Origin of the sequence: Ottowia sp. VDI28 (genome assembly GCF_049532675.1) — a bacterium.
In the GTDB taxonomy this organism is placed as follows: domain Bacteria; phylum Pseudomonadota; class Gammaproteobacteria; order Burkholderiales; family Burkholderiaceae_C; genus Ottowia.
Window position 1 is genome coordinate 5,693,358 of the sequence record NZ_CP149820.1, and the last position, 57,671, is coordinate 5,751,028.

Sequence of the window (57,671 nt, forward strand, 5' to 3'; positions counted from 1 at the left end):
GCATTGGCAGCTCGGCAACTTCGGCGTTGACGGGAATCCACTGACCAAACATTTTCACCTCGCGTGCGCCTTGGAGCAGCTTGCGTCCCCGGGTGCCCGCAGCCTGGAAGCCAGAGAAGAGCAAGGTGTTGCGGTGATCCGGCGCGAAGGCGGCAATGTGGTGCAGCACGCGGCCACCGGTCGCCATGCCGCTGGCCGAGAGAATGACCTTGGGGTACCGATTGGACGACAATGCCTTGGACTCTTCGACGTCACGCACATAGGTGACAGCTGCGCAGGCCTGCTCGAAGTCGCTCTCCGCGAGCTTGTGCTCGCCCTTGTACCGGTACAGCAATTCGGTCGCGTTGGTAGCCATCGGACTGTCCAGGTACACAGGGACATTGCGCAGGCCACCTTGCTGGCGCAGCAGCCACAGATCATGGATCAAGGACTGGGCACGGCCGACGGCGAACGCGGGCACCACAATCGTACCGCCGCGTTGCACCGTGCGGGCGATCACGTTACCCAGCGCCTTGACCGCGTCCGACCGGTCATGGCGGCGATCGCCGTAGGTGGATTCAATCACGACATAGTCGGCTGATGGCACCGCTTCGGGATCGTGCATGACGCGGTCGCCGTAACGGCCCAAGTCTCCCGAGAAGACAATTCGCCGGCCGCCGACGTCGATCTGCGCGGTAGTGGCGCCCAGGATGTGACCCGCGCGGCGCAACACGAGCCTGGCCCCGCCGGGCAGTTCGACCTCGCTGTGGGTCGCGACCGGCTGGAAGTGCTTGAGCGCACGTTCGACGTCGGGCACGGTGTACAGCGGCAAGGCCGGCTTGTGTTTGGAAAAGCCTTTGCGGTTAGCGAAGTCAGCGTCTTTCTCTTGGAGCCAGGCACTATCGAGAAGGATCAACTCAGCCACGTCCCTTGTGGCCCGCGTGCAGAAGATCTTTCCCCGAAACCCGTCCAGAATCAGCCGAGGCAGGTAGCCACAATGGTCGAGGTGGGCATGGGTCAAGACCACCGCATCAATGTCACCCGGTGACACCGGCAGACGTTGCCAGTTGAGTTCTCGCAGATTCTTCAGCCCCTGGAACAGGCCACAGTCGATGAGGATGCGTGTGTCGCCACAGGTGAGCAGGTGCTTGGAGCCGGTGACGGTGCCGGCTCCGCCCAGGCTGGTCAATGAAAACATGGATTTCTTTCTCTGTTGGATAACCCAGGAGGTCTGGAATATCTGGGGTCGTTGCGTGACATCAGAAAGAGGGAATGCCACTAATGCCCAGTTGGGGCCAGCATGATCTCGGTGGGCATGTCGGCGTCCACTCGAAAATGGGGCCGCAGAACTCTCCCGATGATCTTGGGCCTGCACCGGGGGAGGTGATTTGCTTTAAATCAATTTTCTCCGAGATACCCGCCAGTGGGTCGGTATCGTAGGTAGCATGAGCTGCAAGCCATGCCGAGACAGTGCAAATCCGGCCCTGACCTATGACAGACAAACTCCCAGCCGCCATTCAGGATCGACCCGGTTTGAGCGGCACCGAGGCCGCTGAACGTCTGGCGCGCGACGGCCCGAACCAATTGCCGGGCAGCACACCCAAATCCACGGCCGCCATTGTGCGCGAGGTGCTCACGGAGCCCATGTTTCTGATGCTGTTGGCTGCGGGCGGCATTTACCTGGCGCTGGGTGACAAGGGCGAGGCCCTGTTTCTGCTCAGCTTCGTCTTCGTGGTGATCGGCATCACGCTGGTGCAGGAGCGCCGCACGCAGCGCGCACTGGAGTCGCTGCGGGATCTGTCGGCGCCGCGCGCGCTGGTCGTGCGCGACGGGACAGAACAGCGCATCGCCGGGCGTGACGTGGTGTGCGGCGACCTGCTCGTGCTGCACGAGGGCGACCGTATCGCCGCCGATGCTCAATTGCTGGACGGCCAACTGGAGGTGGACGAGTCTCTGCTAACTGGTGAGTCCGTGCCCGTGGCCAAGCTGCCTGTGCAGCCGCCCGGCGACGGTAGCGGCGGACTCCTGTACGCCAGTACGGTGGTCACGCGTGGCGTGGGCCTGGCCCGGGTGCACGCCACGGCGGGCCATACGGCCGTGGGCCGCATTGGCGCCGATCTGGCCACGACTACGCCGCCGCCGTCGCCACTGCAGCAGCGTTCGCGCCGTCTGGTCCGTGCGCTGGGCACGCTGGCGCTCGTTCTGGCCGCTGCCCAGGTCCTGCTGGGCTGGTGGTGGAACGGCCGCCCGCTGCTCGACAGCCTGCTGTCGGGCATCGCCCTGGCCATGGCACTGCTGCCCGAGGAGATTCCGGTCATCCTCACCGTGTTCCTGGCGCTGGGCGCCTGGCGCATCGCGCGTCTGCAGGTGCTTACGCGGCGCATCACCGCCGTCGAAACCTTGGGCGCCATTACCGTGCTGGCAGTGGACAAGACCGGCACGCTGACCCAGAACCGCATGGCTGTGGCCGGGCTGGCAACGCCTGCGCGGCACTGGCGCGCCGAAGGGGCCGGCGAGCTGCCCGAGGATTTCCACCCGCTGGTGGAATGGGCCATGCTGGCCACCCCGGGTGACCCGTTCGATCCCATGGAAAAGGCCATCCAGCAGTTCGGCCACGGCTGGCTGCAGGGTACGGAGCATGTGCACGACGGGCGCGAGCCGGTGTTCGAGTACGCCCTTTCGGGCGAGATCCTGGCCATGACGCGCGTGTACGCCAGCACCGCGCCCGAGCGGCACCTGCTGGCCACCAAGGGCGCGCCCGAGGCCGTGGCCGACCTGTGCCACCTGGACGAGGGGCGCCGCGCCGCCATCCGGGCCCAGGTCGAGGCCCTGGCCGAAGACGGCCTGCGCGTGCTGGGCGTGGCGCGAGGGCATTGGGCGGGGGCGCCCGGCCAGGCACAGGGCTGGCCCGCCAGCCAGCACGATTTCGACTTTGAATTTCTGGGCCTGCTGGCGCTGGCCGACCCGCCACGCCCCGAAGTGCCTGAAGCCCTGGCCGAATGCCGCGCCGCTGGTGTGCGCGTGGTGATGATGACGGGCGACCACCCGGCCACGGCGCGCGCCATCGCGCGGCAGGTGGGCCTGTCCGAACGCCCCGAGGTGCTGACCGGCGACGAACTGCAAACCCTGGACGATGCCACGCTGCGCGAGCGCCTGCGCCGCGTGGACCTGTGCGCGCGCCTCAAGCCCGCGCACAAGCTGCGCCTGGTGCAACTGCTGCGCGCCGACGGGCAGGTGGTGGCCATGACGGGCGACGGTGTGAACGACGCCTCCGCGCTCAAGGCCGCCGACGTGGGCATCGCCATGGGCGAGCGCGGCACTGACGTGGCACGCGAGGCGGCGGCGCTGGTGCTGCTCAAGGACAGCTTCGCGCACATCGTCGCCGCCATCCGCCAGGGCCGGCGCATCGACGACAACGTGCGCAAGGCCACGCGCTTCGTGTTCGCTGTGCACATGCCGATCGTCGCGCTGGCGCTGGTGCCCACCTTGCTTCACTGGCCCGCCCTGCTGTTGCCGGTGCATATCGTGCTGCTGGAACTGCTGATCGACCCCGCCTGCTCCATTGTGTTCGAGGCCGAACCCGAGGCAGCCGACATCATGGAGCGCCCGCCACGGCCGCTGACGGATTCACCGTTTGCACTGCATGCGCTGTGGCTGCCGCTGCTGCAGGGCTTAGGAATCGCCGCCTTGCTGCTGGACGCCCAGGCTTGGCTGCAAGTCCTGGGCTGGGACTTGAGCCAGAGCCGCAGCGTCGTGTTTGGCGCACTCGTGCTGTGCGCGCTGATGCTGATCCTGGCACACCGCGACCCCATGCATCCGTTGTGGCGCCGCCGCAGCTCGACCAACCCATGGCTGCAGCCCATGGCTGCAGCCGTGGTCTTGCTGCTGGTCGCCGTGCTGGCCGTACCCGGTCTGCGCCACCTCATGGGACTGGATGGGGCGCGTCCGCCGACACTGGCGGCGGGTGCCGTCCTGCTGGCGCTGTGCCTGGCCTGGCTGGAATTGTTGAGGTTGGCCATGGCACGACTCGCGGCGCGCACGGCGTCAACACTGTGAGCCCGGCATGTCTTGCTTTTTCATCCTGGGAGCGACCCGGCGATGAAAATGTCTGTGTCAAGTTTTTCCGCAGTGGTGTCGCAGGCAAAAGCTCAGGCAGCTCAATGGCTTCGGCTGGGCTTCAGTGCCTGTACGCCTTGGGCTCTCGATGCGCCAATCCGAGGGCGGCACCGCACACCATGCAGGGCTGGGATTGGCCCTGGCGTGCGCCCTGGCGCGGGCCGTTGATCCGCCGCTGGGCGGCTCTGGTGTAAATCTACGGCGCCGCACCGAACATCGCGCCGACCCCTGCCGTGATCGCCATCGCCAGAGTGCCCCACAGAGCCACCCGGGAGGCGCTCTTGACCACGGGAGCGCCGCCTATCCTGGCGGCCAGGACACCCAGTAGCGCCAGGAAGAAGATGGCCGTGGCTACTGTCCAAGCGAGCAGCGAGGGCCCGGGCGCCAGCATCACCACGGCCAGCGGCAACACGGCCCCTACGGCAAAGCTGGCGGCGGAGGCCAGCGCCGCCTGCAAGGGCTTGGCGCTGAGCGCCTCCGAGATACCCAGTTCATCGCGGGCATGTGCGCCCAGCGCATCGTGGGCCATCAGTTGCGTGGCAACCTCGCTGGCCAGTGCAGGCGCTATCCCTCGCTGGGTGTAGATGGCCGTCAGTTCCCGATGCTCGGCTTCGGGGTTTTCCGCCAGCTCGCGGTGTTCCCGCGCCAGGTCCGCCTTCTCCGTGTCCGCTTGAGAAAAAACCGACACGTATTCTCCAGCCGCCATGGACATGGCACCGGCGACCAGCCCAGCCACCGCGGTCGTCATGATGCTGGCGTGGCTGGCTTGCGCCGCTGCGACACCGACCACCAGGCTGGCTGTGGAGATGATCCCATCGTTGGCGCCCAGGACGGCGGCGCGCAGCCAGCCGATGTGTTCCGTGCGATGGCGTTCGCGGTGCATGAACTTCATTGGACTTCTCCGTATCTTGGATTGCTTACCGGGAGCCGCGCCCCGGCAGCATGCGCACGAGCGTGTTGTCGTGGATGACGTAGTGGTGCAGCAGTGCCGCCGCCGCATGCAATCCAATCAACGCATAGCCGGCCGTGGCCAGTGCTTCGTGCAGGTCCTTCAAGGGATGCGCAAGCGCTTCGTTCGCGCCCGTCAGCATGGGTAGCGCAAAGCCGAACAGGGTCACTGGCTTGGCCGCCGTGCTCAGCGCCAGCCAACCCAACAGCGGCGCGGCAATCATCAGTGCATACAGCGCGGCATGCATGAGCCGCGCCATCAGGGCCGGCCACCGGGCCATGGGCGGCTCGATGGCCGGTGCGGCGCCCGCCACCCAGCGCACGCACAGACGGACCGCCACCAATGCCAGGACGGACAGGCCCAGCAGGAAATGCAGGGATTTCAGATTCGCGCGCAATGCGCTGCCCTTGGGCGCGAAGCCGCGCAGTTCCATGCTGGCATACACGGCAGCGATAAGCACCAGCATCAGCCAATGCAAGGCAATGACAGAAAAGCCATAGCGGTTTTGAGAGTTCTTGAATAGCAATTCACTTTCTCCGACACATAGATTCGAGTGACGCACGCGAAACAATGCTGAGGACGCCGCACCTTGTGTGCGTATTGCATGCGTTCTCGCGTCACTCTGGCAGCTCAAGCTTTGGGCAAGCTTTGAGCGAATAAATAAATTGAATCAAAGCTTGCCCAAAGCTTGGGCTGCCAGCATGCGGGGGTTGCCATCACAGCACCTCAAATCGCATGCTTGGTATCTCCCCCATTGCAGCACCGCCTGAAGGCGCGCCGCAGAAGAAACATCAACGCTCTGCCATCCCGCGCGTTGCAGCCGTCGTCGTGACCCTGGCGGTGGTAGCAGGCGCAAGCTGGTGGATGTTTTCACGCCCGGCGAAGGAGCCGATGACGGAGGCGCCCACCATGGCCCCCACTGCTGACGGGCGCATCACATTGGACGTAGCGCAATTGCGCGCGCTCGGGGTAGCCACGGCGGCGGCGGGCACCGCCACGCAGTTGCCGGTGCCTGGCTTGCCCGCGCAAGCCGCCGCGCCGCTGGCTGCCAGCGCGCAGGTCAGCGCACCCTACGCGGGCGTGGTCACGCGCATTCTGGTCGATGAAGGGGCTTCTGTCCGGCAAGGACAGCCCCTGGCGCGCATCCAGAGCCGCGACGTGCTGGCCGCCCAGGGCGAATGGGCCCGCGCGCGCAGCGAGGCCACGGCGGCGGCGCTGCAAGCCCGGCGTGATGCGGCCCTGCTGGCCGAGGGCATCATCCCCGCCGCGCGCAACGAGCAGTCGCAGGCGCGCACCCAGGCCGCGCAGAGCACGTTGCGCCAGGCCACGGGCGCGCTGGCGCAACTGCGCCCGGTGGCGGGCGGGCAGGCGGGCGAGTACGAACTGCTGGCGCCGATGGCGGGCCAGGTGGTGCGGCGGCACCTGATGCCGGGGCAATCGGTGGCGGCGCTGGAAACCGCCTTCGTGGTGGCCGAGGCGGGTCGCATGGACGTGAACTTCACCGCGCCGCTGCGCCTGCGCAGCGCCATCAAGCCCGGCCTGCCCGTAGGCCTGCCCGATGGCAGCGTGGCAAAAGTGGTGGCGGTGGGCGCGGATGCCGATCCTGCCAGCCAGAGCCTGCGCGTGCGCGCCAGCATCGAGGGGCGGACGGCGCTCGCCGTGGGCCAGCAGTTCAGCGTGAGCCTGCTGCTGCCCGTGCCTGCGGGCGCACTGGCCGTGCCGCCGTCGGCCTTGCTGCCTGCCGGACAAGGGCATGTTCTGTATGTGGCGAGCGATGCGGTGGGCGGAGAGAAGGGGGCGATGCGCTTGCGTGCCGTGGCCGTTCAGTTGCTGGGCGGGGACGAGTCCGTCAGCGTGGTGGCGCCTGATTCCAGGGATGGCTCCGACACACTCGCGGCCGGTGAGCAGGTCGTCACACGCGGCACGGCGCTGCTCAAGTCCGTGCTGCCGCTGCGGTGAAAGGCCGGGCATGCTCTCTCGCCTCATCGAGTTTTCCTTGCGCCAGCGCCTGCTGGTACTGCTGGCCGTGCTCGTCCTCGCGGGCGCGGGCGTGGCCTCGTTTCTGCAATTGCCGATCGACGCCTACCCGGACATCTCCCCCACGCAGGTCAAGCTCATCCTCAAGGCGCCGGGCATGACGCCCGAAGAGGTCGAATCGCGCGTCATCGCGCCGCTGGAGATGGAGTTGCTGGGTGTGCCGCGAGGCGTGATGCTGCGCTCCACGGCCAAATACGCCATCGCCGACATCACGCTGGACTTTGCCGAGGGCAGCGACATCTACTGGGCGCGCCAGCAGGTAGCCGAGCGCTACGCCGCCGTCGCGGGCAGTCTGCCCGAAGGCGTTGGCGGCGGGCTGGCACCCATCTCCACGCCGCTGTCGGACGTGTTCATGTTCACCATCGAGGGCGGCTCACTGTCATTGGGCGAGCGGCGCACCCTGCTGGACTGGACGCTGCGCCCCGCCTTGCGCACACTGCCCGGCGTGGCCGACATCAACGTGTTGGGTGGCCAGGCTGCCAGTTTTGCCGTGGTGCCCGACCGCGCGCGCCTGTCCGCCGCCGGAATGAGCTTTGCCGACGTGGTGACGGCCGTCAGCCGCAACAACCGCAATGACGGCGCGGGCCGCCTGGACGCGGGGGAAAACGCGCTGATCGTGCGGTCGGACGGCGCGATCCGCAGCGCGGAGGATTTGTCGCGTGTCGTGTTGCGCGCCGCCACGGCAAGCGCACCTGCCGTGCACGTGGGCGATGTAGCCGCCGTGCGCATGGAGGGGCTGACCCGCTATGGGGCCGTCAGCCGCGACGGCCAGGGCGAGGCGGTGGAAGGCATCGTCGTGGCGCTGCGTGGCGCCGATGCGTCAACGCTGGTGAAGGCGATCCGCGCGCGCCTGGATGAACTCGCCACCAGCCTGCCGCCCGGCGTGAAGGTGGTGCCCTTCTATGACCGCAGCACGCTCATCCAGCGCGCGGTGGGTACGGTGGAAAGCGCGCTGATCGAAGCGACGGTGCTGGTCGTCGTGCTGCTCCTGCTCTTTCTAGGCGAGTTGCGCGCGGCGCTGGTGGTGGCGCTCATGGTGCCGCTGGCCGCGCTGGGCACCTTCCTGCTGATGCGCATCGCGGGCATGAGCGCCAACCTGATGAGCCTGGGCGGGCTGGCCATCGCCATCGGCATGCTGGTCGATGCGGCCGTGGTGGTGGTGGAAAACGCCGTCAGCCGCCTCGACCCGCACGCCGATGGGGCGCAACTGCCACGTTTGCACCGCGTGTTCGCCGCCGCGCGCGAGGTGGCTCTGCCCGTGGCCTCGGGCATCCTCATCATCTGCTTGACCTTCGTGCCGCTGCTGACCTTGCAGGGGCTGGAGGGCAAGTTGTTCGCCCCCGTGGCGCTGACCATTGTGTTCGCACTGGGCGTTTCGCTGCTGTTGTCGCTGACGCTGGTGCCCGTGCTGTCGTCGCTGCTGCTCAAGGAGCGCGCGCACCACGAACCCTGGGTGATGCGCGGCGCATTGCGCTTGTATCGCCCGGTGCTGGATGCGGCACTGGCCTACCCGCTGCGGGCTACGGCCGTGGCGCTGGCGGCCCTGATGCTCGGTGTGGTGGCCTACCTGGGAACCGGCAAGGCCTTCATGCCGACGATGGACGAGGGGGACATCCTGCTGCAGTTGCAAAAGCCGCCCTCCATCGGGTTGAACCGCTCGCGCGACATCGACCTGACGGTGCAGAAAGCCATCCTGGCCAAAGTGCCCGAAGTGCAGCACAGCATCGCCCGCGTCGGCTCGGACGAGCTGGGGCTCGACCCCATGGGCCTGAATGAAACCGACATGTTCATGCAGCTTGGCGACCGCAAGACGTGGCGCATGGACAAGGAATCGCTGGGCGAGGAAATCCGCAAGGTGATGGCGGCCTTCCCCGGCCTGGATTTCGGCTTCACCCAGCCTATCGAGATGCGCGTTTCCGAAATGCTCACCGGCAGCCGTGGCGACGTGGCCATCAAGCTCTTCGGCCCGGACCTGAGCACCCTGGGCGAGTTGGCCGTGCGCATCGCCGCCAGCGTCGAGAAAGTGCCCGGCGCGCGCGACGTGCTGACGCAGGCCAGCGACCGCGTCGAGTACCTGCAGGTGAAGGTGGACGCCCAGGCCAGCGGCCGTGCAGGGCTGGCGGTGACGGCCGTGCAGGACGAGTTGCGTGCGCAGCTCGAAGGCGTTCCCGCCGGCGTGGTGATCGAGGCCAACCGGCGCACGCCCATCGTGGTGCGGGGCGACGCGCTGCTGCGCGGTTCGGCCGAGCGCTTCAAGGACTTGCGGCTGGCCCGCAGCGGCGCAGGCGGCTCCGGGGATATCCCCCTTACGTCGCTGGCCGCCATCACCACCACCCAGGGCCCCGTGCTGGTGCGGCGCGAGGGCGGATCGCGCTTCGCGCTGATCCAGTCCATGGTGAGCGGGCGCGACCTGGTGGGCTTTGTGGATGAGGCCCGCGCTGCCGTGGCGCGTGACGTTCCCCTGCCTGCGGGCTACCGGCTGGAATGGGGTGGCCAGTTCGAGAACCAGCAGCGCGCCGCCGCCCGTCTGGGGCTGGTGGTGCCGGTGTCGCTGGCGCTGATCTTCTTCGTGCTGTTCATGACCTTCGGTTCGGTGCGTCAGGCCGTGCTGATTCTGGGCAATGTGCCCTTCGCCCTGGTCGGCGGCATGGCCGCGCTGTGGATGTCGGGGCAATACCTGTCGGTGCCCGCATCGGTGGGTTTCATCGCCCTGCTGGGCATCGCCGTGCTCAACGGGCTGGTGCTGGTCACGCACTTCAACCACCTGCACGCGCTGGGCCTGCCCTTGGATCAGGTGGTGCGCGAAGGCTCGCTGCGCCGCTTGCGTCCGGTGCTGATGACCGCCTCCATCACCGCCTTTGGCCTGGTGCCCCTGTTGCTGTCCACCGGGCCGGGCTCGGAGATCCAGCGCCCGCTGGCCATCGTGGTGATCGGCGGGCTGGTCAGCTCCACCGCGCTCACGCTGGTGCTGCTGCCGGTGCTGTACCGGCGCTTCGGGCAATCGATGAAAGGAGGTGCCGCATGAACGCGCCACATCAAACCGAATGGGTGCGCCTGAACCTGGTGTGCCCTCCCGCGCTGGAAGAGGCCGTGACGGGCGTCCTGATGGCCGACCCCACGCTGCCGGGCTTCACCTTGCTGCACGCCGAGGGGCACAGCAGCGACTTCGCGCATGCCTCGATCCGCGAGCAGGTGCGTGGCCGCGTCGACCGGCGTGTGCTGTGGGTCGTGATCGAGCGCGAGCGCGTGGATGGCCTTCTGGCCGCACTGCGCCAGCGCATCGCATCCAGCGACGTGCGCTGGTGGATGGAGCCTGTTATGGCGATGGGGCGGCTGGCATGAAGTTGCTCTCTCCTTGTGCGGCGGCGGCGCTGGCCTGCATTCCCTGGTTTGCGCTGGCGCAGGAACCCGCGCCGGACTGGCTTCCCCCATCGGCCCAGGTCCGGGCCACCCTGAGGGCACAGCCCGTCGTGCGCGCGGCGGCCGAGCGTGTGCGAGCTGCCGAGGCGACCCAGCGTGCCCTGGATGTGGGTAGCCATGAATTCCAGGCCAACACGGGCCTCCAGCGCCGCCATGTCACCACGGAGCAGCGCCGTTACAACGAATGGGAAATGGGCATCAGCCGCACCATCCGTTTGCCTGACAAGGCCCGGCTGGACCGGGAGATCGGCAGCAGCACCCGCAGCGTGGCCGACCTGCGGCTGGAAGATGCCGAGCACCAGGTGGCTCGCCGCCTCCTCGATGCCTGGATGGGCTGGCTGCGCAGCAGCGCCGTGGCCGAAGAGACGGCGGCGCAGGATCAACTGCTCTCCCGCGAGCGCGACGCCCTGGCCCGCCGCATAGTCCTGGGCGATGCGGCACGGCGCGAGATGGACGTGCTGGACGCCGAGCGCGCCACCCAGGCAGCGCAGACCCTGATGGCGCGCGATGCGGCGCTGGCGGCCCGGCAGGCCTTGGCCCTGGGGTTCCCGGAAATCACCGTGCCCCACGCCGCCGCTGTGCTGCCCGAGCCGCAAGAGCTGCCCGATAGCCCGCAAGCCTGGCGAGAGCGCATCGTCCAGGAAAGCGCCGAGATCGCGATGGCCAACGGCGAAACCACGCGCCTGTCGAAGGTGGCCGAACGCGCACGCGCCGAACGCACGCCCGACCCCACGGTGGGCGTGCGCGTCCTGTCCGACCGCGGCGGCGCGGAGCGCGTTGTGGGGGTGGTGCTCTCCATACCCTTCGGCACGGACTACCGCAGCGCCCGGGCCGCCACAGAGAGTGCCAACGCCGCAGCCGCTGAAGCCGAGGCGGCCGATGTGCGGCGCGCCATCGAGCAAGGCGCATGGCTAGCCGTCCAAGCCGCGCAAAGCAAGCGTGCGCAGTGGCAGTCGCACCAGCAGGCGCTGACCGCACAGACCGCCGCCAATACCCGCACGCGCCGGGCATGGGAGCTGGGCGAGGCCCCGCTCGGCGAATACCTGTTGTCCCTGCGCAGCCTGCGGCAGGCCCGCTTGGCGGAAACACAGGCGCGGGTGGATGCGCTGCAGGCCGCCATGCTGGTGCGCATCGACGCGCATGCGGTGTGGCATTCGGAAGGCGCAGGCCATGGCGAGAGTGTTGCTCGTGGGAGATCCCAGTGAGGGGTGGCGTCTTGTCTCAAACGCCAAGAGCAGATCCGCCGGCGCTCTAGACGCAGCAGAAATCGCGTTGGTGATGGGGGTGCCTTCGGCCGCACGCTCCTCTCCCCACCCTCACTGGAAAAGCGAGCCGAGGAGGATAAGGAATGGAGCTAAGACATCTGCGGTGCTTCCTGGCCGTTGCTGAAGAACTGCACTTCGCCCGCGCCGCCGAGCGCCTGCACATTGACCAGTCGCCCCTGTCCCGCGCCATCAAGGAACTGGAAGAAGACCTGGGCGTGCGGCTGTTCATCCGCAACTCGCGCAGCACCCGCTTGTCACGCGCCGGGCAGGTCTTCAAGGAGCATGTGCCGCGCATCTTCGCGGCCTTGCAGCAGGCCCGCGACGGGGCCAAGGCGGTTGCTGCGGGCTACGACGGCCAATTGCGCATCGCGCTGTCCGACGGCATCACGCCGCCGCACCTCGGGGCCTTCCTGGCGAAGTGCCGGGAGGATGATCCCGAGGTCGGCATTCAACTGAACGAAGTCCCGCTGTCGCAGCAGCTCAAAGGCCTGCAAGACGATCTATACGACGCCGGATTCGCCCAGTCCGATGAGGTGGGCGAAGGTCTGCTGGCCGTCCCCGTTTGGCATGATCCGCTGGTGGTGGCAATGCCCGCCACGCATCCCCTGATGGCCTACAAGCGCATCCCACTGCAAGAGGTCTTGCGCTATCCCTTGTTGATGGGCGACCCGCACCTGTGCGAGGGCTATTGCCGCCAAATCGCCAAGGTACTGCGCACGGTTGATCTGGAGCCGCTGGTGGCCGAGGAAGTGTCTTCGCTCGATCTGGCATTGACCTTGGTTTCTGCTGGTTATGCCTTGGCGTTTGTCGGGGCTTCGCAGATTGCCGCGAGCCGCTCTCCCGACGTGAGCAGCCGCCCGCTGGCAGGCATATCGCCCACCTTGACCACCTACCTCCTGCGGGCCAATATGGCCTCGTCCGAGTCGTTGGCCCGATTCATCGAACGCGCCACTGCGGCCCCTCCTGACTCGCATCCCTGAGTCGATTTCCCAGCATTCTTCCCGTCGTTGACGACCTGCTGCCCTGGCGCAGCAGGGCGTTTTTCTGCGTAGGTGGCACGCGGGCAAGCCGCATGGCTGCTGGATTGACACAGTTCAACGGCACGGTGCCGCATTCGGCGTGTGCCGCCCCAACCCCACGTGCAGACTGGCTTGGCGCGCACCGTGGTGCCGTGCCCTTTCATCTTGCCTTCCGCCGCTTTGAGCCCCACGGCACGCAAATTCGATGCGGCGGCGGCGCGGCATGGCCCGCTGTCTGCACATTGAGCGGCGGTGCCGTGTGCAGTTCGGCGCGCAGCCCGAATGCACGCGCAATGACAGGCCGGAGACACGTTGCAATGCACAGGGAAGGCTTCGTGGTGGGCAGTGGCAATACCAGCGGCAACGCTCGCGGCTGAAATGCTGCCGCCCCTGTTTTGCGCACGTTGGCGTGCGTAAAACAGGGGCGGAATCTTGGCAGTCCGAATGCAGGTCGGGGCAGTTATCTCATGCGGCGGTGGTGCTTTCCTGTACGGCTGGCTGCTTGCCCATGACGACGGTCTTACGACGGTTGGCCACCAGCTCCGCCGCCTTGCGCACCGGGTCATCCTCGGTGTGGACGTAGCGCATGAACATCGCCACGGTCTTGTGCGCGGTCAGTGCCATGCCCACCTTCACCGGAATGCCCGAATTAGCAATGTCGGTCGTCGAGCGATGGCGGATGCCGTGCGTGCCGACGTGCGTTGCCCCTGCGGCCTTGAGGGCGCGGCTCCAGCCGCCGTAATACTCGCCTTCGGTGAGTGCCTTGGTTGGGTCATTGGGCGAGGGCAGGACGTAGGGGCAGCCGTCCCGGCGCGGTGCCGTTGAAAGCAGCCGATACGCTTCTTCGCTCATGGGTTTGGACATGCCGCCGGTCTTGCTGTCGGGCCAGACGACCCGGCGGTTTTGCAGATCGACCCACTGCCATTGGAGCGAGATGATTTCGGAGCGGCGGCCTGCGAACTCGAATTGCAGGCGGATCGCCAGCGGGATGGTGTAGTGCTCCAGCCCCTCAGCCTCCATGTGCTCCAGGTGGCGGAACAGCTTGCCCATGTCTTCGTCGCTGATGAGGTGGGTGGCCTTGCCATCGGGATATACCGGGACGTGGCGGCAAGGGTTGGTGCCGTCGGGTCGGTAGCCCCAGACTTCGGCGAGGTTGAACATGCGGCGCAAGACGCTGAAGGTGCGGTTCGCATCGGCGGGCTTGTAGGCCATCTTCTTCATCGCTGCGGCCACGTCGGAACGTTTCACGTCCTGCACCTTGATCCGGCCCAGGATGGGGATGATGTTGCGGTCGATGACGCTCTGGTAGCCCTCCTGCGTGCTGGGCTTGTTGCGCTGCTTGGAGTAGTCCTCCATGAACTTGCCGCACAGCTCCTTGACCGTGGGAGCGGAACGGGCGGCGGCCTTGGCCGCGCTGGGATCGCCGCCCCGGCGTACTTCGGCCATCCATTCCTGCGCCAGGGCGCGGGCCTGTTCGACGGTGAGTTCGCCATACAGGCCCAAGGCAGGCTTGCGGCGCTCGCCCGCGTTGGTGCGGTACTGGAGCATGAACACCTTCCGGCCCGCCGGTGTAATCTTGCACATGAAACCCGGCACGACGGTATCCCGCAACTCGACGGCCTGCGCCTGGGGTTGCGCCGCATCGACGGCGGACTTGGTGAGCTTGAGCTTTGCCATGATGACTCCTCGGAAAGACCCGTTTCCCAGGAGCCTCATAGGGGCCATCAGAGAGGAAGGCGGGTCAGGTTTCGGAATGCACCGGCATATGCTGAACTCGCCTAAGTGATTGATAAACCTGCTGTATCTGGCTTCGGCGCAGTCCAGCGCAAGGCCGGGCTGGAGTCATCGTGAAATGAAAAATGGCCCCCACGCTTCCCCGCTTCGCGCGGTCCGCTGCCCCCCGAGGGGGTGCTTTTTCACCTTGGGAGCGGCCCGGCGATAAAAAGGCTGCTACGCAGGCAAGCGTACGCTGGAGCTATAGGCCTCCAGGCACTCATCCAGCGTACCGGTAAGGGCCACTCGTCCCTCGGACAGAAGCACGCCCTTGTCGCAGAACTTGCGCAGAATCCCTTCATTGTGCGAAGCCAGGACCATGATGTCCACGCTGTTCATCAGGTTCTCCAGCCGCTCGCCCGCCTTGGCGAGAAAAGCCTGATCGCCCACGCCGATCATTTCATCCATCAACAGGATGTCGGCCTGGATGGCGGTAGCCACGGCAAAGGCCAGCCGCAGCAGCATGCCAGACGAATAGGTTCGCACAGGGAGGTGCAGGTATTCACTCAGTGCGGTGAAGCTCTCGACATCGGGAACAATGCGGCGCGCCTGCGCGGCGGTCAGCCCCATCACGATCCCCCTCGTCTGGATGAATTCATAGCCGCTGGCCTCAGGATCCATCCCCAGCATCAGGTCGGTCAACGCCGAAATGCGCCCGCTGCTGGCCATCTGCCCGGCGGTGGGGTCATATACGCCAGACAGCACCCGAAGCAAGGTCGATTTGCCAGCACCGTTCCCCCCAATGAGCGCTACCCGGTCGCCATGCCGCAGCGTCAGTGAGACGTCGCGAAGCGCATGCACCATGGTGTGGCGCCCTCGGCCCTGCGATTCAACACGCCCCTGATGCATGCCCTTGAACCTCATGAGCGTATTGATCAGGCCCTTGGACTGCGCTGTGTAGATGGGAAAATCCACCGATACCCGGGACAGGATGAGATGGGTCATTCAAATTCGAATCAAAGCCAATAGACGATGCGGCGGCGCACGCGGACGTAGGCCACGGCATAGAGTACAGCCAGCAGCAAGATGATCGACACGGCCATGGTGAGCGCCTCTGAACTGGGCGGCCGTCCCAGCAGTGGTGCCCGCAGCAGCTCAAGAAAGGCCGCCAGAGGGTTCCAGTGGACGATCAGCCGGGCGCGTCCGGTCAGTTGATCAGCCTGCCACATGACTGGAGTGACAAAAAGCGCGATCTGCATGAAGCTCAGGACGATCATCGACACATCACGGAAGCGCGCTGCCAACGCACCCAGCAAAGCAACGGCCAGAATCGCCGCAGCCACCGTAAGGACGAAACCCAGCACCCACCACCCCAACTGGATCTTCCAGAGCAGCCCGGTCCACCACAGAACCCCCAGCACGATGGGAACGCTGTGCGCCAGCATCAGCAAGTTGCGCCACACCACGCGAAACACGAAGACCATCTTCGGGTAGGGGGTCTGCTTGAGAAAAGCCTCGGATGCAATGTAGGTCTGGCAGCCATCATTGATGGTCGCGGCCAGGAAGCCGAAATAGACGTGCCCCAGGCAAAAATAACTGAGATACGTGCCCAGGGTCTGGTTGAACAGTTGCGCGCCGATGAAGCTGAAAACCACAATGAAGATCATGGAATTGAGCGTCAGCCATACGGGCCCAAGGAAGGACCGGCGGTATTGCTTGAGGATGTCTCCCCAGCCCAGATGGGTCCACAGCCGCCAAAGGCGAAGGGATTGCCGAATATCACGCCCCAGCAGCGCCCATTGGGAAGCTGCCGGGGGCATGGCCTCCGCGGTGGCGGACATGAAGCCAGGCCCTTGAGTCAAGCTTGAAAAACCAACGGCATGCGCGCATGCTCGCTGGCGCTGGCCGACAGGCGCGCGAAAAACTCTTCGCCCGTCTTGGTATCGCGCCAGGCGCCGCCGCTGTGCTTGAAGTGGTAGCCCCCAGAGCGCGCCGCCAGCCATACTTCCTGAAGCGGCTTTTGCAGGTTGACCACCATCTGGCTGCCGTCGGCAAACGCCAGCGTCACCATGCCGCCCACGCGCTGGTTGTCGATATCTGCTTCCGTGGTCTCATTGAGTTGGTCGCACCGCTTTTCGATGCTGGCCAGCAGCGACTCGGCCAGGTTCATGTATTCAAGGTCGGTCATGGGGTGTCTACAATCATTTGTTATGCCAGTTATGCCACTGATGCCGCAGCTTTCCAGAATTTTAGCCATCGCCCTTGCCCTGCCCGTCTTCGCGGGCATGTTGGCCGGTTGCGGACAGAAGGGCCCGCTCTTCATTCCCAACACCCCTCCCGCCGCGGAGCGCGCCACGCTGCCGCAAACGGTTTTCGGGCAACCCGCCCGCCCGGCCAGCGCGCCCGCCGCTCCAGCATCGGCCCCCCGGACCACCACGCCCCCCTCGGCGCTGCCCAATCTGCCTGAAACACAATGAGCCTCCCGACCTCCTCCAGCACTGCCCTGCCCGGCAGCCCCTTCGTGGCCTACCAGAACGGCCAGTTGATGATCGAGCAAGTGGCCCTGCGCGATCTTGCTGGCCAGCACGGCACTCCTTTGTTCGTCTACTCCCAGGCAGCCATACTGGCCGCGCTGGCGGCCTACCAGCGCGGGCTGGCGGGCCGAAAATCCTTGATCTGCTATGCGATGAAGGCCAACTCCTCCCTGGCGATCCTGAAACTGCTGGCCGATGCCGGCTGCGGTTTCGACATCGTCTCCGGCGGGGAGCTTGAGCGCGCGCTGGCTGTGGGCGCCGATCCGGCCAGGATCATCTTCTCTGGCGTGGGGAAGACCCGGCAGGAAATGCGGCAGGCCCTGCAGACGGGCGTCGGCTGCTTCAACGTCGAGAGCCTGCCTGAGCTGGACGTGCTGGACGCTGTCGCTCGCGAATGCGGCAAAGTGGCCCCCATCAGTATCCGCGTCAATCCGAACGTGGATGCCAAAACACACCCCTACATCTCCACGGGGCTGAAGGGCAACAAATTCGGTATTGCGCACGAAGATGCCCTGGCGGCCTACCAGCGCGCCGCCGCCCTGCCCGGCTTGAAGGTCGTGGGCATCGATTGCCACATCGGCTCCCAGATCACCGAAGAGGCTCCCTACCTGGAAGCCATGGAACGCATTCTCGATCTGGTGACCAGCATCGAGAAGACGGGTATCCCAATCCACCATATCGACTTCGGCGGCGGCCTGGGCATCAACTACAACGGCGACACCCCGCCTGCAGCCGATGCCCTGTGGGCCCGTCTGCTGGCACGCCTGGATGCGCGTGGCTTCGGCGACCGCACCGTGATGATCGAACCTGGCCGTTCGTTGGTCGGCAACGCCGGTATCTGTATTACGGAAGTGCAGTACCTCAAGCCCGGCGAGCAGAAGAATTTCTGCATCGTCGATGCCGCCATGAATGATCTGCCGCGCCCGGCACTGTATGAGGCGTTTCACCAGATCGTCCCCCTGCAGCCGCGCGATGCCGCCGCCACCACCTACGACGTGGTCGGCCCCGTATGCGAAAGCGGTGACTGGCTGGGCCGCGACCGGCCTTTGGGCGTTCAGCCCGGCGATCTGCTGGCCGTGCTCTCCGCTGGCGCCTACAGCATGAGCATGAGCAGCAACTACAACACGCGCCCGCGTGCGGCTGAAGTCATGGTAAACGGCGCCGAGGCTCGTGTGATCCGCGCCAGGGAGCGTGTTCAGGATCTGTGGCAGCTGGAATCAGCCTGAGAACCTGCGGTTACCCTCACCCTCTCCCTGCAAGAGAGGGTCTCCATGAGGCCCGCCAGATGCGCTCCAGCAGCAAGACCGCGATGATGGCCCCATAAACCATCACCTCGGTGTAGTCATTCTTGCCACCACGCATCCAGAAAAAATGCAACAACGCCAGACCTGCGATCAAATAGATCAGCCGGTGCAAGGCTTGCCAGCGGCGTGCGCCCAAGGCACGAATAGCGCGGTTGAATGAGGTGGCGGCCAGCGGCAACAGCAGCATCCAGCACGCAAAACCCACCAAAATGAAGGGGCGCTTGGCGATGTCGCGGGCGATATCGGCCAGCTCAAGCCCCATGTCGAGCCAGCCATAGGCCAGCAGGTGCAAGCTGGCGTAGAAGAAAACAAACAACCCGAGCATGCGCCGGAAACGCGCCAGTTGCGGTAAGCGCAGGCGCACCCGCAATGGCGTGATCGCCAGCGTCAGGCACATCAAACGCAGCGTCCAGTCGCCAAGACCGCGGATTAGGGCCTCGGCTGGATTCGCGCCCAACTGATCGAACGCGGCGCCATAGATGAACCACCCCAGGGGCCAAAGGCATAGGACAAAGAGCACCGGCTTCGCGGCGGGATGCAGAAACACGGCCTTCACGTTCGCTCACATCCTCGTCATTCCCGCGCAGGCGGGAATCCAGTGACTGCGTTTAAACGAAGCCCTGGCGCGGGAATGACCAAAATTCATGGGATGGCGAGGCAAAGCGCCATCCTCAGTAATTCTGCTTCAGATCCATGCCGGCATAGAGTTGCCCGACCTGCGCCTCGTAGCCATTGAACAACAGCGTCTTGCGCTTCTTGGCAAACAAGCCGTCTTCGCCGATGCGGCGCTCGGTGGCCTGGCTCCAGCGAGGGTGATCGACATCGGGGTTCACGTTCGAATAGAACCCGTATTCGTTGGCCGCCGCCTTGTTCCAGGCCGTGTGCGGCTCCTTCTCTACAAAGCGGATCTTCACGATCGATTTGACTGATTTGAAGCCATATTTCCACGGCACCACCAGACGCACCGGCGCTCCGTTCTGCCGGGGCAACACCTCGCCATACATCCCGAAGCCCAGCAGCGTGAGCGGGTGCATCGCCTCATCGAGCCGCAGCCCTTCGACATAAGGCCAGTCGAGTACGCCCGAACGCAGGCCCGGCATGGTGGCTTTATCGGCCAGCGTGACGAACTCGACATACTTGGCGCTGCCTTGCGGCTCCACCCGCTTGATCAACTCGGAGAGCGAGTATCCCTCCCAGGGGATCACCATCGACCAGCCTTCCACGCAGCGCAGGCGATAGATGCGCTCTTCCATGGGAGAAAGCTTGAGCAATTGCTCAAGATCGAATTTGCCGGGCTTCTTGACCAAGCCTTCCACTTCCACCACCCAAGGGGATGTTTTCAGCGTATGGGCATTGCGCGCAGGATCGCTTTTGTCGGTGCCGAATTCATAGAAATTGTTGTAGCTCGCGGCGTCCTTGTAGGCCGTGACCTTTTCCATGGTCATCGCGCCAGCGACGGCCGATTTGCCTGCAGGCAACGCCGCCTCCTTGCCCGGCCGGGCCGTGCCCTGCGCCCATGTGTTCCCCAGCGCCCCGCCTGCCAGCACACCGCCGGCCATCAGCTTGAGCAGGTCCCGCCTGCCTTCATAGAGGGCGCGCGGGGTGATCTCGCTCGCGTGCGGATGAGTAAAACCAGTGTCTCGGCCTCGGATCAGCATGGTCAACCTTTCGTATCCAATACCCCTCCAGGACTTCGCGCCGGGCTCAGAGTTCTTATTTTTTACAGCGTGCCGTAACTGTGCAAGCCGCTCAGGAACATATTCACGCCGATGAAAGCGAAGGTGGTCACCGCAAGGCCAGCCAGTGCCCACCATGCCGCCACCGAGCCGCGCAGCCCTTTGATGAGACGCATGTGCAGCCATGCCGCGTAGTTGAGCCACACGATCAAAGCCCAGGTTTCCTTGGGATCCCAACTCCAATAGCCGCCCCAGGCATCTGCCGCCCAGAGCGCCCCCAGCACCGTGGCGATAGTAAAGAAGGCAAAACCGAGCGCGATGGATTTGTACATCACGTCATCCAGCACTTCGAAGCTGGGCAGGCGCTCGGCAATGCGTTTGCGGCCCAGAAGGATGCCGCCGATGATCAGCGCCGCGACAATCGCATAACCGAACCAGTAGGCCCCGCCGGCTTCACCCACGCCGCGCTGGCGGAAAGCAATGGGCACAAAGCACAAGGCCACGCCGAACAGCCAGATGGGCGTCAGCTTGTACCAGCGCGTTTCAGCCACTTGCTGCTTGATGAGGTAGGCAAACGCCACCATGGCGGCCAACGCGAAAGTACCGTAGCCGATGAAGTTCGCCGGCACGTGCAGCTTCATCCACCAACTCTTCAGGGCTGGCACCAGAGGCTGGATCTCGTGCGCGTCGCGCACCAGCGTGTACCACAGCAGGAAACCCACCGCCGCGCTCACGACCAGCATCACGAAGGCACCCATGGCGCGGGTTTTGTACTGCGCTTCGTAATAAAGGTAGAAGAGCGCGGTCATCCAGCAGAACAGCACGAAGACTTCGTACAGGTTGCTGACCGGAATATGGCCGATATCCGGACCAATCTGGTGGCCTTCGTACCAGCGCACCATCGTCCCGACGAGCGCCAGCGTGACAGCCGCCCAGGCCACCTTGGAGCCCAGGCCCTCGAACGCGGCGGCCTGCCCACGGGAGAACATGCCCACCCAGTAGAACACGGTGCTCATGAAAAACAGCACGCTCATCCAAAGGATGGCGGACTGGCTGGAGAGGAAATACTTGAGCCAGAACACCGAATCCGCGCGCCGGAGATCACCCCGTCATAGGACGCAATGGCCAGCAGTGACAGCGCCGCCACGACCAGCATGAGCTGGCGCAACGGCCGCCAGAACCACCCCAGCCAGATCACCACCGGCACGGTGCCCGCCAGGATGGCTTTTTCGTAGACATCCATCGCTGCGTGGTACTTGGAGAACGCGAACAACGCGCCGACCACGGCCAGCAGGGCAAATAGCCAATCCCCCCAGTTGCGGCGGCTGAAATAACCTTCGTTCAGCGTCAACGCGCTGGCGGGGGAAGCAACGGTGCTCGTGGTGTTCATGGCCAGTACCTCGGGAAATCTGTGTCTGATTTCATGGAGACGCAAGCAGCTTCTGCCGAAGCTGGGCGAGTTCGCGGTCAGCGTCCAGGGTTTTACGATTGAAAGAGAGCGCCATGATGGCTTGTGTGCCCGCAAGGCCAGCACCTTGCGGCGCCAGCCATACCCACAGCCGCCGCTCGCGCACGTAGAGCATGGCAAAAACCCCCAAAATGAGCAATAGGCAGCCCAGATAGACCACGGTCTTTCCGGGGGCACGGGCCACCTGGAACACGCTGGCCTGCACTTGCGTGAAATCCGTGAGCTCCATCGCCACCGGCGCGGGGTAGAAATTGATGTCCGAAAGTGCCAGGATGGCTTGGTTCAGCCAGCGGCCGTTGGCCTCGTTTTCGGCCAGCGGCGGCTTGCCCTGCTTCTGGCGCGAAAGCGTATTCAGCTCCAGGAGAGTGCCATTGAGAATGCGCAGCAGCACGCCGGCCGCCTTTTCACGCTCGCCCTCAGGCACGGCTTCTTCCATGAAATCGGAAATAGCCTGCAGGCCGCCCTTCTGCTCACCCTTGATGGCTTCAGCGCCCGCGAACAGGTTCAGTGCGCGCGCCGCGGAGATCGCCAGTTGCTCCGTCAGTTCCGGACGGCCGGGCTCCACGGCCTTGGACGCATAGTTATGCACGGCACGCTCACGCTGCGCCGGGTCGAGCAAGGCTTCGCGCATCCCCATGAACCCCTGCATGGAGCCATCTTCGTCAGCAGGTACCCTCAGGTAGCGGAACTGCTCGGCCGGGGTGTCGCGCACGCCGAGCAAAAACACGGGCGTGCCGTCGCCCGTGTCCACCGGGAGCATGTAATTGTTGAATTCGCGCGCCTGGCCGGACGCATCGCGCAGCTTGTAACTGATGCTGGGGCCAACGTTGCGCAACTCCTGCTTGTTGACGCTCTTGTCTGCCGCGCCCAGGCGATCGTTCAGCGACTGGCGCAGGTCCACCTTGCGCACGTCGACCCCCGAGCCTTCCCGGGTCATGTTCTCCACGTTGATGACGCGCAGCCCGGTGTACTCGAGCGTCAGCTTCTCATTGCCGTTGGTGATCTCGGAGGAGCCGCCAATCTGCCCTTCGATCTCGAACGGCTTGCTGGCTGCCGCCATCGGCACCGCCCGCAGCTTCACGCGCGAGCCGCCATCGTCGAAACTGCTCTGATAGATCTGAATGCCCTTGAAGCTCGCAGGATGGTTGACCTCCACGCGCGCCTCTTCCTTCTCGCCGGTGGCTTTGTCGTGAATGACGATATCGCTGGCGAACAGCTTGGGCATGCCGGTGGAGTAGTACTCCACGATGAACTTCTTGAGCTCGATCGCAAACGGCAGCTCCTGCAACAACACGCCATCCGATTGGCTCAGAATGGCGGTGCTCGACTGCGAGCCCTCCGCCACCACCAGGTTACCCCGGAAAGTGGGGTTGTTCTCGGGCAGGCGGTGCTCAGGTTTGACTTCAGAGACCAGCCCACCGCCGGTATAGACCGATTTGCCGCCAAGCCAGGTCTGCGCGCGCACGATCAGATCGCCATCGAGCAAGCCCCCCAGACACACCAGCACGATGGCGCTGTGGGCCGCGATATAGCCAATGCGGTTGGCACCGCCCGCCTTGGCCGCCACCATCCAGCCTTTGTGATCGGCCCCTGCATCGCGCTCCTGCAGGCGCACCTTCCAACCGCCGCCAGCCAGCATCTGGCCGATGCGCTGCGCCTCGGCTTCTGGCGTGCCCGCCAGATGCCCCTGAGCTTTGTGATGAAAAGCCTGGAGGCTTTTTTCGCGGATGTTTTCCTTGTAATTCTTGAGATCGGCAATTATCTTCGGCGTATTGCGCGCAATGCACAGTGAAGTGCTCACCACCAGAAAAGCCAGGATGAGCAGGAACCACCAGGCGCTGTAGACGGCATTGAGCTTGAGCGTGAGAAACACCTCTGCCCAGAACGGCCCGAACTGGTTGGTGTAGTTGACGGCTGGCTCGTGCTGCTGGAGCACGGTGCCGATCACCGAAGCAATGCAGATGATGGTCAGCAGCGCGATCGCGAAACGCATGGACGACAGCAATTCCATTGCCGTGCGCCACGCGGGGAGCCGCCTTGCGGCTCGAAGCCTTCCGTAGTGATCGTTGCCATGCCAGTTGAAATCCGCCTGCCTGCTACTTCTTCCTGCTTCTGCGCTGCGCATGCGCAGCCGTGTTCACGGCATTGGAGTGCCGCACGTGCGTTTTGGTTTCACCCAAGCGGCCAATTTCTTGTTTTGCGCCACTTTTCAATAAAAAACCGCGCTGCGGCTAAGGAATTTTCCTTAACCTCGGGCGCGGTTCAGCCTGGAACTCGACGAAACCAGGCACGCCAGTTGCGCGATTCAGCGCAGACCGGCAATGTAGTCCGCCACTGCCTTGATCTCGCGGTCGTTCATCTTGGCAGCGACATCATGCATGACGGCATTGTTCTTGCGCGCGCCGTCGCGGAACGCCATCAGCTGCGCAGCGGTGTATTCAGCATACTGGCCGGAAAGGCGCGGATACTGAGCCGGAATACCGGCGCCATTGGGGCTGTGGCAGCCCGCGCAGGCCGGAATCGTGCGATCGGCGATGCCGCCACGGTAGATGCGCTCGCCGAGCATCACAGTGTCTTTGTCCTTGGCGAAGCCAGGTTTCGCCTTTTGCGAGGCCAGCCACCAGGAAATGTTGCGGGCATCGGCTTCGCTCAGCGCAGCGGCAAAGCCTTTCATGACGGCGTTGTTACGCGCGCCACTCTTGAACTCCAGCAATTGCTTGAGCAGGTATTCAGGGTGCTGCTGCGCCAGCTTGGGCTGCGCCGGCACGGTGGAGTTGCCATCGGCGGCGTGGCAAGCCACGCATGTGGCTGCATAGCTGGCGGCGCCTTTGACCAGATCGGCCTTGGGAGCAGCAGGTGCATCAGCGGCGGAAGCAGAGGCCGCAAGCAAGGTGGCCGTGAGCAAAGTGGCGAGCGACTTCATGGGCGATCGTCTTCTTGAATGGTATTCGAGGGAGCCAGTGCACCCGAAGGGATGGATGCACCAAACCTTGTGATTCTACAATGCCCACCAACGGCCAAGATCTCCCCGCTTTCTGCGCTATTGCCTGCGCCCACTTCCGCACGGCTTCCCGCGCCGCGCTCGCCCCTGAAATATCATGACCCATCCGCCACGCCCGCCCCATTCCGCCACGCCGCCCGCCGACGAGGCCGCCGCGCGTGAAGCGCTTGGCTGGCTGCACACGGCACGCTTTCTGACCACCGCGGCGCAACTGGACCAGTTGCCGCCGCATACCGTGCCGGAAATTGCCTTTGTCGGCCGCTCGAACGCCGGCAAATCCACGGCCATCAATACCCTGACGCAGCAAAACCAGCTCGCCTTTGCCTCCAAGCGGCCGGGCCGCACGCAGCACATCAACCTGTTCTCCCTGGGCCGCCAGGGAGAAACCGACGCCGTGCTGGCCGACCTTCCCGGCTATGGCTATGCCGCCGTACCGCAAGCCGACAAGCGCCGCTGGCAGCAAGTCATGGCCAACTACCTGGTCAGCCGGGAGAACCTGATTGGCGTTGTGATGCTCTGCGATCCACGCCATGGCCTGAAGGAGCTGGACGAGGTGCTGCTCGAAGTCATCCGCCCGCGCGTGGAAGAAGGCCTGAAGTTCCTGATTCTGCTGACCAAGGCCGACAAACTCACGCGTTCCGACCAAGCCAAAGCACTTTCGATCGCCAGGCTGCAGGCAGGAGGCGGCGACGTGAAGCTGTTTTCCGCCCTCAAGCGCCAGGGCCTGGAAGACGCCGCGCTCTGGCTTCGGAAGCTGGTTCCGGCAGCTTCGGCCTAAGCTTGTAGGTTGGGCTGACGAAGGAAGCCCAACATTCGGCGCCACCATTTCACCGCGGCCTGTTGGGCTTCCTTCGTCAGCCCAACCTACGAACTCCGCTCGTCAACTCGCCACATCCGCCCCACGCTCCACCAGCAACGCCCGCAAGATCGAACGGTGGCAACGGGCCTCATCGGCGCAATAGCACCCTACCGAGAAATTCGCGCCATGCGATAGCGCCGCCAGCACATCCAGCGTGCGCGCGGCATCCGGCTCGGCCATCTCGCGGCGGAACAGCCGGGTGAACAAAGCCCAATCCTTCGTGGCCTTGGCAGCATCCGGCTCATCGTGCGTGGAAAGCGCCAGCTTCATGTTCTCAATGCTGGGCGAAAGATTGGGATACCACACGTCATACCAGTTGCCGCTGGCAAACTGGGCCTTCGGCACCCCACGCGGCGGCCGCCTGACGGTGCCGATCCTCACGCCTTCGTCCTCGGTACGCGGTGTCCCCAGGCGGACAATTCGGATGCTCATGCGGCTCCCCTTCTTTAGAAAACCATCCTACGATAGCAAAGTCATCACCCATTGCACAACGCAGAATCCATGATCGACACCTGGATAGCCGAACTCCCCCAGGGCATGCGCCTGAGCTGCCGGAGCACCGGCACGCGCGGCCGGCCCGTGTTGCTTTTTCTGCATGGTTTTCCCGAAGCGGCGTTTGCGTGGGATGACCTGCTGGAACACTTTGCGCAGCCCGAACATGGCGGCTACCGCTGTGTGGCCCCCAATCTGCGCGGCTACGAAAAATCCAGCGCACCGCCTGAGCCAGCCGCCTACCGCCCGAAATTCCTGATGGAGGACGTGGCTGCCTTGATCGCCCAGGAGTGCGGTGAAGGCGGGCAACTGGCCTGCCTGATCGCTCACGACTGGGGCGGCGCGCTGGCGTGGAACCTGGCCAGCGCGCGGCCGGAGTTGATGCAGCGCCTGGTAATCATCAACTCGCCGCATCCGCAAACCTTTCTGCGCGGTCTCAAGAGCAGTCCCACGCAGCAAGCCGCCAGCGCGTACATGAACTTTCTTATCCGCCCCGACGCGGAGCGCCTGCTGGCCGCCAACGATTTCGCCCGGCTGTGGCCATTCTTCGATTCCATGGGCGCTTCTGGCACTACGGCGCCCAGCGCGCCCGCCTCTTTGCCCGATGGCGCCGGCTGGATGACAGACGCCCTGCGCGCCCAATACCGCGCGGTATGGAGCGGCGATGGCTCTTCGCCTGGTGCCGGCCTGACGGGCGGGCTGAACTACTACCGGGCCTCGCCCCTTCGCCCGCCGCGTGAAAACGACCCCGCAGCGGCCAGTATCGAACTGCCGCCCGAGGCTTTCACGGTCACGATTCCAACACTGGTGCTATGGGCCATGCAGGACAGCGCGTTGCCGCCCGAGTTGCTTGACGGGCTGGAGCAATGGGTGCCACGGCTCAAGCTGACACGCATCGAGAGGGCCACGCACTGGGTGGTGCATGAGCAGCCCGCGTGGATTGCCGGGGAGATTAAGGGTTTTCTGGGAAATTGAATGCCGTACGAGCGGGTTTCAAACCCGCCCCGACCAAGCTCCGCCCTACCCCACCCGCTTCATCAGCTCCAGTACCGCCGCTGACTGATTCATGGTGTAGATATGCAGTGCCGGCGCGCCACCCGCTGTCAACTGCTGGCACAGATTGGCAACGACATCGGCCCCAAAGTCCTTGATGGACGCCACATCGTCGCCGAACGACTGCAGGCGCATGCGAATCCACCTCGGCACCTCCGCGCCGCATGCGTCGGAGAAACGCAACAGCTGTGTGGAATTGCTGATCGGCATGATCCCAGGCACGATCGGCGTCTCGACACCACGCTGGCGCAACTCCTCCACGTACCGGAAATAGGCGTCCGCGTTGAAGAAATACTGAGTGATGCCCACGTCTGCCCCCGCCTTCACCTTGGCCTCGAAGGCCTCCAGATCGGCCTGAGGCGACCTGGCCTGGGGGTGCACCTCAGGATATGCCGCCACCGCGACCTTGAAGGCATCGCCAGTCTCGGCGCGAATGAACTCCACCAGATCGCTGGCATAACGGAACTCCCCGCCCAGGCCGTAGCCGCTGGGCAGATCGCCGCGCAGCGCCACCACGCGCTGAATACCGGCGGCCCGATAGCCCGCAAGGCGCTCGCGGATCGAGTCACGCGTCTGGCCGATGCACGAGAGATGCGGCACGCCGGGTACGCCTTCGCCAATGATCTCGCGCACGGTACCCAAGGTGCCCTCTTGCGTGGATCCGCCTGCGCCGAAAGTCACGGAACAGAACTCGGGTTTGAGCGCATACAACTGCTGCCGGGTAGCGCGCAGCTTCTCGGCGCCCTCGGGGGTCTTGGGAGGAAAAAACTCCAGGCTCAGGGAAAGGCTCATGATGCAATCGGTATAGGGGGTGCCGAAACGGCGTAAATAAAGAATTCGCGGTTGCCGTCGCCGCCCGCAATGGGGCTACCGAACCAGCCTGCGACAGCCAGCCCGGCCTTGGCGCAGGCCTCGCGTAATCGTTGCTCCACGAGCGGATAAAGCGCCGCATCGCGCACGATGCCGCCCTTGCCCAACTGCCCCGGCTGCAGTTCGAACTGCGGCTTGACCAGCATCAGCAACGCGCCACCTGGCGCAAGCAGCGGCACCAGCGCGGGCAGCACCAGCGTGAGCGATATGAAAGACAAATCGCCTGTCACGAGATCGAAGCTGGTGGAAGCCACGCCCGCGGCCGTCAAGCTTGGCGCGCTCAAATCCCTGGCGTTCATGCCTTCGAGGCCCTGCACGCGAGGGTCGGCACGCAGCCTGGGGTGCAGTTGGCCATGGCCCACGTCTACCCCCACCACGTGCGCGGCGCCCTGCGCCAGCAGGCAATCTGTAAAACCGCCCGTGGATTGGCCGACATCCAGGCAATGCCAGGATTGGATATCCAGCGCGGCCTGGCGCAAGGCGCCTTCCAGCTTCAACCCGCCACGAGAAACGTAGCGCGCCTCCGCGACATCGAGCAACTCGATCTCGGCGTCCAGAGGCAAGTCATCGCTCTTGCCCAGCGGCCGCCACCCATGGCGGGCACGCCAACGCCCGCCCGCCGCAATCAGGCGCTGTGCCTGGCTGCGGCTGGCGGCCAGGCCGCGCTCAACGAGAAGTTGGTCGGCCCGCATGAACAGGGCTCAATAACGGTAGGTGTCGGGCTTGTACGGGCCAGCCTTGGACACGCCGATGTAGGCCGCCTGCGCGCTCGACAATTCCGTGAGCTTGGCGTTCAGCTTGGCCAGTTGCAAGCGTGCCACCTTCTCATCCAGATGCTTCGGCAGCACGTAGACCTGCCCCACTTCGTAGTTCTTCGAGTGAGCGAACAGCTCGATCTGCGCGATGGTCTGGTTGGCGAAGGAAGACGACATCACGTAGCTCGGGTGGCCCGTGCCGCAGCCCAGGTTCACCAGGCGCCCCTTAGCCAACAGGATGATCCGCTTGCCGCCCTTGAAGATCACGTGATCCACCTGCGGCTTGATTTCTTCCCACTGGCACTTTTCCTCCAGGCTGGCCACGTCGATCTCATTGTCGAAATGCCCGATGTTGCAGACGATGGCCTGATCCTTCATGGCCTTCATGTGCTTGAAGGTAATGACGTCCTTGTTCCCCGTGCAGGTCACGAAGATGTCGGCCAGAGGCGCCGCATCTTCCATCGTGACCACACGGTAGCCTTCCATGGCGGCCTGCAACGCGCAGATGGGATCGACTTCAGTCACCCAGACCTGTGCAGAAAGGGCGCGCAGCGCTTGCGCCGAGCCCTTGCCCACGTCGCCATAACCGCACACCACGGCGATCTTGCCGGCCACCATCACATCGGTGGCGCGCTTGATGCCGTCCACCAGCGACTCGCGGCAGCCGTAGAGGTTGTCAAACTTGGATTTGGTGACGGAGTCGTTGACGTTGATGGCACGGAACATCAGCGTGCCCTTAGCCGACATTTCCTTCAGGCGATGCACGCCCGTGGTGGTTTCCTCGGTCACGCCCAGGATTTCGGCGCTCTTGCGGCTGTACCAGGTGGCATCTACCTTGAGCTTGGCCTTAATAGCCGCGAACAGGACTTTTTCTTCCTCGCTCTTCGGATTGGCGATCACCTTGGGATCGGTCTCGGCCTGCTTGCCCAGGTGCATCAGCAGCGTGGCATCGCCGCCATCGTCCAGGATCATGTTTGGGCCTTCGCCCTTGGCGCCTTTCTTGCCGAAATCGAAGATGCGGTGGGTGTAATCCCAGTAATCCTTCAGCGTTTCGCCCTTGATGGCGAACACCGGGGTGCCGCCCGCGGCAATGGCTGCCGCCGCGTGATCCTGGGTGCTGAAAATGTTGCAGGAGGCCCAGCGCACCTGGGCGCCCAGCGCTTGCAGCGTCTCGATCAGCACCGCGGTCTGGATCGTCATGTGCAGGCTGCCGGCAATGCGGGCGCCTTTCAAGGGCTTGGATTTGGCAAATTCCTCACGGATGGCCATCAGGCCGGGCATTTCCGTTTCAGCGATCTTGATTTCCTTGCGGCCCCAGGCGGCCAGCTGGATGTCTGCAATGGCGCTATCAGCGGCTACGGGGTTCTTCAGGCGTGCGTTCATGGTGGCTCCAAAACCAACTTGTGTTGAACCACTGGCAAGACAGAGCATGAAAAAGCTCACCGCACTGCTTGTAGTGGATGAGCGTCGTTGCAAAGACAGGTTTCCGAGCCTCACGCCTGGCAATGAAAGCAGGCGCTGCAACGCTCCTCGGAATGCCGCGATTATAGAAGAGGGCGCGAGGTTTGGTGCAGTGTGTGCGGGGGGCAACACCGGTTGCCTGCCCCAGCCGGATTCCGGTTGCTTCCCTCGGCCCTGGCCTTTCGGAAGAAATATGGGCGAATTTGCCCGAAAATACCCCTTTTTCCTGGCGCGACGCCATGGCCTGTCGCACCTCTTCGCTTTTCACCGGAAACCGTTTTGTCCATCGCCTCTGAAACCCGGCGCCGCCGCACCTTTGCCATCATCAGCCACCCCGACGCCGGCAAGACCACGCTGACCGAGAAACTGCTGCTGTTCTCCGGCGCGATCCAGATCGCCGGCAGCGTGAAAGCGCGCAAGGCCAGCCGGCATGCCACCAGCGACTGGATGGAAATCGAGAAGCAGCGCGGCATCTCGGTGGCATCTTCCGTGATGCAGATGGTCTACCGCGAGCACGTCATCAACCTGCTCGACACGCCCGGCCACAAGGACTTCTCCGAAGACACCTACCGCGTGCTCACCGCCGTGGATTCGGCCCTGATGGTGATCGACGCCGCCAATGGTGTGGAAGCGCAGACGCGCAGGCTGATTGAAGTATGCCGCCAACGCGACACCCCCATCATCACCTTCGTCAACAAGATGGACCGCGAAGTACGCGATCCGCTGGACATCATGGACGAAGTGGAGCGCGAACTAGGCATGCCCTGCTGCCCCATTACCTGGCCGGTGGGCCAGGGCAAGACCTTCGGCGGCATCATCAACCTGCGCACCAAGAGCATGACGGTCTTCCAGTCCGGCAGCGAAAAGCGCCCCCAGGATTTCGAGGTCATTCCCTTGAGCGACGCCGACAAGCTGCGCGCGCGCTTCGGCCAAGCCTTCGACGACGCCATGGAAAGCATGGAGCTGGCCGTGGGCGCCTCCGCCGAATGGGACCATGAGGCCTTCCTCGCCGGCAAGCTCACCCCCGTGTTCTTCGGCTCCGGCGTGAACAACTTCGGTGTGATGGAAGTGCTGGACGCGGTGGTCGACATGTCGCCCTCTCCCGGCCCGCGCAAGAGCTCGCTGCTGGTGAACAAGCAACCCGTCGAGAAAATCATCCAACCGAGCGATGAAGGTTTCTCGGGCGTGGTCTTCAAGGTGCAGGCCAACATGGACGCCAACCACCGCGACCGCATCGCCTTCGTGCGCGTGGCCTCTGGCCAATACAAGCCCGGCATGCGGATGAAAGTGCAGCGCACCGCCAAGGAACTGCGCCCCACCAGCGTGGTCACTTTCATGAGCCAGCGCCGCGAAGCGGTGGAAGAAGCCTATGCGGGCGACATCATCGGTTTCACGACGCACGGCGGCGTGCAACTGGGCGACACCATCACCGATGGCGCCAACCTGCAGTTCACCGGCCTGCCCTTCTTCGCACCCGAGATGTTCATGACCGTGGTGCTCAAGAATCCGTTGCGCACCAAGCAGTTGCAGCAAGGCTTGCTGCAGTTGGGCGAGGAAGGCGCCATTCAGGTTTTCAGGCCTGAAGCTGGCGGCAACATGCTGTTGGGTGCGGTGGGCCAACTGCAGTTCGAAGTGGTGCAGCACCGCCTGGGCACCGAATACGACTGCGAAGTACGCCTGGAAGGCTGCCAATACACGGGAGCGCGCTGGATCACCGCTGATACGCCTGCCGAGTTACGCCAGTTCGAGAACGCCTACCCGCTGCGCATGGCAAGGGATGCAGCAGACACGCTGGCTTATCTATGCACCAGCCCCTATGACGTGCGGCTGGCGCAGGAGCGGTTTCCGAAGATCCATTTCCATCCGCTGCGGGAGCATGCGGGGTTGGCGCTGCAGTCCAGCTAATAGCTTAAGAAGCTAGGGAGCGCCTTCCGCACGCAGCATCACCGGTACGGCGCTGCTCCTCAAAGCCGATTCTTGAGCCGCAACGCAGGTTGCTCAATCAGCTTCCACGAGAACCACGCCAGGATGGTGGTGATCAGCGTAGCCAGGCCCAGCCCCCAACCGAAAGGCAAGCGGTTGTCGCTCAGCCAGATCACCGTCTGCTGCACAGGGTAGGCGTAGATGTAGAGTCCGTAGGACACGTCGCCGAAGCGCCCTGCGCGCTTCAGGACCGGCAATGAGCCGGTTCCAAACAGCACGGCGATCACAGGTACGCCCAAGGTGTAGGCGATCTCGGGCATGCCGCCATGCCAAAGAAGCAAGATGGCCGCTATGGCGGCGAGCCAGATCCAAGGGCGCCGGGATTGCCACAGAGCGCGCAGTTGGTACATGGCAGCTGCGCAGAAAAACACAACTCCCATCTGCAACTGCATCCGGATTGGCTGGTCATACCCGGTTTTGAACAAAAAGAAAAACCAGATCGCGAATACAACGAACGCCAATGGCAGCAAAAAATTTCGGCGCATCAGACCCAGCACGCCGACGACCATCAGCGCCAGATAGCACCGGATCTCGAAGGGAATCGTCCAAAGCGAACCGTTGGCGCTCTCTGAGATGGGATTGCCGGCAAAAACACCTGGCAGTTGACTCTTGAATTCCCAAAAACTCAACTGCGACAGGTAGTTCCAAGTTAATGGAGAAGCGAAGTACTCTCGCAGGCCAAGTTGACTAACCATGGGGCCAAGCACCAGCACCACCAAGACGCAAGCGACCAGCAAGCCCGGCCAAATACGCAGCAAGCGCCTTACGGCAAAACGCCACGCACTCGGATCATGCATCCAGCTGCCAGCCACCAGGAAACCACTGATCGCAAAAAAGACCAGTACGCAAAAACCACCGAGACTGACTCCCAGCATCACGGGTTCCGGCCTGCCCGTCAGCGAGAACTGATGGCTCACCAGCACGCCGAAAGCAGCTGCTATCCGTAGGAAATCGAAATTGTTGTCTTTGTGCGAAAGCAGCTGCATAAGGAATATGGGGGAAACCGTCAGAGGGGCAAAAGCGACTTGCCCAAAAATACCATCTTTCTCATTTTGGGCACCATAACCTTCCCTACCTCTTCGTTTTTCACCGGAAGTCGTTTTGTCCATCGCCGCTGAAATCCAGCGCCGCCACACCTTTACCATCATCAGCCACCTCGACGCCGACAAGCTGCGCGTACGCTCCGGCCAGGCCTTCGACGACGCCATGGAAAGCATGGAGTTGGCCGTGGGCGCCTCCGCCGAATAGGATCACAAGGCCTTCTTGGCAGGCAAGCTCACCCCCGTGTTCTTCTGCTCCGGCGCGGACAACTTCGGTGTGATGGAAGTGCTGGACGCGGTGGTCGACATGTCGCCCTCTCCCGGCCCGCGCAAGAGCTCTCTGCTGGTGAACAAGCAACCCGTCGAGAAAATCATCCAGGCGAGCGATGAGGGTTTCTCTGGCGTAGTGCTCAAGAATCCGGCGTACCAAGCAGCTGTAGCAAGGCTTGCTGCGGTTGTGCAAGGAAGGCGTCATTCAGGCCTTCAGGCCTGAAGCGGGCGGCAACATGCTGCCAGGTGCCAAATATGACTGCGAAGTACGCCTGGAGGGCAGCCTTCACTTCCATCCGCTGCGGAAGCATGCGGGTTGGCATTGCAAACAGGAATCTGATCAGCCTTTAGGTTTACTGAGGCGCTTGGCTTACAGAAGAGCGCCCCATATTGCGCCTGTGGAAGAGGCGTGTCACGAACCAGCGCGACCATTGATGCAGTGGTATTTCGATCAAACGGAAATACACCCACGACATAGCAATGCATGTACTGACATAAAGTAGCAGCGACAGTTTGCCGCCGCCAATCCACAGCAGTCCACCCAAGCGAGGAAACAGCAGCCCATACAGAATGACAAGAAGGGGGATGTGCAGCAGATACAGCGCGTATGAGGCGTCCCCCAGCTTCTGCGTCAGCCGGAAAAACCATGAGCGGCCTTCAGGGACGATGACAGCCACTGCAACCCATCCCAAGGCCGCACTACCAAACAGCAAAGCACGTTCTGGGTAATACAGGTAGGCTGCCATTCCAACCCCTTGGAGTCCACCCCATTTCTGCGTATACACGCTGGCGGCGGTCATCACCATGGCAAACGGGAACCAGAACAGCAGGCGCTGCCGAGGAAAACGCTGCAGGAACCCATTGAGCAGATAGCCTGCCATGAACTCAAGAATGAGCGGAGAAGTCAGGAAAGTGTCAAAAACCAGCCGCCACTGGGTCGAATTGTCCGCCCGATAAAAACCTTGCTGATGACGCACTAACACGTACAGAGCCAAGAGAATAAACAACCCGGAAATAACTGCCATGGCTCGACGGCTGGTCAAGCACAGGATGCCGCCAATCAGAAGATAGAAAAGCAATTCATAGGTGAGCGTCCATGCTACGTTCAGCAAATACTTTTCTTGCGGCAACAAAAAAAATGAAGCCCAGCGGCTAATTTCCGGTCCCTGAAAAATTCCCAACCAAATACTGAGAAACAGGATAAGAAAGAAAGCGGGCCAGTATCCGGTATAGATCCTAAGAAATCGTCTGACGATAAATTCAAGTCCGGCCAGCACTCCTCCATGACTCTGCCGGGCCGTTTGCGCCATGATGAAGCCGCTGATGACGAAGAAAATATCCACTCCACTGAAGCCATACATCGAGAGCTCTGTAATAGCCTCTGGAATGCGCGCATAGTGAGCAGGATGCACGTTCGGTGGCAGCGTATGGTGCATCAGCACCATGAATGCAGCCACAAATCGCAAAGATTGGATGTTCTTGATAACCAAAATCGCCCCTCTAACCTTCTAATTTTCGCCGACCAGCACCAGTACCAATAAAAACTTGAAGCGACCTGAATTTGGTCGTTTCACAGGATCTTTACGCTCACCATGCAAAAAGTTCGTGTGCCGTCCCCCAAGAGAAGACCGGCAAAAAAACAATCTCACCAGCAATTCGAGATTTAGCCTGAGCTCCCGAGCAAGCTTTCCGCGAAATAGCATCCGTGGCGAGCGTGGCCATGTTCAAGGTATCGTTGAACAGTAGCATAGTCGTACTGATGCCGACCAGATTCCGTCTTGCTCTTCGCACTTTGACCTCGAGGATTTACCTCAGCCTCGCCATGCAGGGGTGGAGCCACGATACGGCGCACTCGCTGCAATAGCCTGCTAACTTAAAATCGATTGCTCAGGTTTCATATGCCAATTTACAGCTAGTCTGCATCAGCCTTACCCAGCAAACGTGGAAGAAGTCCGCGCTGCACCATCGCATCCACAATTTCGCCTTTTGGTTTTTTCTCGCCTGATATGTTCGCAACTGTCGTCATTGAGAGCCTGTTGCACGGTAAACGACTGCAACCGTGCATGCCACCCTCGGGGCACTCTACCCGTCCCCTGCGAGTTCACTCCCGGTGGCGGCAAGGGCCTATGAAATTAGCGCCATGGGCCAATCCAGCTCATTGACGCCAGCGCCCATGACGACCTTAACGTTCACCGGACAGCGGCAGGCTCCGGCACTGCGCTGGATTGTGGCTGGCCTGATTTTGCCGCTGATCATTTATGCAGCGCGTGCCATACCGACGCTCGCCGATCCGGCTATACCGTTCGATACCGAGCACACCTATCTACCGTTGGCACGCCGGTTGCTGGAAGCGCCGCTCGCCTTCTGGCACAACCCCGACGTACTCCGCACCGCCCCAGGTGCATTCGTCTACATGGCGCTGGCGGGAGCCGATATTGTTACCATCAAATCATGGAATCTAGCACTAGCCCTTGCCGCTGTCGCATTGCTTTTTGATGCAGCGCGACGCATAAGCGGGCCATTGGCGGCTGCATCAGCCGCTTGGCTATGCGCACTGTCGCCAACCCTGATTACCTTGAGCGTCTGGCCGATGGTGGAGCCGCCGTTCTTATTTCTGGTAGCGCTATGGTTTTGGGCCTGCGCCCGGAGCCTGTCCTCTGATACACCAGCCAAAGCAGCAGGCATATCGCTTTGGGTCGCTGGCGCAGCCCTTGCGCTAGCTACGCTCACCCGCGCCACATACATGTACTGGATACCCGCTATCGCTTTTGCTTGCGCGATAGCGTATTTATGGCTCCCGGGACAACGCCAGATCTGGCGCAAGTTGATCTGGATGCACCTGATTGCCTTGACCTGTGTTGGCGGCTACATAGCTTGGAATGCGAGCGAGTTTGATAAGCCTGCCATCGCCACCGGTGCTGGTGCAGCCTTGTATTTCGGCAGCAATCCCATGCTTCAGGGTCAGGAGCCGCCTTTCTTCGGCCTCATTCACGATAGCAACAACGTTACTGATGATCTGGGACACCTGTCGATAGCAGGTGATGCCCGGCTTATGGCCGCAACGAAAACCATTCTCACCACTTTGCCTGCGCTTACTCTCGCTGAGATGTACGCCCACAAAGCGGCCACTTTGCTTTTTTTCAGCAAAAGCCACCTGGGTCGGTACATAGACCGAGTCTGGCGCGTGGCATTGCTCATACTGGCGATGTGTGGAGCTTGGTTTGGCCGGCGCAATCCCGCCGTTTGGGTGCTCGCGGGAGCCGCTTTTTACCAGTGGGTCGTTCATATCCCAGTGCTTTACAACCCGCGTTACAGCATTAGCGCCCTGGATACAGCACTCACTCTGCTGGCGGCCATTGGAATCGGATTCGCATGGCAAGCAAGCCAACGCAGGCGCCTGATCCCTGGTATTGCCATCGTCATTGCAACGGCTGTATTTGCTGGCGCCTGGCATCAACGTTACAGTGCACCAGCCCTACCTCGGCTGGACTTGGTGCCCCACCAGCGCCTTCAAACGGCAATGCCATCCGACATTTCCGTCGATGGCATGCAAGGCACCCCTTTTCAAGGCGATGGTGCGATCTCTCCTAAAGGACGGTTCTCGATTGTGTGGCATGGCAAATTTGGCGACCTGGATGGCACAACGTTGATTCAGCTGAAAGTAGGCAAGATGAGCGGTACTTGCACGCGTGCCCTACTGACTGGCATCAACCAACGAGGGGAAGAACGCACCGCCTACATTCGCTTGATCGAATGGAATGGCAAGCCAGATCTCGCTTGGGGGCTCGCCTATGCAGCCTCCCATGGACCTCTCGATCAGCTGCGTCTGGATTTTGAATGCACGGCGAACACAGAGGCGCGCTTTTCAGGCATGGGCCTTTACGAAGCCAGCCTCGGCCGCCGAGTGAAAGATCGTGCAATTCAAGCCCTCCAATAGGCCCTTCATTTCGGATGCGCAAGCGCCAACTCCACTATTTCCTTACCGCAGCCTGGCTCGCATTCGTGCTCGTCAAGGCGACTAAGCGGCTGATACAGTTCTTTCCCTCGTCCGAAGTCGAACTCAATGGCGATGCGTATTGGACCTATCTACCCAATGCGCGCAAACTGATCGAGCATCCGTGGACATTTCTGACCACAGATCCTTCCAGCTACTATGTGGCGCCGCTGGGATACATATGGCCCGCGATCTGGGGCACGCAACCGGCGCTCATTCAATTGGCCAATTGCGTATTGTTTCTCGCCTGCATCCTACTGATGTGGCGCAGCGCCAAGCTGTTGGGGGGCTGGTGGGCTGGCGTTGTCGCCACTGCATTGCTGACATTTCATCCTGATCTCGCGACCTACGTCCCGCAAGTTCTGACCGAATCGATCTACCTGTTCGGGCTGATGTTGTTTACTGCCGCAAGCGTAGAGTACGCAGTGAGGAGAACACGGCCAAGGTTGTCCCTTGGGGTCGCCGCATTGGGACTGGCGATCACCTTGCTTTCACGCCCTGTCTTGCAGATATTTGCCCTCGGCGTCTTGATCATAGGCCTAAGCCTGTGGGCGGCCTCTGCTCCTTGGAAGCCATCACCAGGGTCCATCAGAGCCATGCTGTCCCGCGCTCTCGATCGCCGGGTATGTCTAGCGCTCCTGGCAGCGCTGGCGCTTCCCGCAATCGTTGTTGTCAAGAACGGCTTGTGCTTCGATGTATGGGGTATGGGGACCGGTGCTGGATCGGGCCTGTACTATGGCGTCAGTCCATTCAAAACGGGGCTGGAGCCAGTGTATTCAGGCTTTAATTACGATGCGAGTATTACACCGCTGACTGTGTCGCCCGAAACCAAAGGACACCCTCTTACCCTGGAGGCTGATCGAATCAACGCTCGCGTCGCGATTGGAATCATCGAAGGCACATCCCTGCCAGACAATGCCGCCTTCTTCGCTCAGAAACTTAAGGCTTGGCTGCTGTACAGCACGCCTGAATTGCGCCTGTCCCACAAGCTACGAAGCATCAGAACATTCGAATGGCTGGTGATCGGATTGGCTGCGCTGGTCTTGATAGTTTCTGCCATTCGCCGACCGATAGGCACTGACGTTCGTTTGCCGGGCTCTACTGAAATGGAACAACCAAGGCTCGCCGTCTTGAGCGTGTTAATGCTGGGAGTATTCGGCATGGCACTGCAGCTCACTCCAGTGCTCTACAACACGCGCTACAACGCCTTTTTTCTGGAGCCTTGGCTAATGTTATTGGCGGGCGTTGGCACTGCCATTCTGCTGCAGCGCCCGGTACCTACTGCGAACTCCAGCCGTGTGCCGGCTTCCCGCTGGCTCCTCTGGCTGGCCGTAAAAGCTGTCATCGTGCTGGTGTTGGCAGGGATACCGTCTGCGCTGACCCGGTATTCACTTAGCCACGAAACCTGGGGCATGGATCCCTATCGGCCAGGACCAGTTGCGGTATTGCTGGACCGGGCCTCCATGAGTCCCCTCCGAGCCACTCAAGCCACATCATCAAATGGCACTCGTTGGCAGTTGGAAACCAACCCGGCCACATTGAACCTGCCCCTGCACGTCACAACCCCCGAGGCTCTGGCACCGAGCCAGGTTATGGACGCCATGTGGCGATTGCGCTTTTCCGTGACCCCGCCTGCCGGAAAAACTCCGAACACGTGCAGAAAAGCGATGTTGGCCTTCTCCAAGGCCTATCCGGCGCGAGACTGGTATGAGCCGGAACCAGCACTTTTCATAGAGTTGGACGGAGCCATGCATACTTACGCGATCCACGGCAACGATCAACTCCGGCCTGCAGGAACGGGCGAACTGTCCATTACATTTAGCTGCCCACCGGGCACAATCGTGACCTGGGCTGGCGCCGAACTACTGAAGTCGACCCTGCCTGAAGCCGCACGCGCCTTGATTCATCAAAATCAACCTATCGACCCGTATCTTCGCCGCGACCCTCACTGATCGGCATCAGGAACAGTCGCCAGACCACTCCCATCTTTGCCATGAATCCGCTGCTTACCAGTATCACCGTCCTCTGCGTCCTCGGTATTTCGCTGGGACAACTGCTCTTCAAAAAAGCTGCGCAGTCCATTGCCGACGCTGCAAGCTGGCAACAGTGGGTCTTCAACGGCTGGCTCATTGCCGCCTTGGCGTTGTATGGCATCACTACGCTGGTATGGATCTGGGTGCTGCGCCATGCCCCGCTGCATATCGCCTACCCGTTCATGGGATTGGCCTTCCTGATCGTGCCGGTCTTGGGTTGGATGATGCTGGGCGAAGCGATTACCTGGCAGACACTGGCGGGTGGCGCCCTGATCCTGGCAGGGGTCACGCTGGCTTCCGTGGGGGGGCATGGCTGATATGAGCACTTCACTACGCATTGCCGTCGCCATTCCCTGCTACAAGGTCCGCGCCCAGATCCTGGGCGTGATTGCCGCCATTCCGCCTTCGGTGCAGCGCATCTATGTCGTAGACGACAAATGCCCACAAAACAGCGGTGCGCTGGTGCAGAGCGAGTGCCACGATCCGCGTGTGCGCGTGATTTTTCATGAGGAGAATCAAGGCGTCGGGGGGGCCATTGCCAGCGCCTATCGGGCGTCGCTTGAAGAGCCTGTGGATGTTGTCGTCAAAGTGGATGGCGATGGGCAGATGGATCCCGCTCTGATCCCGCATTTCGTGCGCCCCATCGCGCGAGGTAAGGCCGATTACACCAAGGGCAACCGGTTCTACCGGCCCGAGTCGCTAAGGGGCATGCCGCCGATACGGCTGTTCGGGAACGCCGCGCTTTCATTCATCAACAAGCTGAGCACGGGGTACTGGTCCATCATGGACCCCACCAATGGCTACACGGCCATTCATACCAGCGTGTTGCGCGAGCTGCCGTTGCATAAACTCGAGAAGCGCTACTTTTTCGAGACCGACATGCTCTATCGGCTCAACACCGTTCGGGCGGTAGTGCGCGACGTGCCCATGGATTCGGTATACGCCGACGAGGAATCAAGCCTGAAGGTCTCCAAAGTGCTGCCGGAATTCATGGTCAAACATGTGTCCCGGTTCTTCAGGCGCTATGTCTATCTCTACCTGCTGCGCGATTTCAATCTGGGCAGCCTTTACAGCATCCTCGGCGTATTCTTGTGCCTGCTGGGTGCGATTTTTGGTTTGATGCATTGGGCGATGAGCGATGCGACTGGCCAGCCTGCCACGAGTGGCACTGTGATGCTGGCGGCGCTACCACTCATCATTGGCATTCAGTTCTTGATCGCCTTCCTGCACCATGACGTGGAACGAGTGCCAACCGAGCCGCTCTCCGTCGATCTGGCAGACGATTCCTGAAGACGGATCAGCCATGACGCTTCGCCATAGCTTGCTGTGGTTCGGGGTGGCGGGGATTCTAGGCCTCGTCGTGGATATTGCCGTGCTGACGGCTTTGCGGGATGTGCTGGGCGTTTATGGCGCGCGGGCGGCTTCTTTTCTGGCAGCCGCCACAGCGACCTGGCTGGTCAACCGCCACCGATCCTTCGCCGGGCGGTCTGCCGGTGTCGGCATCTGGCAGGAGTATCTGCGGTACCTTGGGCTCATGCTGGGAGGCGGTCTGGTCAATCTGGCCACCTACTCCTTCTTGGCCTGGCGGTTCTCCCAAACGCCGCTGTGGCTGGCTATTTACGTGGGGGCTGGAAGCTTGGCGGGCATGGCAGTCAACTACCTGGGGGCCAGCCAGTGGCTGTACCGCCACAAGAATGGAGAGTGACTTGTGCAAGCACAGCATGCCTCAATAGGCTTGGTCCCTCTGACCCAACGTCCCGCTGGGTCTTGGCGCCACGTACTGGGCGTTTTCACCGACATCGACGACACGCTCACAAGCGAAGGTGCCATCACGCCTGACGCTCTGGAAGCACTAGGCCACTTGCACCAGGCCGGCCTGCACGTGATTGCCATTACGGGCCGGCCGGTGGGCTGGAGCGAGCCATTTGCCCAGAGCTGGCCGGTGGACGCGATCGTGGCGGAGAACGGCGCGGTGGCGCTGGTGAAGCAACAGAAGCTGTACCAAGCGGATGCGCCTACGCGTACGGGCAACTTCGCACGCCTGCAGCATGTGGCGGCCTGCGTGCTGCGCGAAGTGCCTGGCGCGGTTCTGGCGCAGGACTCGGCGGGCCGCGAAACCGATATTGCCGTTGACCATAGTGAGTTTGTTCATCTCAATGAGGCTCAGATTGCCGAGGTCGTGGCGGTGATGCGGCGCGAGGGCCTCAATGCCAGTGTGAGCAGTATCCATGTGAACGGGTGGATCGGCTCACATGACAAATGGCAGGGTGCTCGATGGATCACGCGCACGCTGTTTGGCCGAGATCTGGCGGCCGAGGTGGACCGCTGGGTTTATGTGGGCGATTCGACCAATGACCAGGTGATGTTTCAGCACCTGCCGCAAAGCGTGGGGGTAGCCAACATCAGGCGCTTTGAAGCAGAGTTGCGGCATAAGCCGCGCTACATCACGCAGGGAGAGCGTGGAGCGGGGTTCGCGGAGATGGCACGGGCGCTGCTGGCGGATCGGCGGCTGTAGGGGGTAGGTTTATCGCATGGGCATGAATGCCCACCTGCGGTGCTGATTTCGAGAATGCCAAGCTGGAGCTTGGCGGTCCCAGGGATGAGCTCGTCAAGGGGAGCTTTTCCCCAGTGCCCACTGCCGCACGGTGTCTATATTGCGCCGCAGGGCATATAGCTCTTCGGCATGCGCAAGGGGGATGGCAATCTGGTTGGCGACGCGGTCGAGTTCGTCCAGCTCGTTGAGCAGTTTGTGCCGATCGCCCTCTCCGCTCTCCAGCTTGGCTTCAATGTCGCGCAGGCGCGCATACCAGCGAAATACGCGCCGACGCACACGAAAGGTGTAGAGCGGCGGCACCACGCGGCTGAGCGGCAACAGCAACACGATCAAACCGCCGATCACCAGCCACATGCGCTCCAGCAGATTGCTGGCCCAGAACGGCAGGTAGCGTTGCCAGAATGGCGGAGTGCCGTTGATGGCACGGTCGCCCTCGGGGCTCACCGGCAGTTCGCTGGTACGCGTGTTGGGAAAATCGCGCGCGCGGTTGAACCAGCCTGCGTCACTGTGCAGCCCTTGCGCCGCCTGGGCAAACAGCTGGCGCAGCGCCGGGTGGGTTTCCTCCCGGGTCAGCAATGAGGTGGTGGTGGCCAGCAGGCTCACGTCATGGGCAGGCACATCGGCAGTGAGGTCCACCACGCCGCGCGGCAAGGTGATGGATTGCAGGAACGGAAAGCGCCGCGTGTAGGCGTCTGCCTGCGCCACATCCATCAGCGCGATGCCGGGGGCGTGCAGCAGTTTGCCAATAACCGGTGATTCGGGTGCGGTGACCAGCACCATGACATCGATCAGGCCGCCTTGCAGCGCCTCGGCGGCGGCTTCGGGTGCCAATTGGCTGCGCACGACCGCCTCGTCATCTTCGAGGCCGTTGGCGGCGAGCAGGCGCCGCATGATGCTGGGCACGCCGCTGCCGGGTTGATCGACGTTGACGCGCAGCCCCTTCAATTGGGTGAATGTGGTCAATGCCGGAGGCTCTGCGTTGGCCACGGGTTCCGAGGCAGCAGCCTTGGGGGCAGGCGCCTTGGACTTGACCACCGGCTCGGGAGGTGCAGGAGGCAAAGGCGGCGCCAACGCATCCTTGCGGTAGAACACCCACAGCGGCTCGTAGAAAAGGCTGCCCAGAGAGGCCAGGCCAGCCTCTCCGTCAGTGGCTGTATCCGCGCTGCCACCGCGCACGAAGGCCACATCGGCCTTGCCGGCGCGCAGCGCTTGCAGGTTGGCCTGTGAACCCTGGGTGGTTATCAGATCCACGGTAATGCGGTTTTTGGCCAGGGCTTCGGCGTAGCGCTGGCCGAACTCGGCATAAGCGCTGCCTGCAGGGCCAGTGGCCAGCGTCACGCGCTTGGGCGGCTGGGGATCAAGCCACCAGTACGCGGCGACCAGCAGGCCGATGGCCAGTATGGCCACGGGGCCAGCGGACGCGAGCATGTCCCGCAAGGACAGGAGCCACAAGAGGAGGGTACGGCGCAAGGAGCTCATTCAGGACTTCCCGTCGTTCCCAAATGGCAGGCTTCACCGCAGGCGGGAATCGAGGTCCTCATTCCAGCGCTGTCGCTGGATTCCCGCCTACGCGGGAATGACGGTAGTGGTGGTCGCATCGTCATTTCACTCAAGTCATGCAGTTAGATCGGAAGCCGCCGGCAGCCACAAATCGCCCAGCCGCAGCCCCTGCGCGGCGCGCACGGCATTGGCACAGGCTTGGGCCACGACCTCCGCGGCCATGACGGCCAATACGTTGAAGCCGGGGGAATGCGCGACATGGCCGGTACCCAGGGCGAACAGCGTATCGCCATCAGACATGGTGTGTACCGGGTGAATGGCGCGTGCCAGCCCGTCATGCCCGGCACCGGCAAGACGCTGAGCCTGCGCTTTGGTGAGCGTGGCATCCGTGGCGATCACGCCTATGGTGGTGTTGGCGCCGGCCAGCATGGCCAAGGGCGGCTCGCCCGCCAACAAGGCGCGGTTGGTATGGCGTAGGGCGTGGCCGTCTTCCGTACGGGCGCCAGCCAGCAAGATGCCGTTCTCCATGTCCATCACATCGCCCAATGCATTGACCGCAATCAGCGCGCCCACCGTGACACCGCCCACACAGACCGAGGCGCTGCCGATACCGCCTTTCATGGCGTATTTCATGCCGAACATCTTGCCTATACATGCCCCTGTGCCGGCGCCCACGCTGCCCTGCGCGGGCTCAGTGGAAACCGCGGCCTGGCATGCGGCGTAGCCCGCCGCCGCATCGGGCCGGATGCGGGAATCGCCCACATTCAGATCGAAGAGCACGGCCCCAGGAACGATGGGGACGCGCGCCACGCCGACATCGAGGCCGATCCCCTGCTCGTCAAGCCAGCGCATCACGCCGCCGGCGGCATCCAGTCCGAAGGCACTACCGCCCGAGAGCAGCACGGCGTGCACGGTATTGACCAGGTTGGCCGGATCGAGCAGATCGGTCTCGCGCGTGCCGGGCGCAGCGCCACGCACGTCCACTCCGCCGACGGCGCCCGTTCGCGCGATGACCACGCTGCAGCCCGTGGGGCGGCGGGTATCGGTGAAGTGGCCGACCTCGATGCCGCGCACGTCGGTGATGGAGGTGGAGTGGTGTGAAGGCATGCCGGGTTCCTGAAGAAACTCAAGCGGCAATGTTAGCTTCTGACGAAGGAAGAAAATTGTGTGCGGTGGTTGCAGGAGGTTTCCGCGAGGGCGACTTCAAAAATACGCTTGGGCGTGAGTGCATCCCTACCTGCTGATGTTATGGCCGCAGCGAAATCATTTGCCACCAGGTTATGGGGCGTGAATGAAGTTGACCGCGGTGAAAGCCCCCTCCCCAACCCTCCCCCAGCGGGGGAGGGAGCCAATGCCAAGGCGCCCGTCAGGCCAGGTCGGCGATGGGCACGCAGCTGCAGAACAGGTTGCGGTCGCCGTAAACATTGTCGATACGGCTGACGGGCGGCCAATACTTGACGCCACCCGCCTTGTAGGCCGCGCTGGCAGAACCGACATGACGCGGATAAGGATGGACCCACTCCTCTGCGAGCAGTGTGTCGGCGGTGTGTGGCGCGTTCTTCAGCGGGTTGTCTTCCTGCGGCCACTTCCCGCGCTCGATGGCGCGGATTTCCTCGCGGATGGCGATCATGGCTTCGATGAAGCGGTCAAGCTCGGCCAGGCTTTCGCTCTCCGTGGGCTCCACCATCAGCGTATTGGCCACCGGGAAGCTCAGTGTAGGCGCATGGAAACCGTAGTCCGCCAGGCGCTTGGCGACATCTTCAGCCATCACGCCGCTGGTTTCCTTCAGCCCGCGCAGATCCAGGATGCATTCGTGCGCCACATGGCCGTTGGCGCTGGCGTATAGCGTGGGATAGTGATCCTGCAAGCGCTTGCTGATGTAGTTGGCGCTCAGGATGGCGGCCTCGGTGGCATGCTTGAGGCCTTCCGCGCCCATCATGCGGATGTACATCCAGCTGATGGGTAGCACGGCCGCGTTTCCGTAAGGCGCCGCGCTGACCGCGCCAACCGCCTTCTTCCTGTTGCCTTGCAAGCCCGCGGTCGCGTGGCCTGGCAGATAGGGCACCAGATCTTCCACCACGCACACCGGCCCCACGCCCGGGCCGCCACCGCCATGGGGAATGCAGAAGGTCTTGTGCAGGTTCAGGTGGCTCACATCGCCGCCGAACTCTCCCGGGGCCGCCACGCCCACCATGGCGTTCATGTTGGCGCCGTCCAGATAGACACGGCCGCCGTGGCTGTGCACCAACCGGCACAGTTCTTTCACTTGCGTTTCGAAAACGCCGTGCGTGCTGGGGTAGGTGATCATCACGCAAGCTAGGCGGCCTGAGTGCTGTTCGCATTTGGCCTGCAGATCGGCCATGTCGACGTTGCCCTGCGCGTCGGTGGCGGTCACGACCACTTTCAGCCCCACCATCTGGGCGCTGGCCGGGTTGGTGCCGTGGGCGCTGGCCGGAATCAGGCAGATGTCGCGCTGGCCCTGCCCGTTGGCGTCATGCCAGGCCTTGATGGCCAGCAGACCGGCATATTCGCCCTGGCTGCCCGCGTTAGGCTGCAGGCTGACGTCAGCGTAGCCCGTGATGCTGCTCAGCCAGCGCCGCAGCAATGCGTCCAGCTCCTGGTAGCCCAGCAATTGATCGGCCGGCGCAAAGGGGTGGAGGTTGGCGAACTCCGGCCAGGTGATGGGCATCATCTCGCTGGTGGCATTGAGCTTCATGGTGCAACTGCCCAGCGGGATCATGCTGCGGTCCAGCGCCAGATCCTTGTCGGAAAGCTGGCGGATGTAGCGCAGCATGCTGGTTTCGCTATGGTGCGTGTTGAACACCGGATGCGTGAGGAAGGCGCTGGTGCGGCGCAGGGCCCCCGGAATCAGATCGGCCGCGCTGCTTTCAAGCTGAGCGAAATCAGGCAATGGCTGGCCGCCCGCGAAGATGCGCCAAATCAGCTCCACGTCGGCGCGCGTGGTGGTTTCATCGAGCGCGACACAAAGATAGATCTCCCATGCCTTGCGCAGGTTGGCGCCCGCGGCCACGGCGCGCGCGGCGATCGCATCGGTGGCGCCATCGGTTTTCAGGCAGATGGTGTCGAATGCCGACTCGTGGTGCGAGGTGGTGAAGCCCAACTGCTTCAGGCCCGAAGCCATGATGGCCGCAAGGCGCGCCGTGCGCTCGGCGATGCGCTTCAGGCCTTCCGGACCATGGTAGACCGCGTACATGCTCGCGATCACCGCCGGCAGCACCTGAGCGGTACAGATGTTGCTGGTGGCCTTTTCGCGGCGAATGTGCTGCTCGCGCGTCTGCAGCGCCAGCCGGTAGGCGGGCTTGCCATGGGCATCCACGCTCACCCCCACCAGCCGGCCCGGCAGCGAGCGCTTGAACTCGTCGCGGCAGGCCATGAAAGCGGCGTGCGGACCGCCCGCGCCCATCGGCATGCCGAAGCGCTGGGTGCTGCCTACTACGATGTCAGCCCCCATCTCTCCAGGCGTCTTGAGCAGCGTAAGCGCCAGCAGATCGGTGGCAAAAATCACGGCTGCGCCCTTGGCGTGGATGATCTCGGCATCCTTGGCCCAGTCGTACAGCCAGCCGCTGCTGGCGGGATACTGAATAAGCGCAGCGAAATAGTCGTCGGCCGCGAGAGCGGCATCCCATTCCTCGGCCGAATTGGCGATCTTGACGATCAAACCTAAGGGCGCCGCGCGCGTTTGCATGACCTCGATGGTCTGCGGGTGGGCATCTCCCCCCACCACGATGACCGAGCCTTTGGCCTTCACACTGCGGCGGGCCAGCGTCATCGCCTCGGCGGCGGCGGTGGCCTCATCGAGCATGGAGGCATTGGCGATGTCCATGCCGGTCAAGTCGCACACCATGGTCTGGAAGTTGACCAGCGCCTCCATGCGGCCTTGGCTGATTTCGGCTTGATAGGGGGTGTAGGCCGTATACCAGGCCGGGTTCTCCAGCACATTGCGCAAGATCACGCCTGGCGTGTAGGTACCGTAGTAGCCCTGGCCGATAAAGCTCTTCAGCAGCTTGTTCTTGCCTGCGATCGTTTTCAACTCCGCCAGGGCCTCGGCTTCGGAAATAGCGGGCGGCAGATCCATTTTTCCAGCGCGCGCGATGCTGCGCGGCACAATGGAATCGATCAGCGCCTGGCGCGAAGCCTCGCCAATGACGGAGAGCATCTGCAGTTCGTCATAGGGGCTGATGCCGATATGGCGGGCAACGAATTCGCTGGGGTTTTCGAGGGCGCTGAGCGAGGGGGAGGACATGGGATACCTGGGAGAAAACGATTCAGTTCTGCCTCCCTCCCCGCTTGCCGGAGAGGGAGAGGGAGCTATCAGGCGGCGTCGGTCAGCTTGGTATAGGCGGCTTCGTCCATCAGGGCATCCACCTGATCAGGCGCGGAAAGCTTGACCTTGAAGAACCAGCCCGCGCCCAGCGGATCGCTGTTGGCCAGGCTGGGATCGTCGCGCAGGGCTTCGTTGACTTCGGTGATCTCGCCGCTGACCGGCATGTATACATCGGCCGCTGCCTTCACGGATTCGACCACGCCGGCCACTTCCTTCTGGTCGAAGGACTTACCCACGTCAGGCAGCTCGACAAACACCACGTCGCCGAGCGCATCCTGCGCGTGCTTGGTGATGCCGACGGTGGCAATGCCGCCATCCACTTGGATCCATTCGTGGTCTTCGGTGTAGAGAAGGGTCATGGTGTTCTTTCGGGTGATGAAGAGGGAATAAAAGAAATAATGGTGAAACTCAGGAAGGCACGATGGCTTCCCATTTGCGCAGATAGGCTTCCCGGCCCGCGCGCCACGCAGGCGAACCAAAGCTGCCGCCGCTCTGGTGTGTCAAGGCAATGGGCCAGGTGCCGAGCCGCAGCTCCTTGGCGCGCAGGCTGCGGCAAAAATCCAGGTCGTAGAAATGAAAACTGAAGCGCTCGTCGAAAGTCACGCCGTTTTCCACCAGCACATCCCGCTTGGCGGCCAGCAACACGCCATCGAGCAGCTCGCATTCGGCGGGTGCGAGGCCGAAGCAGGTCACGGGGCCAAACGGCGCAGCGCCGTGCGCCACGCTGCCGGAAAGATGGGAGCGTTCGTCCCAGATGAACCGATCGTTCACGAAGCACCACGCGGGCTGATTGCGCACGCGCCGGCGATTGCCGGCCACACCTATGGCATCAAAGACCTGAAGCCCCTCGGCGATGCGCTGCGGGAAGAAAAAATCTTCCAGCCAGACATCGTCATGCACAAAAACCAGCAGGCTGCCGGCGGGGGCCTCTTGGATGAGGCGGTTGTAGATGGTGGGCAGCCCCTGAGAGTTTTCAAAAGCCACGCTGGCGCGCAAGCGATCATCGAACGACAGCCGCCTGAGCGACTGGCCCAGCGCTGATTCTTGCCAGAACTTTTCAGCTGGCAGGCGCGTGGCGCTGGAGATGATGACCTGGCTCAAGCTTAGCCCCGGTAATAGCGCGCGGGCACGAAAGGCATGGCCGCTACCGTCATGGGGACTGGCTTGCCGCGCACCATGGCGAACACCTCGGTACCGGGCGCGGCGTAGTCGGGCTGCACGTAGGCCATGGCGATGGGTTGATCGATGGTGGGGCCGAGCAAGCCGCTGGTCACTTCGCCGATGGTCTGGCCATCCATGTTTTCCAGCTTCACATGCTCACGCACAGGGATACGCTCCTTGGCGATCAACCCTACCCGCTTGCGGTTGACGGGCAGCTTGCCCTCAAGTTGCGCCAGCACGGCTTCCGCCCCCAGGAAACCGCCCGCGCGCTCACCGCCTGGGCGGCGAACCTTCTGCATGGCCCAGTTCAGGCCAGCCTCGACCGGCGTAGTGGTTGGGTCGAGATCGTTTCCATACAGGCACAAGCCTGCTTCAAGCCGCAGTGAGTTGCGCGCCCCCAGGCCGGCGGGCTTGACCTCGGGCTCCGCCAGGAGGGCCTGCGCGAAGGCCTCCGCCCGGCCGCCGGGCACGGAGATCTCATAGCCGTCTTCGCCGGTATAACCGCTGCGGGTGACGTACAGCTCGGCGCCCCGCCAGTCGAAGGCGCCACCGGTCATGAACACGAGTTGCTCCACACCAGGCAGCAGGCGCTTGAGGGCCTCCACGGCTTTCGGCCCTTGCAGGGCCAGCAGAGCCTGTTCAGGCATGGGGATGATCTGGCAGCGCCCGCCAATGGTGGCCTGCATGTGGGCGATATCGCCTGCCTTGCATGCGCCGTTGACGATCACGAACAGGTGATCGCCGCGGTTGACGAACATCAGATCATCGATGATGCCGCCAGCCTCGTTGAGCAGCAGGCCATAGCGCTGCTTGTTCAGCCCGAGCCCGGCCACATCGACCGGCATCAGGGTTTCAAACGCGGCGGCGGCCTCCGGACCCGCCAGCTTGAGCTGGCCCATGTGGGAAACGTCGAACAAGCTGGCAGCCTCGCGCGTGTGCCGGTGCTCGGCCATCAGGCCTTCGGGGTACTGAACCGGCATGGAATACCCGGCGAAAGGCACCATGCGCGCACCTAGCCTCACATGCAGGGCGTGCAGAGGGGTTTGCAGCAAGGTGGTGTCAGAGGCGGCGGCAGACATGGCAAGGGCTCCTAGAAATGCGTATGGGCGATGCATTGGCACGCACCCTGAAGGCGGCGTGCCCGGAACCCTGCTGTCCCCTTTACCTGAGAGATTCAGCGCCGCGGCCCCAAAAGACCCGCGCCTTGCCCCTTCGGTGAGCGCCAACGGTCACGCGGCGCTTCTCTCCAGCAGAATTTTGTAGTGCCAGTCCTTTTGCCTGAGCGTTCGGCCTTCGGCGGTTCCTGACGGAACTCTCTCCTGACGGCCTGGATTCTATAGGACTTGGAGCGGGTTTACGATGTATCTCCAGCATCTACTTGGCATACACCAGATCACGCAGTGCCAGCGAGAGCTGTGGCACGTAGGTGATGATCATCAGGCACACCAAGATCACGCACACGAAAGGCAGCAGGTGCTTGATGATCTTGTCCAGTGAAATGCGGGCCACCGTGCAGGCGGCGAACAGGTTCACCCCAAAGGGAGGCGTGATCATGCCCAGCGCCAGGTTCACCACCATGATCAGGCCGAAGTGCACGGGATCGATGCCGAAGTGCATCGCCACGGGTGCCAGAATCGGCGCCAGCACGATGATGGCAGCACTGGTTTCGATGAACATGCCGATCACGAACAGCGCCGCGTTCACCCCCAACAGGAACCAGGCAGGCGATTGGAGCACCTCCTCCAGCCAGTGGCCAATAGCGTCGGGCACGCCGGCACGGGTAATCAGGAACGCGAACAGGCCGGCGTTGGCGATGATGAACATGATCACCGAGGAAGACAGCACGGAGCGGCGCAGAATGTTGTACAGATCCTGAATCTTGATCTCGCGGTAGATCAGCATGCCGACAATCAGTGCGTACAGCACCGCCACGGCTGATGCTTCAGTGGGGGTGAAAACGCCGCCATAGATGCCACCCAACACAATGACCGGCATCAGCAGCGCCCAGGCAGCCTGGCGGGTAGCGGCCAGGAAACCCAGCCGCCCATCGCCGTCGTGCTTGCCCCACCCTCTCCATTTGCAATAGAGCCAGACGAACAGCATCAATGCCCCGCTGATCAGCACACCCGGGCCGAAGCCGGCAATGAATAGTTCGCCGATCGACACTTCGGCACTCACGCCGTAGAGAATCATGGGGATGGACGGCGGGATGATGACGCCCAACTCCGCGCTGGTCGCCTGCAGGGCAGCGGCCCAGGTGGTCGGGTAGCCGTGCTTGATCAGGGCGGGAATCAGGATCGCGCCGATAGCGAACGTGGTGGCGACTGATGAGCCCGACACGGCCGCGAAGATCATGCAGGTCAGCACGCAGGTCATCGGCAGGCCGCCCTGCACGCCGCCCACGATGCTCTTGGCAAACTCGACCAGGCGGCGCGAAATGCCGCCGGTTTCCATCAGGTTGCCGGCCAGGATGAAAAAGGGAATGGCCGCCAGGGGAAACTTGTTGATGCTGTTGAACATCTCCTTGGCGGAGATGAGCATGTTCGCATTGGTGATCTGAATACCGACGATCGACGCCAGCCCGATCGACACCGCCACCGACACGCTGAGCGCGAAGCCCAGGACCATCGTGATGAGCATCGCGGTGGTCATTGGGCGGTCTCCAGTTCCATGCGGCGCGGATCGAGGTAGTTAGCGATGATGCCGATAATGGCGAACACGGCGCCCACCGGCATCGCGATGTAGGCCCAGAACATCGAGAGCACCTCCAGCCCGGCCATGGTCTGCACGCTGCCGCGCACGGCGTAGTCGTAGCCCCACCAAAGCACGATGATCATCAGGATCAGCGCAGCCAGCGCCACGAGGGCATCAAGGATGCGCTTCAGCTTATCGGGCATCGCGCGGTAGAGCGCATCGACGCTCACCATGGCGCCTTGCCGGAACGCCATGGGAATGCCGAGGAACACCATCCAGATCAGGCTGAAGCGGATCAGCACTTCGCTCCATTCGGCCGGCTGCTCAAGCACGAACCGGGTAACGATCTGGAACACGGCCAGCCCCGAAGCCACTGCGAGCATCAGGCACGCCAACACCATGGCGATGCCGGATGTCCAGCGCTCCAGTTGCAGAAAGCGTTCTTTCATGAACACGCCTCTGAGAACCGGCGATTACTTGTAGTTGCGGATCTTGTCGAGGTTGGCCTTGCCGAAATCCTTCTCGAACTGCGCATTCACGCTCGAGAGCGCAGTGGCGAACTTGGCTTTGTCGAGGTTGTCGATCACGGTCATGCCCTTGGCGCGCAGGTCGGCCACACCTTTGGCGTCGTCCTCATCCACTCGTGCACGGTTGGCCTTGGTGCCTTCCTTGGCGGCTTCGATGAAGGCCTGCTTGTCGGCGGCGCTCAGCTTGTCGAACACGCCTTTATTCATCACGAAAATACAGGGCGAGTACACATGCCCGGTGAGAGACAGGTGCTTCTGCACCTGATCGAACTTGGCCGAGATGATCACCGGCAGCGGGTTTTCCTGCCCATCGACCGTGCCCTGCTGCAAAGCGGTGAACACTTCAGGGAAGGCCATGGGGGTAGTGATGATCCCGAACGCCTTGTACGCGGCAATGTGCACCGGATTCTCCATGGTGCGCATCTTCAGGCCCTTGAGATCGCCCGGCTCCTTCACATCCCGCTTGCTGTTGGTCATGTGGCGGAAACCGTTCTCAGCCCAGGCCAGCGCCTTGAAGCCCTTGGCGTCGAATTTGGTCAGGAGCTCCTGGCCGATCGAGCCGTCGAGCACGGCGCGGGCGTGCGCCTTGTCACGGAACAGGAAAGGGACATCCAGGATCTTGGTTTCCGGCACGAAATTGGGCACGGGGCCGGTGGAGCTGAAGGCCAACTCCTGAGTGCCCAATTGCACCGCCTCGATCGACTCGCGCTCACCGCCCAAGGAGCCGTTGTAGAAAGTCTGGATCTTGTAGCGGCCGTTGGTACGCTTTTCAACCTCCTTGGCGAAGGTATCGATGGCCACGCCCTGGTGCGAATTCTGCGCCACCGAGATGCTGATACGCATCGTGGTCTGTGCGTAAGCGCCTGCGGTCAAGCCAAGGGCCAGACCAAGCCCGATCATGAGTTGGTGCAATTTCATCAATATGTCTCCTGATGGTTGAGCTGCCGTGCTTGGGCACGGTCAAGACCAAGAGACATTATTAATGCGCCTCAAGCCCCTGAACAACGGGGGTTTTCGCGCATTTTTGCACTCAACCGAAGGGCTTACATCCCCGAGTAGTTCGGGCCGCCGCCGCCTTCCGGCGTCACCCAGACGATGTTCTGCGTAGGATCCTTGATGTCGCAGGTCTTGCAATGCACGCAGTTCTGCGCGTTGATCTGCAGGCGCTGCGCGTTGCCACCCTGTGCTTCGTCAGGCACGAACTCGTACACGCCGGCAGGGCAGTAACGCGCCTCGGGGCCTGCGAACTCGGCCAGGTTGATGCGCACCGGTACCGTCGGGTCTTTCAGCGTGAGATGGGCCGGCTGGTTTTCCTCGTGGTTGGTGTTGCTGATGAACACGCTGGAGAGGCGGTCGAAGGTGAGCTTGCCGTCTGGCTTGGGGTAGACGATGGGCTTGCAATCGGCCGCTTTCTTGAGCTGCACGTTGTCCGGTTGCTGGCGGTGCAGCGTCCAGGGCGCATGGCCGCGCAGCACATACTGCTCGAAACCATTCATCACGGTGCCGACGGTCAGCCCCTTCTTGAACCAGTTCTTGAAGTTGCGGTCCTTGTTAAGTTCGGCGGCCAGCCAGCTTTGCTCGAACGCTTCGGGGTAGGCGGCCAGCTCATCGTGCTGGCGCCCGGCAACCACGGCGTCATAGGCGGCTTCGGCGGCGAGCATGCCGGTCTTGATGGCGGCATGGCTGCCCTTGATACGGCTGACGTTCAGGTAGCCGGCATCGCAACCCACCAGGGCGCCACCCGGGAACACGGTCTTGGGCAGCGCCAGGATGCCGCCCGCCGTGATGGCGCGCGCGCCATAGGACAAGCGCTTGGCGTTCACGTTGCCCTGGTCGTCGGTGAAATACCACTTGACGCGCGGATGCGTCTTCCAGCGCTGGAATTCCTCGAACGGGCTCATGTGCGGGTTGCTGTAGTTCAGCCCCACCACATAGCCGCAATAGACCTTGTTGCCTTCCGCGTGATAGAGGAAAGCGCCGCCATAGGTCATCTCGTCCATCGGCCAGCCGGCGGTGTGCATCACGAAGCCGGGGGTGTGCCGGCTCGGGTCGATTTCCCAGAGCTCCTTGATGCCGATGGCATAGCTCTGCGGATCGCTGTTCGCATCGAGCTTGTAGCGGGCAATGAGTTGGCGGCCCAGGTGGCCGCGGGCGCCTTCCGCGAACAGGGTGTACTTGGCGTGCAGCTCCATGCCAAGCTGGAAGTTCTCGGTGGGCTCGCCATCCTTGCCGACGCCCATGTTGCCCGTGGCCACGCCCTTGACGCTGCCGTCTTCGTTGTAGAGCACTTCGGCGGCCGGAAAGCCCGGGAAGATCTCCACGCCGAGCTCCTCGGCCTGCGTGGCCAGCCAGCGCACGACATTGCCCAGGCTGACGATGTAGTTGCCGTGGTTGTTGGCAAAAGGAGGCAGGAACAGGCCCGGCACGCGGTTGCCGCCGGTTTCGTTCAGGAAAACGTAGGCGTCGTCGGTCACCTGCTGGTGCAGGGGCGCGCCCTTGTCTTTCCAGTCGGGGATGAGCTCGGTCAGGGCTTTCGGATCCATCACGGCGCCGGAGAGAATGTGCGCGCCCGGCTCCGAGCCTTTTTCGAGCACAACGACCGAGATGTCCTGGCCCTTCTCGGCAGCCCGCTGCTTCAGGCGGATCGCGGCGGAAAGGCCGGCCGGGCCCCCGCCGACGATGACCACGTCATACTCCATGGCCTCGCGGGGGCCGTATTGTTCGATGATTTGCTCGGGTGTCATGGCGTGTCTCAGGTGGGGGTTCGTTTGAAATAATGGGTGGCATCTTGGGGACACGTCTAACCCAACGCTTGCCCGATAGTCTGCCCTTTGCTTTTAACTGATTTTAGAGCGTGTTTACCGTTCCCCCCGCGAGGCCGTCCACACGCCCCCGGACGAGACGCCCCGCAGGGGCTTTTCCCCTTTAGACTTTCTCCCGCAAGAAGGATCTTTCCATGACTTACAGCATTGATTTGTCGGGCCGCGTGGCTCTTGTAACCGGCGCTTCCGGCGGCCTGGGCGCGCAGTTCGCCCGTACCCTCGCGCGCGCGGGCGCCGGCGTGGTGCTGGCCAGCCGCCGCACCGAAAAGCTGAAGGAGCTGCGTGCCCGCATAGAGGGCGAAGGCGGCGATGCGCATGTTGTCGAGTGCGATGTGACCGACCACGACTCCATCAAGGCCGCCGTGGCTCACGCCGAAACCAAGATGGGCTCGATCGACATCTTGATCAACAACTCGGGCGTGAGCACCACCCAGCGCCTGCAGGATGTCACGGAAGACGACTACGACTTCATTTTCGACACCAATGTCCGCGGCGCCTTCTTCGTGGCGCAGGAAGTCGGCAAGCGCATGCTGGCGCGTGCCAAGGGCGCGGCGCCGGGCAGTTTCACCGGCGGGCGCATCATCAATATCGCCAGCATGGCAGGCTTGAAGGTACTGCCCCAGATCGGCGTGTATTGCATGAGCAAGGCCGCCGTGATCCAGATGACCAAGGCCATGGCGGTCGAGTGGGGGCGCTTTGGCATTACCGTCAATGCGATCTGCCCAGGCTATATCGATACAGAGATCAACCACGCCCACTGGCAGACCGAGCAAGGCCAGAAGCTCATCAGCATGCTACCGCGCAAGCGCGTGGGGGAGCCGAAAGACCTGGATGCCGTCTTGATGATGCTGGCTTCGGATCAAAGCCATTTCGTCAATGGCGCCGTGATTGCGGCCGATGACGGTTTTGCTGCATAAGCCCCCCTGAGGCGCTGTCGCGCCTTCCCCCAGGGGACGCCGCTGGCGGCCTGGCGAAGCCAGCTCCGCGGCGGCCCTGGCGCGGCCTGCTCCGCGGCCTTCTGACAATGGCCTTATTTGAAGCTTCGCCTAAATGCTGACTGGAATTGTGGCGGGGTTGGCGGCGGGGGCTCTTTGGGGGCTTGTGTTCGTGGCGCCGCGCATGGTGAGCGGGTTTACGGGGATCGACCTCACGGCGGGGCGCTTTCTGGTGTACGGGATGGTTTCCGTGGGCGTGCTGGCAGTTTCATGGCGGCGTGCGAAGCGGCCCACCTGGTCGCAGGCGCGGGCAGCGCTGGGCCTGAGCGTGCTGGGCTTCACGGGCTACTATTGGGTGCTGGTGCTGGCCATTCGTGATGCGGGCACAGAGATGCCGGCGCTGATCGTGGGCACCATTCCTGTCTGGGTCATGATGCTCGGCAAGCCTCACGGCCTGAGATGGCGGGCCTTGATCCCAGGGCTGGTGCTGACTGCCGTCGGCCTGGTGCTGATGGCGCAGATCCCGGCTGACACACACGGCGAGCACTACGCGCGCGGCCTGGTCCTGTCAGTGATCGCCATGGCCAGTTGGACGGCGTTTGCCCTGCTGAATGCCGCGTGGCTGCGCCGCCATCCGGAAGTGGGGGCCACCGATTGGGCCAATTGGCTGGGCGTGGCCACGGGCCTGGGGGGCATGGTCCTGGCGTTGGGCCTGGGCACCCCCGTGCCGCAGTTGATGGCGCAATCCGGATGGCCGTTTTTTGCGTTGATCGCGGTGGCGATCGGCTTCGGCTCCAGCTGGCTCGCCACTATTTTGTGGAACATCGCAAGCCAGCAACTGCCCGCCAGCTTGTGCGGACAGTTGATCGTCAGCGAAACGCTTTTCGCATTGATTTATTCTTTTGCCTGGGACGGCCGCTGGCCCACAGCGGCGCAATGGATGGCGGCAGCGCTTTTTACCGCCGGCATCATGGCATCCATCAGAGCGCACAAGTAAAAAAGTAAAAATCAGACTCTTTATGAAAATCGAAATTCCCGAGCAAAAGAAGTTTGTCTACGAAACCCGCATTGCCGTGCGCTGGGGCGATATGGATGCCATGCAGCATCTCAATAACGCCACCTATTTCCGGTACATGGAAACCGCGCGCATCGACTGGTTCCGCAGCATCGGTTGCCAACCCGAGAAGGATGGCGAGGGCCCGATCATCGCCAACGCGTTCTGCAACTTCTACCGCCAATTCGAGTACCCCGACGAGGTCTTGCTGAAAATGTATGTCAGCGACCTCCGGCGCACTACCTTTGAAAGCTGGCTCACGATGGAAAGCGTCTCCGAGCCTGGCGTGATCCGGGCTGCGGGCGGCGCGACCACCATCTGGGTTAATTTTGCGCAGCAGAAAGCCGCCACGCTGCCCGATCACATGCGGGCCATCATCGGCGAATAGGCATCAATGCCTGCTCGAACTGGCGGGTAGCCCGGGGCCAGTTGAACTGTTCCGCGTGACGGCGCACACCGTCGCGGGGCTTTTCCAGCGCGACCAGGCATGCGGCGCGCAGATCGTGGTCGATGGCCCCACCTGGCGAATCGCGGCCCACGACATCGATCGGCCCCGGCACTGGGTAGGCCGCCACGGGGGTACCGCAAGCCATTGATTCGGCCATCACCAAACCAAAGGTATCGGTCACGCTGGGAAACACCATCACGTCGGCACTGCGGTACACAGTGGCCAGATCATCACCGCCCAGCACGCCGAACCAGCGAGCCCCAGGATACCGGGCTTTCAGCTTCGCTTCTTCCGGCCCCGTACCCGCGACCCATTTTTCCCCCGGCAGATCGAGCTCAAG

The 57,671-nt window shown here is 62.9% G+C and carries 48 protein-coding genes, 2 pseudogenes and 2 riboswitches (2 of these 52 cut by a window edge); of the genes and pseudogenes, 21 read left to right on the forward strand and 29 right to left on the reverse strand.

The features are described from left to right. Positions 1–1,177, reverse strand: partial view of an MBL fold metallo-hydrolase RNA specificity domain-containing protein gene (locus WJU18_RS27000; RefSeq protein WP_423457078.1) — the 5' portion only. It extends 182 nt beyond the left edge of the window; 1,177 of the gene's 1,359 nt are visible here — the first part of the coding sequence; the start codon lies at positions 1,175–1,177; its stop codon lies off the left edge, out of view. Positions 1,178–1,470: 293 nt separating this feature from the next. On the opposite strand from WJU18_RS27000, the gene WJU18_RS27005 reads away from it, so the two are divergent. Further along, a complete protein-coding gene (locus tag WJU18_RS27005) occupies positions 1,471–4,035 on the forward strand; it encodes a cation-translocating P-type ATPase (RefSeq protein WP_423457080.1) in 2,565 nt (854 codons plus the stop codon). Positions 4,036–4,291: 256 nt separating this feature from the next. Here WJU18_RS27005 and WJU18_RS27010 read toward each other — a convergent pair whose 3' ends face one another. After that, positions 4,292–4,987, reverse strand: coding sequence for a VIT1/CCC1 transporter family protein (locus WJU18_RS27010; RefSeq protein ID WP_423457082.1), 696 nt, complete (start codon positions 4,985–4,987; stop codon positions 4,292–4,294). Positions 4,988–5,012: 25 nt separating this feature from the next. Further along, positions 5,013–5,570, reverse strand: a complete 558-nt coding sequence (locus WJU18_RS27015) for a cytochrome b (protein ID WP_423457084.1) — start codon at positions 5,568–5,570, stop codon at positions 5,013–5,015. A 209-nt stretch (positions 5,571–5,779) separates the two neighbouring features. On the opposite strand from WJU18_RS27015, the gene WJU18_RS27020 reads away from it, so the two are divergent. From WJU18_RS27020 to WJU18_RS27040, 5 genes are all read left to right on the forward strand, one after another. Beyond that, entirely contained in the window at positions 5,780–7,003 is a 1,224-nt protein-coding gene (locus tag WJU18_RS27020; protein ID WP_423457086.1) for an efflux RND transporter periplasmic adaptor subunit, read from the forward strand. Positions 7,004–7,013: 10 nt separating this feature from the next. Continuing rightward, a complete protein-coding gene (locus tag WJU18_RS27025; protein WP_423457088.1) occupies positions 7,014–10,106 on the forward strand; it encodes an efflux RND transporter permease subunit in 3,093 nt (1,030 codons plus the stop codon). Next, positions 10,103–10,423, forward strand: a complete 321-nt coding sequence (locus tag WJU18_RS27030; RefSeq protein WP_423457090.1) for a DUF3240 family protein — start codon at positions 10,103–10,105, stop codon at positions 10,421–10,423. The genes WJU18_RS27025 and WJU18_RS27030 overlap by 4 nt, the downstream gene beginning before the upstream one ends. Next, positions 10,420–11,706, forward strand: a complete 1,287-nt coding sequence (locus WJU18_RS27035; RefSeq protein WP_423457092.1) for a TolC family protein — start codon at positions 10,420–10,422, stop codon at positions 11,704–11,706. Before WJU18_RS27030 ends, WJU18_RS27035 begins: the two co-directional genes overlap by 4 nt. A 143-nt stretch (positions 11,707–11,849) precedes the next feature. Continuing rightward, positions 11,850–12,746, forward strand: a complete 897-nt coding sequence (locus WJU18_RS27040) for a LysR family transcriptional regulator (RefSeq protein ID WP_423457094.1) — start codon at positions 11,850–11,852, stop codon at positions 12,744–12,746. A 504-nt stretch (positions 12,747–13,250) separates the two neighbouring features. Here the strand turns inward: WJU18_RS27040 and WJU18_RS27045 are convergent. From WJU18_RS27045 to cyaY, 4 genes are all read right to left on the reverse strand, one after another. Then, positions 13,251–14,462 (reverse strand): tyrosine-type recombinase/integrase, encoded by a 1,212-nt coding sequence (locus WJU18_RS27045; protein WP_423457096.1) that lies wholly within the window; start codon positions 14,460–14,462, stop codon positions 13,251–13,253. Between the two features lie 273 nt (positions 14,463–14,735). Beyond that, on the reverse strand, positions 14,736–15,503 hold the full coding sequence (locus WJU18_RS27050; RefSeq protein ID WP_423457098.1) for an ABC transporter ATP-binding protein: 768 nt from the start codon (positions 15,501–15,503) through the stop codon (positions 14,736–14,738). Positions 15,504–15,514: 11 nt separating this feature from the next. Then, a complete protein-coding gene (locus WJU18_RS27055) occupies positions 15,515–16,339 on the reverse strand; it encodes an ABC transporter permease (RefSeq protein WP_423457100.1) in 825 nt (274 codons plus the stop codon). Between the two features lie 17 nt (positions 16,340–16,356). Further along, the gene (gene cyaY, locus WJU18_RS27060) at positions 16,357–16,686 is read right to left on the reverse strand and encodes an iron donor protein CyaY (RefSeq protein WP_423457102.1); all 330 of its coding nucleotides are present in this window, start codon (positions 16,684–16,686) and stop codon (positions 16,357–16,359) included. Between the two features lie 22 nt (positions 16,687–16,708). Here cyaY and lptM point away from each other — a divergent pair, with 22 nt between their 5' ends. After that, on the forward strand, positions 16,709–16,975 hold the full coding sequence (lptM, locus tag WJU18_RS27065) for an LPS translocon maturation chaperone LptM (RefSeq protein ID WP_423457104.1): 267 nt from the start codon (positions 16,709–16,711) through the stop codon (positions 16,973–16,975). Next, positions 16,972–18,258 (forward strand): diaminopimelate decarboxylase, encoded by a 1,287-nt coding sequence (lysA, locus tag WJU18_RS27070; RefSeq protein WP_423457106.1) that lies wholly within the window; start codon positions 16,972–16,974, stop codon positions 18,256–18,258. Before lptM ends, lysA begins: the two co-directional genes overlap by 4 nt. A gap of 16 nt (positions 18,259–18,274) precedes the next feature. Here lysA and WJU18_RS27075 read toward each other — a convergent pair whose 3' ends face one another. From WJU18_RS27075 to WJU18_RS27095, 5 genes and pseudogenes are all read right to left on the reverse strand, one after another. Then, positions 18,275–18,892 (reverse strand): sulfite oxidase heme-binding subunit YedZ, encoded by a 618-nt coding sequence (locus WJU18_RS27075; RefSeq protein WP_423457108.1) that lies wholly within the window; start codon positions 18,890–18,892, stop codon positions 18,275–18,277. Positions 18,893–19,007: 115 nt separating this feature from the next. After that, positions 19,008–19,994, reverse strand: a complete 987-nt coding sequence (gene msrP / locus WJU18_RS27080) for a protein-methionine-sulfoxide reductase catalytic subunit MsrP (protein WP_423457109.1) — start codon at positions 19,992–19,994, stop codon at positions 19,008–19,010. 62 nt (positions 19,995–20,056) lie between these two features. Then, positions 20,057–21,402: pseudogene (ccsB, locus tag WJU18_RS27085) on the reverse strand (c-type cytochrome biogenesis protein CcsB). A 31-nt stretch (positions 21,403–21,433) separates the two neighbouring features. Next, positions 21,434–23,473 carry a cytochrome c biogenesis protein ResB gene (locus tag WJU18_RS27090; RefSeq protein WP_423457110.1) on the reverse strand — a complete coding sequence of 680 codons (2,040 nt, stop codon included), beginning with the start codon at positions 23,471–23,473 and terminating at the stop codon, positions 21,434–21,436. 312 nt (positions 23,474–23,785) lie between these two features. After that, the gene (locus WJU18_RS27095; protein ID WP_423457111.1) at positions 23,786–24,403 is read right to left on the reverse strand and encodes a c-type cytochrome; all 618 of its coding nucleotides are present in this window, start codon (positions 24,401–24,403) and stop codon (positions 23,786–23,788) included. A gap of 175 nt (positions 24,404–24,578) precedes the next feature. On the opposite strand from WJU18_RS27095, the gene yihA reads away from it, so the two are divergent. Then, positions 24,579–25,259, forward strand: coding sequence for a ribosome biogenesis GTP-binding protein YihA/YsxC (yihA, locus tag WJU18_RS27100; RefSeq protein ID WP_423457112.1), 681 nt, complete (start codon positions 24,579–24,581; stop codon positions 25,257–25,259). 102 nt (positions 25,260–25,361) lie between these two features. Here the strand turns inward: yihA and WJU18_RS27105 are convergent, their stop codons facing one another. Then, positions 25,362–25,772, reverse strand: a complete 411-nt coding sequence (locus WJU18_RS27105) for a DUF488 domain-containing protein (protein ID WP_423457113.1) — start codon at positions 25,770–25,772, stop codon at positions 25,362–25,364. A gap of 69 nt (positions 25,773–25,841) precedes the next feature. Between WJU18_RS27105 and WJU18_RS27110 the strand changes: the two genes are divergently transcribed. Continuing rightward, entirely contained in the window at positions 25,842–26,807 is a 966-nt protein-coding gene (locus WJU18_RS27110) for an alpha/beta fold hydrolase (protein WP_423457114.1), read from the forward strand. A 45-nt stretch (positions 26,808–26,852) separates the two neighbouring features. Here WJU18_RS27110 and metF read toward each other — a convergent pair whose 3' ends face one another. The 3 genes from metF to ahcY are packed head-to-tail and all read right to left on the reverse strand — an operon-like array spanning position 26,853 to position 29,893. Further along, the gene (gene metF / locus WJU18_RS27115; RefSeq protein WP_423457115.1) at positions 26,853–27,677 is read right to left on the reverse strand and encodes a methylenetetrahydrofolate reductase [NAD(P)H]; all 825 of its coding nucleotides are present in this window, start codon (positions 27,675–27,677) and stop codon (positions 26,853–26,855) included. Continuing rightward, the gene (locus WJU18_RS27120; protein ID WP_423457116.1) at positions 27,674–28,447 is read right to left on the reverse strand and encodes a TlyA family RNA methyltransferase; all 774 of its coding nucleotides are present in this window, start codon (positions 28,445–28,447) and stop codon (positions 27,674–27,676) included. Before WJU18_RS27120 ends, metF begins: the two co-directional genes overlap by 4 nt. A 9-nt stretch (positions 28,448–28,456) precedes the next feature. Further along, positions 28,457–29,893, reverse strand: coding sequence for an adenosylhomocysteinase (ahcY, locus tag WJU18_RS27125; protein ID WP_423457117.1), 1,437 nt, complete (start codon positions 29,891–29,893; stop codon positions 28,457–28,459). A gap of 72 nt (positions 29,894–29,965) precedes the next feature. Beyond that, positions 29,966–30,048, reverse strand: a riboswitch (S-adenosyl-L-homocysteine riboswitch). A 202-nt stretch (positions 30,049–30,250) separates the two neighbouring features. Between ahcY and WJU18_RS27130 the strand changes: the two genes are divergently transcribed. After that, entirely contained in the window at positions 30,251–31,876 is a 1,626-nt protein-coding gene (locus WJU18_RS27130) for a peptide chain release factor 3 (RefSeq protein WP_423457119.1), read from the forward strand. Positions 31,877–31,935: 59 nt separating this feature from the next. Here WJU18_RS27130 and WJU18_RS27135 read toward each other — a convergent pair whose 3' ends face one another. Next, complete coding sequence (locus WJU18_RS27135; RefSeq protein WP_423457120.1) at positions 31,936–33,063, reverse strand: acyltransferase family protein; 1,128 nt, start codon at positions 33,061–33,063, stop codon at positions 31,936–31,938. A gap of 13 nt (positions 33,064–33,076) precedes the next feature. On the opposite strand from WJU18_RS27135, the pseudogene WJU18_RS27140 reads away from it, so the two are divergent. Further along, positions 33,077–33,409: pseudogene (locus WJU18_RS27140) on the forward strand (peptide chain release factor 3); the annotation flags it as partial. A 208-nt stretch (positions 33,410–33,617) separates the two neighbouring features. Here WJU18_RS27140 and WJU18_RS27145 read toward each other — a convergent pair. After that, positions 33,618–34,754 (reverse strand): acyltransferase family protein, encoded by a 1,137-nt coding sequence (locus WJU18_RS27145; protein WP_423457122.1) that lies wholly within the window; start codon positions 34,752–34,754, stop codon positions 33,618–33,620. Positions 34,755–35,404: 650 nt separating this feature from the next. Here WJU18_RS27145 and WJU18_RS27150 point away from each other — a divergent pair. Genes WJU18_RS27150 through WJU18_RS27175 form a run of 6 tightly spaced genes read left to right on the forward strand, consistent with a single transcriptional unit; the run spans position 35,405 to position 41,806 of the window. Then, positions 35,405–37,201, forward strand: coding sequence for a hypothetical protein (locus WJU18_RS27150; protein ID WP_423457124.1), 1,797 nt, complete (start codon positions 35,405–35,407; stop codon positions 37,199–37,201). 14 nt (positions 37,202–37,215) lie between these two features. After that, complete coding sequence (locus WJU18_RS27155) at positions 37,216–39,210, forward strand: hypothetical protein (RefSeq protein ID WP_423457126.1); 1,995 nt, start codon at positions 37,216–37,218, stop codon at positions 39,208–39,210. Between the two features lie 41 nt (positions 39,211–39,251). Beyond that, positions 39,252–39,608: an EamA family transporter gene (locus WJU18_RS27160; protein WP_423457128.1), complete on the forward strand. Its 357-nt coding sequence runs from the start codon at positions 39,252–39,254 to the stop codon at positions 39,606–39,608. A 1-nt stretch (position 39,609) separates the two neighbouring features. Next, a complete protein-coding gene (locus WJU18_RS27165) occupies positions 39,610–40,581 on the forward strand; it encodes a glycosyltransferase (protein ID WP_423457130.1) in 972 nt (323 codons plus the stop codon). Between the two features lie 13 nt (positions 40,582–40,594). Continuing rightward, the gene (locus WJU18_RS27170; RefSeq protein ID WP_423457132.1) at positions 40,595–40,996 is read left to right on the forward strand and encodes a GtrA family protein; all 402 of its coding nucleotides are present in this window, start codon (positions 40,595–40,597) and stop codon (positions 40,994–40,996) included. Between the two features lie 3 nt (positions 40,997–40,999). Beyond that, entirely contained in the window at positions 41,000–41,806 is an 807-nt protein-coding gene (locus tag WJU18_RS27175) for an HAD family hydrolase (protein ID WP_423457134.1), read from the forward strand. A gap of 93 nt (positions 41,807–41,899) precedes the next feature. Here WJU18_RS27175 and WJU18_RS27180 read toward each other — a convergent pair whose 3' ends face one another. From WJU18_RS27180 to WJU18_RS27225, 10 genes are all read right to left on the reverse strand, one after another. Then, positions 41,900–43,324, reverse strand: a complete 1,425-nt coding sequence (locus WJU18_RS27180; protein WP_423457136.1) for a TAXI family TRAP transporter solute-binding subunit — start codon at positions 43,322–43,324, stop codon at positions 41,900–41,902. A 135-nt stretch (positions 43,325–43,459) separates the two neighbouring features. Then, entirely contained in the window at positions 43,460–44,452 is a 993-nt protein-coding gene (locus tag WJU18_RS27185) for a P1 family peptidase (RefSeq protein ID WP_423457138.1), read from the reverse strand. 259 nt (positions 44,453–44,711) lie between these two features. Continuing rightward, positions 44,712–47,609 (reverse strand): aminomethyl-transferring glycine dehydrogenase, encoded by a 2,898-nt coding sequence (gcvP, locus tag WJU18_RS27190; protein WP_423457140.1) that lies wholly within the window; start codon positions 47,607–47,609, stop codon positions 44,712–44,714. Positions 47,610–47,677: 68 nt separating this feature from the next. Further along, complete coding sequence (gcvH, locus tag WJU18_RS27195; RefSeq protein ID WP_423457142.1) at positions 47,678–48,049, reverse strand: glycine cleavage system protein GcvH; 372 nt, start codon at positions 48,047–48,049, stop codon at positions 47,678–47,680. 49 nt (positions 48,050–48,098) lie between these two features. Then, positions 48,099–48,791, reverse strand: a complete 693-nt coding sequence (locus tag WJU18_RS27200; protein ID WP_423457144.1) for a glycosyltransferase — start codon at positions 48,789–48,791, stop codon at positions 48,099–48,101. Between the two features lie 2 nt (positions 48,792–48,793). Beyond that, entirely contained in the window at positions 48,794–49,930 is a 1,137-nt protein-coding gene (gcvT, locus tag WJU18_RS27205; RefSeq protein WP_423457146.1) for a glycine cleavage system aminomethyltransferase GcvT, read from the reverse strand. A 63-nt stretch (positions 49,931–49,993) separates the two neighbouring features. Next, a riboswitch (glycine riboswitch) is annotated at positions 49,994–50,111 on the reverse strand. A gap of 114 nt (positions 50,112–50,225) precedes the next feature. Next, entirely contained in the window at positions 50,226–51,503 is a 1,278-nt protein-coding gene (locus WJU18_RS27210) for a TRAP transporter large permease (RefSeq protein ID WP_423457148.1), read from the reverse strand. Then, the gene (locus WJU18_RS27215) at positions 51,500–51,994 is read right to left on the reverse strand and encodes a TRAP transporter small permease (RefSeq protein ID WP_423457150.1); all 495 of its coding nucleotides are present in this window, start codon (positions 51,992–51,994) and stop codon (positions 51,500–51,502) included. Before WJU18_RS27215 ends, WJU18_RS27210 begins: the two co-directional genes overlap by 4 nt. A 24-nt stretch (positions 51,995–52,018) precedes the next feature. Beyond that, positions 52,019–52,990: a TRAP transporter substrate-binding protein gene (locus tag WJU18_RS27220; RefSeq protein ID WP_423457152.1), complete on the reverse strand. Its 972-nt coding sequence runs from the start codon at positions 52,988–52,990 to the stop codon at positions 52,019–52,021. 125 nt (positions 52,991–53,115) lie between these two features. Then, positions 53,116–54,816: an FAD-dependent oxidoreductase gene (locus tag WJU18_RS27225; RefSeq protein WP_423457154.1), complete on the reverse strand. Its 1,701-nt coding sequence runs from the start codon at positions 54,814–54,816 to the stop codon at positions 53,116–53,118. Between the two features lie 212 nt (positions 54,817–55,028). Here WJU18_RS27225 and WJU18_RS27230 point away from each other — a divergent pair, with 212 nt between their 5' ends. From WJU18_RS27230 to WJU18_RS27240, 3 genes are all read left to right on the forward strand, one after another. Continuing rightward, on the forward strand, positions 55,029–55,811 hold the full coding sequence (locus WJU18_RS27230; protein ID WP_423457156.1) for an SDR family oxidoreductase: 783 nt from the start codon (positions 55,029–55,031) through the stop codon (positions 55,809–55,811). A gap of 133 nt (positions 55,812–55,944) precedes the next feature. Beyond that, complete coding sequence (locus WJU18_RS27235; RefSeq protein WP_423457158.1) at positions 55,945–56,826, forward strand: DMT family transporter; 882 nt, start codon at positions 55,945–55,947, stop codon at positions 56,824–56,826. A 22-nt stretch (positions 56,827–56,848) separates the two neighbouring features. Next, positions 56,849–57,271, forward strand: coding sequence for an acyl-CoA thioesterase (locus WJU18_RS27240; protein ID WP_423457160.1), 423 nt, complete (start codon positions 56,849–56,851; stop codon positions 57,269–57,271). Here WJU18_RS27240 and WJU18_RS27245 read toward each other — a convergent pair. Then, positions 57,258–57,671 carry the end of a glycosyltransferase family 4 protein gene (locus tag WJU18_RS27245; protein ID WP_423457162.1) on the reverse strand. 591 nt of this gene lie beyond the right edge of the window, so 414 of the gene's 1,005 nt are visible here — the last part of the coding sequence; its start codon lies beyond the right edge, outside the window; its stop codon occupies positions 57,258–57,260. The two genes, WJU18_RS27240 and WJU18_RS27245, sit on opposite strands and share 14 nt — an antisense overlap.

Coding starts and splice junctions, on each gene's coding strand:
- WJU18_RS27035 (WP_423457092.1), top strand. CDS start 10,420: ATGAAGTTGCTCTCTCCTTGTGCGGCGGCGGCGCTGGCCTGCATTCCC.
- cyaY (WP_423457102.1), bottom strand. CDS start 16,686: ATGACCGACCTTGAATACATGAACCTGGCCGAGTCGCTGCTGGCCAGC.
- WJU18_RS27135 (WP_423457120.1), bottom strand. CDS start 33,063: ATGGACAAAACGACTTCCGGTGAAAAACGAAGAGGTAGGGAAGGTTAT.
- WJU18_RS27215 (WP_423457150.1), bottom strand. CDS start 51,994: ATGAAAGAACGCTTTCTGCAACTGGAGCGCTGGACATCCGGCATCGCC.
- WJU18_RS27055 (WP_423457100.1), bottom strand. CDS start 16,339: ATGTCCGCCACCGCGGAGGCCATGCCCCCGGCAGCTTCCCAATGGGCG.
- WJU18_RS27005 (WP_423457080.1), top strand. CDS start 1,471: ATGACAGACAAACTCCCAGCCGCCATTCAGGATCGACCCGGTTTGAGC.
- WJU18_RS27110 (WP_423457114.1), top strand. CDS start 25,842: ATGATCGACACCTGGATAGCCGAACTCCCCCAGGGCATGCGCCTGAGC.
- yihA (WP_423457112.1), top strand. CDS start 24,579: ATGACCCATCCGCCACGCCCGCCCCATTCCGCCACGCCGCCCGCCGAC.
- WJU18_RS27225 (WP_423457154.1), bottom strand. CDS start 54,816: ATGACACCCGAGCAAATCATCGAACAATACGGCCCCCGCGAGGCCATG.
- WJU18_RS27235 (WP_423457158.1), top strand. CDS start 55,945: ATGCTGACTGGAATTGTGGCGGGGTTGGCGGCGGGGGCTCTTTGGGGG.
- WJU18_RS27040 (WP_423457094.1), top strand. CDS start 11,850: ATGGAGCTAAGACATCTGCGGTGCTTCCTGGCCGTTGCTGAAGAACTG.
- metF (WP_423457115.1), bottom strand. CDS start 27,677: ATGAGCCTTTCCCTGAGCCTGGAGTTTTTTCCTCCCAAGACCCCCGAG.
- WJU18_RS27150 (WP_423457124.1), top strand. CDS start 35,405: ATGGGCCAATCCAGCTCATTGACGCCAGCGCCCATGACGACCTTAACG.
- WJU18_RS27240 (WP_423457160.1), top strand. CDS start 56,849: ATGAAAATCGAAATTCCCGAGCAAAAGAAGTTTGTCTACGAAACCCGC.
- WJU18_RS27155 (WP_423457126.1), top strand. CDS start 37,216: ATGCGCAAGCGCCAACTCCACTATTTCCTTACCGCAGCCTGGCTCGCA.
- ahcY (WP_423457117.1), bottom strand. CDS start 29,893: ATGAACGCACGCCTGAAGAACCCCGTAGCCGCTGATAGCGCCATTGCA.
- WJU18_RS27095 (WP_423457111.1), bottom strand. CDS start 24,403: ATGAAGTCGCTCGCCACTTTGCTCACGGCCACCTTGCTTGCGGCCTCT.
- WJU18_RS27105 (WP_423457113.1), bottom strand. CDS start 25,772: ATGAGCATCCGAATTGTCCGCCTGGGGACACCGCGTACCGAGGACGAA.
- gcvT (WP_423457146.1), bottom strand. CDS start 49,930: ATGTCTGCCGCCGCCTCTGACACCACCTTGCTGCAAACCCCTCTGCAC.
- lysA (WP_423457106.1), top strand. CDS start 16,972: ATGAGCCTCCCGACCTCCTCCAGCACTGCCCTGCCCGGCAGCCCCTTC.
- WJU18_RS27050 (WP_423457098.1), bottom strand. CDS start 15,503: ATGACCCATCTCATCCTGTCCCGGGTATCGGTGGATTTTCCCATCTAC.
- WJU18_RS27165 (WP_423457130.1), top strand. CDS start 39,610: ATGAGCACTTCACTACGCATTGCCGTCGCCATTCCCTGCTACAAGGTC.
- gcvP (WP_423457140.1), bottom strand. CDS start 47,609: ATGTCCTCCCCCTCGCTCAGCGCCCTCGAAAACCCCAGCGAATTCGTT.
- WJU18_RS27010 (WP_423457082.1), bottom strand. CDS start 4,987: ATGAAGTTCATGCACCGCGAACGCCATCGCACGGAACACATCGGCTGG.
- WJU18_RS27030 (WP_423457090.1), top strand. CDS start 10,103: ATGAACGCGCCACATCAAACCGAATGGGTGCGCCTGAACCTGGTGTGC.
- WJU18_RS27185 (WP_423457138.1), bottom strand. CDS start 44,452: ATGCCTTCACACCACTCCACCTCCATCACCGACGTGCGCGGCATCGAG.
- WJU18_RS27120 (WP_423457116.1), bottom strand. CDS start 28,447: ATGCGGGCCGACCAACTTCTCGTTGAGCGCGGCCTGGCCGCCAGCCGC.
- gcvH (WP_423457142.1), bottom strand. CDS start 48,049: ATGACCCTTCTCTACACCGAAGACCACGAATGGATCCAAGTGGATGGC.
- WJU18_RS27025 (WP_423457088.1), top strand. CDS start 7,014: ATGCTCTCTCGCCTCATCGAGTTTTCCTTGCGCCAGCGCCTGCTGGTA.
- WJU18_RS27170 (WP_423457132.1), top strand. CDS start 40,595: ATGACGCTTCGCCATAGCTTGCTGTGGTTCGGGGTGGCGGGGATTCTA.
- WJU18_RS27210 (WP_423457148.1), bottom strand. CDS start 51,503: ATGACCACCGCGATGCTCATCACGATGGTCCTGGGCTTCGCGCTCAGC.
- lptM (WP_423457104.1), top strand. CDS start 16,709: ATGCCAGTTATGCCACTGATGCCGCAGCTTTCCAGAATTTTAGCCATC.
- WJU18_RS27230 (WP_423457156.1), top strand. CDS start 55,029: ATGACTTACAGCATTGATTTGTCGGGCCGCGTGGCTCTTGTAACCGGC.
- WJU18_RS27220 (WP_423457152.1), bottom strand. CDS start 52,990: ATGAAATTGCACCAACTCATGATCGGGCTTGGTCTGGCCCTTGGCTTG.
- WJU18_RS27020 (WP_423457086.1), top strand. CDS start 5,780: ATGCTTGGTATCTCCCCCATTGCAGCACCGCCTGAAGGCGCGCCGCAG.
- WJU18_RS27160 (WP_423457128.1), top strand. CDS start 39,252: ATGAATCCGCTGCTTACCAGTATCACCGTCCTCTGCGTCCTCGGTATT.
- WJU18_RS27090 (WP_423457110.1), bottom strand. CDS start 23,473: ATGCGTTTCGCGATCGCGCTGCTGACCATCATCTGCATTGCTTCGGTG.
- WJU18_RS27045 (WP_423457096.1), bottom strand. CDS start 14,462: ATGGCAAAGCTCAAGCTCACCAAGTCCGCCGTCGATGCGGCGCAACCC.
- WJU18_RS27180 (WP_423457136.1), bottom strand. CDS start 43,324: ATGAGCTCCTTGCGCCGTACCCTCCTCTTGTGGCTCCTGTCCTTGCGG.
- msrP (WP_423457109.1), bottom strand. CDS start 19,994: ATGCTGATCCGAGGCCGAGACACTGGTTTTACTCATCCGCACGCGAGC.